The sequence below is a fragment of the Micromonospora sp. WMMB235 genome (assembly GCF_001855515.1).
GTDB lineage: Bacteria > Actinomycetota > Actinomycetes > Mycobacteriales > Micromonosporaceae > Micromonospora > Micromonospora aurantiaca.
In genome coordinates, this window is record NZ_MDRX01000001.1 from 3,457,870 (window position 1) to 3,515,540 (window position 57,671).

49 protein-coding genes, 1 tRNA gene and 1 pseudogene (2 of these 51 only partly in view) are annotated in these 57,671 nt (G+C 73.4%); 24 read left to right on the forward strand and 27 right to left on the reverse strand.

Translation table 11 applies throughout. The features are described from left to right. Positions 1 to 699, reverse strand: the 5' portion of a protein-coding gene (locus tag BFV98_RS14605; protein WP_071096702.1) for a hypothetical protein. 237 nt of this gene lie to the left of the window's left edge; only the first 699 of its 936 coding nucleotides appear in the window; its start codon is at positions 697 to 699; the stop codon falls past the left edge of the window. A gap of 99 nt (positions 700 to 798) precedes the next feature. On the opposite strand from BFV98_RS14605, the gene cofD reads away from it, so the two are divergent. Both cofD and BFV98_RS14615 read left to right on the forward strand, forming a co-directional pair. Next, positions 799 to 1,746, forward strand: coding sequence for a 2-phospho-L-lactate transferase (gene cofD, locus BFV98_RS14610; protein ID WP_071096704.1), 948 nt, complete (start codon positions 799 to 801; stop codon positions 1,744 to 1,746). After that, positions 1,743 to 2,828: a coenzyme F420-0:L-glutamate ligase gene (locus BFV98_RS14615; protein ID WP_013474080.1), complete on the forward strand. Its 1,086-nt coding sequence runs from the start codon at positions 1,743 to 1,745 to the stop codon at positions 2,826 to 2,828. The genes cofD and BFV98_RS14615 overlap by 4 nt, the downstream gene beginning before the upstream one ends. Before the next feature lie 15 nt (positions 2,829 to 2,843). On the opposite strand, the gene BFV98_RS14620 is transcribed toward BFV98_RS14615, so the two are convergent. Continuing rightward, on the reverse strand, positions 2,844 to 3,833 hold the full coding sequence (locus tag BFV98_RS14620) for a helix-turn-helix transcriptional regulator (RefSeq protein ID WP_013284153.1): 990 nt from the start codon (positions 3,831 to 3,833) through the stop codon (positions 2,844 to 2,846). Between the two features lie 245 nt (positions 3,834 to 4,078). Beyond that, entirely contained in the window at positions 4,079 to 5,122 is a 1,044-nt protein-coding gene (locus BFV98_RS14625) for a hypothetical protein (protein ID WP_071096706.1), read from the reverse strand. A 102-nt stretch (positions 5,123 to 5,224) separates the two neighbouring features. Here BFV98_RS14625 and BFV98_RS14630 point away from each other — a divergent pair, with 102 nt between their 5' ends. Continuing rightward, positions 5,225 to 5,731 (forward strand): NUDIX hydrolase, encoded by a 507-nt coding sequence (locus tag BFV98_RS14630; protein WP_255368346.1) that lies wholly within the window; start codon positions 5,225 to 5,227, stop codon positions 5,729 to 5,731. A gap of 44 nt (positions 5,732 to 5,775) precedes the next feature. On the opposite strand, the gene BFV98_RS14635 is transcribed toward BFV98_RS14630, so the two are convergent. Both BFV98_RS14635 and BFV98_RS14640 read right to left on the reverse strand, forming a co-directional pair. Beyond that, positions 5,776 to 6,867 (reverse strand): mannose-1-phosphate guanylyltransferase, encoded by a 1,092-nt coding sequence (locus BFV98_RS14635; RefSeq protein ID WP_013284150.1) that lies wholly within the window; start codon positions 6,865 to 6,867, stop codon positions 5,776 to 5,778. 64 nt (positions 6,868 to 6,931) lie between these two features. Then, positions 6,932 to 8,077, reverse strand: a complete 1,146-nt coding sequence (locus BFV98_RS14640; protein ID WP_013284149.1) for a glycosyltransferase family 1 protein — start codon at positions 8,075 to 8,077, stop codon at positions 6,932 to 6,934. A 150-nt stretch (positions 8,078 to 8,227) separates the two neighbouring features. On the opposite strand from BFV98_RS14640, the gene BFV98_RS14645 reads away from it, so the two are divergent. After that, positions 8,228 to 8,917: a TIGR03089 family protein gene (locus BFV98_RS14645; protein ID WP_071096710.1), complete on the forward strand. Its 690-nt coding sequence runs from the start codon at positions 8,228 to 8,230 to the stop codon at positions 8,915 to 8,917. A 124-nt stretch (positions 8,918 to 9,041) separates the two neighbouring features. On the opposite strand, the gene BFV98_RS14650 is transcribed toward BFV98_RS14645, so the two are convergent. Both BFV98_RS14650 and BFV98_RS14655 read right to left on the reverse strand, forming a co-directional pair. Beyond that, positions 9,042 to 11,033: an acetoacetate--CoA ligase gene (locus BFV98_RS14650; RefSeq protein WP_071096712.1), complete on the reverse strand. Its 1,992-nt coding sequence runs from the start codon at positions 11,031 to 11,033 to the stop codon at positions 9,042 to 9,044. Between the two features lie 321 nt (positions 11,034 to 11,354). Further along, entirely contained in the window at positions 11,355 to 11,870 is a 516-nt protein-coding gene (locus BFV98_RS14655; RefSeq protein WP_013284146.1) for an acyl-CoA thioesterase, read from the reverse strand. Positions 11,871 to 11,893: 23 nt separating this feature from the next. On the opposite strand from BFV98_RS14655, the gene BFV98_RS14660 reads away from it, so the two are divergent. Then, the gene (locus BFV98_RS14660; RefSeq protein WP_013284145.1) at positions 11,894 to 12,547 is read left to right on the forward strand and encodes a hypothetical protein; all 654 of its coding nucleotides are present in this window, start codon (positions 11,894 to 11,896) and stop codon (positions 12,545 to 12,547) included. Between the two features lie 52 nt (positions 12,548 to 12,599). Here the strand turns inward: BFV98_RS14660 and BFV98_RS14665 are convergent, their stop codons facing one another. Further along, positions 12,600 to 13,763, reverse strand: coding sequence for an acyl-CoA dehydrogenase family protein (locus tag BFV98_RS14665; protein WP_013284144.1), 1,164 nt, complete (start codon positions 13,761 to 13,763; stop codon positions 12,600 to 12,602). 247 nt (positions 13,764 to 14,010) lie between these two features. On the opposite strand from BFV98_RS14665, the gene BFV98_RS14670 reads away from it, so the two are divergent. Both BFV98_RS14670 and BFV98_RS14675 read left to right on the forward strand, forming a co-directional pair. Then, positions 14,011 to 15,438 carry a UDP-glucose/GDP-mannose dehydrogenase family protein gene (locus tag BFV98_RS14670; RefSeq protein ID WP_013284143.1) on the forward strand — a complete coding sequence of 476 codons (1,428 nt, stop codon included), beginning with the start codon at positions 14,011 to 14,013 and terminating at the stop codon, positions 15,436 to 15,438. Between the two features lie 161 nt (positions 15,439 to 15,599). Beyond that, the gene (locus BFV98_RS14675) at positions 15,600 to 20,513 is read left to right on the forward strand and encodes an SCO7613 C-terminal domain-containing membrane protein (RefSeq protein ID WP_071096714.1); all 4,914 of its coding nucleotides are present in this window, start codon (positions 15,600 to 15,602) and stop codon (positions 20,511 to 20,513) included. A 293-nt stretch (positions 20,514 to 20,806) separates the two neighbouring features. On the opposite strand, the gene purE is transcribed toward BFV98_RS14675, so the two are convergent. The 7 genes from purE to mca all read right to left on the reverse strand — a co-directional run bounded on the left by purE (position 20,807) and on the right by mca (position 29,573). Continuing rightward, the gene (purE, locus tag BFV98_RS14680) at positions 20,807 to 21,298 is read right to left on the reverse strand and encodes a 5-(carboxyamino)imidazole ribonucleotide mutase (RefSeq protein WP_013284141.1); all 492 of its coding nucleotides are present in this window, start codon (positions 21,296 to 21,298) and stop codon (positions 20,807 to 20,809) included. Beyond that, positions 21,298 to 22,455, reverse strand: a complete 1,158-nt coding sequence (locus BFV98_RS14685; protein ID WP_071096716.1) for a 5-(carboxyamino)imidazole ribonucleotide synthase — start codon at positions 22,453 to 22,455, stop codon at positions 21,298 to 21,300. Before BFV98_RS14685 ends, purE begins: the two co-directional genes overlap by 1 nt. A gap of 64 nt (positions 22,456 to 22,519) precedes the next feature. Then, positions 22,520 to 24,556 carry a thioredoxin domain-containing protein gene (locus BFV98_RS14690; protein ID WP_013284139.1) on the reverse strand — a complete coding sequence of 679 codons (2,037 nt, stop codon included), beginning with the start codon at positions 24,554 to 24,556 and terminating at the stop codon, positions 22,520 to 22,522. A gap of 85 nt (positions 24,557 to 24,641) precedes the next feature. Then, positions 24,642 to 25,535, reverse strand: a complete 894-nt coding sequence (locus BFV98_RS14695) for a hypothetical protein (RefSeq protein ID WP_013284138.1) — start codon at positions 25,533 to 25,535, stop codon at positions 24,642 to 24,644. 111 nt (positions 25,536 to 25,646) lie between these two features. Further along, positions 25,647 to 28,142: a bifunctional diguanylate cyclase/phosphodiesterase gene (locus BFV98_RS14700; RefSeq protein WP_176921772.1), complete on the reverse strand. Its 2,496-nt coding sequence runs from the start codon at positions 28,140 to 28,142 to the stop codon at positions 25,647 to 25,649. Positions 28,143 to 28,358: 216 nt separating this feature from the next. After that, positions 28,359 to 28,643, reverse strand: coding sequence for a hypothetical protein (locus BFV98_RS14705; RefSeq protein ID WP_013284136.1), 285 nt, complete (start codon positions 28,641 to 28,643; stop codon positions 28,359 to 28,361). A gap of 48 nt (positions 28,644 to 28,691) precedes the next feature. Continuing rightward, positions 28,692 to 29,573 carry a mycothiol conjugate amidase Mca gene (gene mca, locus BFV98_RS14710; RefSeq protein WP_013284135.1) on the reverse strand — a complete coding sequence of 294 codons (882 nt, stop codon included), beginning with the start codon at positions 29,571 to 29,573 and terminating at the stop codon, positions 28,692 to 28,694. A gap of 243 nt (positions 29,574 to 29,816) precedes the next feature. Between mca and BFV98_RS14715 the strand changes: the two genes are divergently transcribed. Both BFV98_RS14715 and greA read left to right on the forward strand, forming a co-directional pair. Then, a complete protein-coding gene (locus tag BFV98_RS14715) occupies positions 29,817 to 30,251 on the forward strand; it encodes a DUF4307 domain-containing protein (protein WP_013284134.1) in 435 nt (144 codons plus the stop codon). A gap of 145 nt (positions 30,252 to 30,396) precedes the next feature. Next, a complete protein-coding gene (greA, locus tag BFV98_RS14720; protein WP_013284133.1) occupies positions 30,397 to 30,897 on the forward strand; it encodes a transcription elongation factor GreA in 501 nt (166 codons plus the stop codon). A gap of 134 nt (positions 30,898 to 31,031) precedes the next feature. Here the strand turns inward: greA and ilvA are convergent, their stop codons facing one another. From ilvA to BFV98_RS14740, 4 genes are all read right to left on the reverse strand, one after another. Further along, complete coding sequence (gene ilvA / locus BFV98_RS14725) at positions 31,032 to 32,252, reverse strand: threonine ammonia-lyase (RefSeq protein ID WP_013284132.1); 1,221 nt, start codon at positions 32,250 to 32,252, stop codon at positions 31,032 to 31,034. Further along, the gene (locus tag BFV98_RS14730; protein ID WP_232236674.1) at positions 32,249 to 33,037 is read right to left on the reverse strand and encodes a DUF4328 domain-containing protein; all 789 of its coding nucleotides are present in this window, start codon (positions 33,035 to 33,037) and stop codon (positions 32,249 to 32,251) included. Before BFV98_RS14730 ends, ilvA begins: the two co-directional genes overlap by 4 nt. A 148-nt stretch (positions 33,038 to 33,185) precedes the next feature. Beyond that, complete coding sequence (locus BFV98_RS14735) at positions 33,186 to 34,598, reverse strand: amidase (RefSeq protein WP_030271225.1); 1,413 nt, start codon at positions 34,596 to 34,598, stop codon at positions 33,186 to 33,188. 16 nt (positions 34,599 to 34,614) lie between these two features. Beyond that, the gene (locus BFV98_RS14740) at positions 34,615 to 35,757 is read right to left on the reverse strand and encodes a cystathionine gamma-synthase (protein ID WP_071096720.1); all 1,143 of its coding nucleotides are present in this window, start codon (positions 35,755 to 35,757) and stop codon (positions 34,615 to 34,617) included. A 95-nt stretch (positions 35,758 to 35,852) separates the two neighbouring features. Here BFV98_RS14740 and BFV98_RS14745 point away from each other — a divergent pair, with 95 nt between their 5' ends. From BFV98_RS14745 to msrA, 4 genes are all read left to right on the forward strand, one after another. Continuing rightward, positions 35,853 to 36,179, forward strand: a complete 327-nt coding sequence (locus BFV98_RS14745; RefSeq protein ID WP_071096722.1) for a hypothetical protein — start codon at positions 35,853 to 35,855, stop codon at positions 36,177 to 36,179. 2 nt (positions 36,180 to 36,181) lie between these two features. Further along, positions 36,182 to 36,529: a nucleotidyl transferase AbiEii/AbiGii toxin family protein gene (locus tag BFV98_RS33075; RefSeq protein WP_176921699.1), complete on the forward strand. Its 348-nt coding sequence runs from the start codon at positions 36,182 to 36,184 to the stop codon at positions 36,527 to 36,529. A gap of 9 nt (positions 36,530 to 36,538) precedes the next feature. After that, on the forward strand, positions 36,539 to 36,952 hold the full coding sequence (locus BFV98_RS14750; RefSeq protein ID WP_013284128.1) for an HIT family protein: 414 nt from the start codon (positions 36,539 to 36,541) through the stop codon (positions 36,950 to 36,952). A 76-nt stretch (positions 36,953 to 37,028) separates the two neighbouring features. Further along, complete coding sequence (gene msrA, locus BFV98_RS14755; RefSeq protein WP_071096724.1) at positions 37,029 to 37,697, forward strand: peptide-methionine (S)-S-oxide reductase MsrA; 669 nt, start codon at positions 37,029 to 37,031, stop codon at positions 37,695 to 37,697. 14 nt (positions 37,698 to 37,711) lie between these two features. Here msrA and BFV98_RS14760 read toward each other — a convergent pair whose 3' ends face one another. After that, positions 37,712 to 38,218 carry a hypothetical protein gene (locus BFV98_RS14760; protein WP_071096726.1) on the reverse strand — a complete coding sequence of 169 codons (507 nt, stop codon included), beginning with the start codon at positions 38,216 to 38,218 and terminating at the stop codon, positions 37,712 to 37,714. Between the two features lie 84 nt (positions 38,219 to 38,302). Between BFV98_RS14760 and BFV98_RS31915 the strand changes: the two are divergent. The 6 genes and pseudogenes from BFV98_RS31915 to BFV98_RS14785 form a co-directional block, all read left to right on the forward strand. Beyond that, positions 38,303 to 38,380: pseudogene (locus BFV98_RS31915) on the forward strand (peptide-methionine (S)-S-oxide reductase); the annotation flags it as partial. 313 nt (positions 38,381 to 38,693) lie between these two features. Next, on the forward strand, positions 38,694 to 40,484 hold the full coding sequence (locus tag BFV98_RS14765) for an N-acetylglutaminylglutamine amidotransferase (RefSeq protein WP_071096728.1): 1,791 nt from the start codon (positions 38,694 to 38,696) through the stop codon (positions 40,482 to 40,484). A 2-nt stretch (positions 40,485 to 40,486) separates the two neighbouring features. Further along, on the forward strand, positions 40,487 to 42,325 hold the full coding sequence (ngg, locus tag BFV98_RS14770) for an N-acetylglutaminylglutamine synthetase (RefSeq protein ID WP_071096730.1): 1,839 nt from the start codon (positions 40,487 to 40,489) through the stop codon (positions 42,323 to 42,325). Further along, a complete protein-coding gene (locus BFV98_RS14775) occupies positions 42,322 to 43,506 on the forward strand; it encodes an osmoprotectant NAGGN system M42 family peptidase (protein WP_071096732.1) in 1,185 nt (394 codons plus the stop codon). Before ngg ends, BFV98_RS14775 begins: the two co-directional genes overlap by 4 nt. A gap of 304 nt (positions 43,507 to 43,810) precedes the next feature. Then, on the forward strand, positions 43,811 to 44,740 hold the full coding sequence (locus BFV98_RS14780; protein ID WP_071096734.1) for a ribonuclease Z: 930 nt from the start codon (positions 43,811 to 43,813) through the stop codon (positions 44,738 to 44,740). Further along, entirely contained in the window at positions 44,737 to 45,246 is a 510-nt protein-coding gene (locus BFV98_RS14785) for a GNAT family N-acetyltransferase (protein WP_030271234.1), read from the forward strand. Before BFV98_RS14780 ends, BFV98_RS14785 begins: the two co-directional genes overlap by 4 nt. A gap of 89 nt (positions 45,247 to 45,335) precedes the next feature. Here BFV98_RS14785 and BFV98_RS14790 read toward each other — a convergent pair whose 3' ends face one another. Next, complete coding sequence (locus BFV98_RS14790; protein ID WP_013284121.1) at positions 45,336 to 46,706, reverse strand: cystathionine beta-synthase; 1,371 nt, start codon at positions 46,704 to 46,706, stop codon at positions 45,336 to 45,338. 76 nt (positions 46,707 to 46,782) lie between these two features. Further along, complete coding sequence (locus BFV98_RS14795) at positions 46,783 to 47,139, reverse strand: YkvA family protein (RefSeq protein ID WP_013284120.1); 357 nt, start codon at positions 47,137 to 47,139, stop codon at positions 46,783 to 46,785. A gap of 141 nt (positions 47,140 to 47,280) precedes the next feature. Between BFV98_RS14795 and BFV98_RS14800 the strand changes: the two genes are divergently transcribed. The 4 genes from BFV98_RS14800 to BFV98_RS14815 all read left to right on the forward strand — a co-directional run bounded on the left by BFV98_RS14800 (position 47,281) and on the right by BFV98_RS14815 (position 52,142). Next, positions 47,281 to 48,327, forward strand: coding sequence for an SGNH/GDSL hydrolase family protein (locus BFV98_RS14800; RefSeq protein ID WP_071096736.1), 1,047 nt, complete (start codon positions 47,281 to 47,283; stop codon positions 48,325 to 48,327). A 156-nt stretch (positions 48,328 to 48,483) separates the two neighbouring features. After that, on the forward strand, positions 48,484 to 49,296 hold the full coding sequence (locus tag BFV98_RS14805) for an SGNH/GDSL hydrolase family protein (protein WP_013284118.1): 813 nt from the start codon (positions 48,484 to 48,486) through the stop codon (positions 49,294 to 49,296). Positions 49,297 to 49,354: 58 nt separating this feature from the next. Then, on the forward strand, positions 49,355 to 50,617 hold the full coding sequence (locus BFV98_RS14810) for an acetyl-CoA C-acetyltransferase (RefSeq protein ID WP_013284117.1): 1,263 nt from the start codon (positions 49,355 to 49,357) through the stop codon (positions 50,615 to 50,617). Between the two features lie 40 nt (positions 50,618 to 50,657). After that, complete coding sequence (locus BFV98_RS14815) at positions 50,658 to 52,142, forward strand: CYTH and CHAD domain-containing protein (protein ID WP_071096738.1); 1,485 nt, start codon at positions 50,658 to 50,660, stop codon at positions 52,140 to 52,142. 109 nt (positions 52,143 to 52,251) lie between these two features. Here BFV98_RS14815 and BFV98_RS14820 read toward each other — a convergent pair whose 3' ends face one another. The 4 genes from BFV98_RS14820 to BFV98_RS14835 form a co-directional block, all read right to left on the reverse strand. Beyond that, the gene (locus tag BFV98_RS14820; protein WP_071096740.1) at positions 52,252 to 52,572 is read right to left on the reverse strand and encodes a hypothetical protein; all 321 of its coding nucleotides are present in this window, start codon (positions 52,570 to 52,572) and stop codon (positions 52,252 to 52,254) included. A gap of 48 nt (positions 52,573 to 52,620) precedes the next feature. Further along, the gene (locus tag BFV98_RS14825; RefSeq protein WP_013284114.1) at positions 52,621 to 53,379 is read right to left on the reverse strand and encodes a Bax inhibitor-1/YccA family protein; all 759 of its coding nucleotides are present in this window, start codon (positions 53,377 to 53,379) and stop codon (positions 52,621 to 52,623) included. A 125-nt stretch (positions 53,380 to 53,504) separates the two neighbouring features. After that, positions 53,505 to 54,362: a Bax inhibitor-1/YccA family protein gene (locus tag BFV98_RS14830; protein ID WP_013284113.1), complete on the reverse strand. Its 858-nt coding sequence runs from the start codon at positions 54,360 to 54,362 to the stop codon at positions 53,505 to 53,507. A 110-nt stretch (positions 54,363 to 54,472) separates the two neighbouring features. After that, a tRNA-Leu gene (locus BFV98_RS14835) sits at positions 54,473 to 54,553 on the reverse strand. Positions 54,554 to 54,643: 90 nt separating this feature from the next. Here BFV98_RS14835 and BFV98_RS14840 point away from each other — a divergent pair. Next, positions 54,644 to 56,473, forward strand: coding sequence for a hypothetical protein (locus BFV98_RS14840; protein WP_071096745.1), 1,830 nt, complete (start codon positions 54,644 to 54,646; stop codon positions 56,471 to 56,473). Between the two features lie 78 nt (positions 56,474 to 56,551). Here BFV98_RS14840 and BFV98_RS14845 read toward each other — a convergent pair whose 3' ends face one another. Beyond that, positions 56,552 to 57,671, reverse strand: the 3' portion of a protein-coding gene (locus tag BFV98_RS14845) for an NAD(P)/FAD-dependent oxidoreductase (protein WP_013284111.1). The gene runs 212 nt beyond the window's last position; 1,120 of the gene's 1,332 nt are visible here — the last part of the coding sequence; its start codon lies beyond the right edge, outside the window; its stop codon occupies positions 56,552 to 56,554.

Here is a 57,671-nt window from a genome sequence, read left to right on the forward strand (position 1 = left end):
GTGCGGCGGGGCGGTGTTGAACGGCGGCGCCGACTGCGGCTGGCCGTACGGGCCGGGCTGCTGCGGCCAGCCGGGCGGGGGCGAGCCGGCCTGCGGGTAGCCCTGGCCGGGCTGCTGCGGGTAGCCGCCCGGACCGGGGTAGCCGCCGGGCTGACCCGGCTGCTGCGGCCAGCCGGGCTGGGCCTGGCCGTACACGCCCGGCTGCGGCTTGGGCTTCGGCACGTAGTAGAGCGTGCGCCAGATCTTGAACACCACGAACGCGGCGACCGCGAAGATCGCCAGCCACGCCGCACGGGTCAGCAGGCCGAGGAACGCGTCCAGCACCTCGCCGTCGGCGAGCCGGCCGACCAGCCAGATCAGGAACGTCAGCGCGCCGAACACGGCGGACACGGCGTACTCGACGAGCGCCACCTGCGTGATCAGCTTGGCCTTCGGCACGACCGGGAGGATCACTGTGGCGATCAGGACGGCGAGCACCGGCAGGACCGTCGACTCCAGGCCGATGAATGTGAAATACGTGCTCCCGGCCCGGCCGGTGGACGTGCTGTAGTCGTCGATCGGCAGCAGGCGCAGCAGGCCGACGAAGAGCAGCACGGCGTTGGCGCCGAGAAGGACGAGCGCGGCCAGTTCGCGCAACGGCTTGATCAACTGGCTGGCCTGCGCGGCGTCGCCGGACGCGGGCTCGGCGGGGCTGGTCACGGACTCCCCCAGGGGACGAAAGCGGACAGTTGCCGAAGTGAGCGTAGTCTCTCCGGCCACCGGACGATCGACGGCGGCGCGTGCGGAAGGATGGACGCCATGCGCATCGTGGTACTGACCGGCGGCATCGGGGGCGCCCGTTTCCTGCTCGGCGTGCGGGCGTACGCCCGGGAGGTGGGCGCCGAGGTGACCGCAGTGGTCAACGTCGGCGACGATCTGCTGCTGCACGGGCTGAAGGTCTGCCCCGACCTGGACAGCGTGCTCTACACGCTCGGTGGCGGCGCCGACCCGGAGCGGGGCTGGGGCCGGGCGGGCGAGACCTGGACGGTGAAGAACGAGCTGACCGCGTACGGCGCGGAGCCGAGCTGGTTCGGTCTGGGCGACAAGGACGTCGCCACCCACCTGGTGCGCACTCAGATGATCAACGCCGGCTATCCGCTGTCCCAGGTCACCGAGGCACTGGCGGCCCGCTGGCAGCCGGGCGTACGGCTGCTGCCCGCCACCGACGACCGCCTGGAGACCCATGCCGTCGTCACCGACGAGCAGGGCCGGCGGGCGATCCACTTCCAGGAGTGGTGGGTGCGGTATCGGGCCGGCGTACCCACCGACCGGTTCGTCTTCGTCGGCGCGGACGCGGCGAAGCCCGCGCCCGGCGTGGTCGAGGCGATCGCCGCCGCGGACGTGGTGCTGATCGCGCCGAGCAACCCGGTGGTGAGCATCGCCCCGGTGCTGGCGGTACCCGGGCTGCGCGACGCGGTTGCCGGCGGCCCGGCCCCGGTGATCGGGGTGTCGCCGATCATCGGCGGTGCGCCGGTACGCGGCATGGCCGACCGCTGCCTCGCCGTGCTCGGCGTGGAGTGCAGCGCGGCCGGCGTGGGCGGCCTCTACGGCGCCCGGCCGGCGGGCGGGCTGCTCGACGGCTGGCTGGTCGCGCCGGAGGACGAGGGCACTGTGGTGCCGGACGTGACCGTCCGCGCGGCGCCGCTGCGGATGACCGACGAGGCGGCGACCGCCGCGATGGTGCGCGCCGCGCTGGAGTTGATGTGAGGCTGGAGATCCTGCCGGTGCAGGGCATCGGTGACGTGACCGAGGGCGACGACCTGGCTGCGCTGATCACCGGCGCGGCGCCCTGGCTGCGCGACCACGACGTCCTGGTGGTCACCAGCAAGATCGTGTCGAAGGCGGAGGGCCGGCTGGTCGACGTGCCGGCCGACGGCCCGGAACGGCTCGCCGAGCGGGACCGCATCCTGGCCGGGGAGACCGCCCGGGTGGTGGCGACCCGGGGCGCGACCCGGATCGTGCAGACCCACCACGGGTTCGTGATGGCCTCCGCCGGCATCGACGCCTCGAACGTGGACAAGACCAGGCTGGTGCTGCTGCCCGTCGACCCGGACGCGTCCGCCCGGGCGCTGCGCGCCGCGTTGCGCGACCGGTACGGCCTCGACGTCGCAGTGATCGTCAGCGACACGATGGGACGCCCGTGGCGCAACGGGCTCACCGACGTGGCGCTCGGGGTGGCCGGCATGCCGGCGATCCGTGACCACCGGGGCGAGGTCGACCCGTACGGCAACGAGCTGTTCGTCACCCAGATGGCGGTGGTCGACGAACTCGCCGCCGCCGGTGAGCTGATCAAGGGCAAGTGCGACCAGGTGCCGGTCGCGGTGGTCCGGGGTTACCTCGCCGCGACCCGGGACGACGACGAGGGCGCCCGCACGCTCGTGCGCGACGCCTCGATGGACCTGTTCTCGCTCGGCACGGCCGAGGCGCGCGCCGCCGGTCTGCGGGCGGCGGCGACGCTCGCGGACCGGATCGGCCCCGAGCCCGCCGATCCGGCCGCGGTGCGGCGGGCGATCGACGCGGTGGCCGACGTGGTCGCGCCCGGCACCGTCTTCACCCACGTCACCGACGACGAGGTACGCGCCGGACTCGCCGCCACAGTGCCCGGCTGGCCCGCCTCGGCCACCGGCCTGCTGCTCGGCGCGGCGCCCGCTCCCGTCGACCCGGCGGACCTGGTCCGGGTCGGCGCGGACCTGCAACGCCTGCGCGCCGCGCTGGCCGCCGAGGGCGTCGACTCGACGTTGCTCCCGCCCCCGTCCGGCAGCACCGCGAGCGCCACGCTGGCGCTCTGACTCCGGCGGGCGTGCTCAGGCGTCGAGGACGGCCCGGCCCAGCGGTGTGAGCGTGTGCAGGACGGTGTTGCGGTCCCGCCGGCTGACCAGCAGTCCCGCGTTGCGCAGCACAGTGGTGTGCTGGCTGGCCGCGGCGGCGGAGATGCGCAGCCGGCGTGCCATCTCGCCGGTGGTGCAGCCCTCGTCGGCGGCCTGGAGCACCCGGGAGCGGGTACGGCCGAGCAGGGCGGCGAGCGCCTCGCCCTGCGGCGACGCGGCGGCGCCGGACGCGGGCGTCAGGCCGGCGAGCCGGTCGACCGGGTAGACCAGCACCGGGGGCAGCGTCGGGTCGACCAGCGCCACCGGGGTACGCGAGCAGAAGAACGACGGGACGAGCAGCAGCCCCCGGCCGTCCAGGTGCAGCTCCCGGGTGTCCGGGTAGTCGAGCACCTCCAGCACACCCGACACCCAGCGCATGTTCGGCCGCAGGCTGGCCAGCAGCCCTTCGGCGCCGCCGTCGAGCATGGCGCGCGCACGCCGGGCCCGGTCCGCCTCGACCGCCGCCTGCACGCGGGACCAGTAGGGCGTGACCGCCAGCGACTGGTACCGCGCCATGGCGTCGGTGAGGTGGTGCAGCGTATCCGGCTCGCCACGGGCGAGCGAGGTGGCCGACGACGGCAGCGTGGTCTCCCCGGCGAGCAGCGTCAGGTCGCGGCGCAGCATGTCCACAGAGGTGCCCCGGATCGCGTCCAGCCCGGCCTGGAAGCCCTCGCGGCTGGCGAACGGGGTGAGGAAGTCGGGGAAGTAGCCACGCGGCGGGTTGAGCGCGAGCAGCAGGCGGTACTGCTCGGCGTCGGTGTCGGTCCGCAGGCCGTGCGCCACTGTGCGCCGCCACGTGGTCATCATCGGATCCCGGCTGCGCCCCTGGAGCAGGTGCAGGCTGAGGACCAGCTCCCAGAGCGGGTCCGCGGCCGGGGCGACCCGGGTCCGCAGAACGTCCTCGCCCGAGAAAATGATCTTCAACATGGGTTGCTGCTCCCGTGCGGACGGCGGGGGTGCCCGCCACACCTCGCACTGTACCCGCCGGTACTAATCTCCATCTTTAAGCGTCAGGTGAAAAACCTCGACGCTGGGCGGGCCGGTTCGGCAAACTCTCTGTTGCCCGCCGACGCCGGGGCGCAATGTCGACCCGGACGCCGGCTGACGGGCGTGGCCGGGTGGCACCACGAGGGTCTGCGACATCAGTCGCAGGGGTGCCGCCCGGCCCTCGCTCATCCGATCCAGAGCGCCACCCGGTGGTCCTCGTCCGTGACGTAGTAGCAGCGTCCCGCCAGCTCGGCCAGCCCTTCCACGTGATGGAACGGCGCCAGCTCCGCCACCACCTCCCCGGCCACCAGGGCGCCCCCGCCCGCGTCGTGCCGGAACCGCACGTGCCGGGAGGTCACCTCACCGCCGTGCGGATGGTCGTCCAACAGCACCGAACCCTTGCCCAGCGCGTCGATCGACCCGGTCACCGCCGCGTAGCCGCCGTCGCCGGTCGGCGTGATCGCGCGGAAACCGGCGAGCGCCCCGGGCGGCGTCACACCGGTCAGCGCGTACGCCCCGAGCGCCCGCAGGTCACCCGGCCGCTCCGGGTCGTCGAACATCTCCGGTACGCCGGCCAGCTCGACGTAGACCGGCTCCCCCGCGGCGGTCACCGGGAAACGCAGCCCCAGCAGCGCCGTACCGGCCGGGGTGAACGCCGCCGCCTCGACGTTGACCGGCAGGTCGTCCGCGGCGAGCCGGGTCACCCAGCTCTTGGCCCGGGCGGTGCCCCGGGCCAGTGTCTCCACGATGAACCGCTCCCGGACCCGGTCACCGGGCGGCAGCAGCGTCAGCGGGGCGGCTGCGAGCGCGTCGTTCACCGCCCGGTGCAGCCGGAAGCGGTTGCGCACCACGTGCACCGGCAGCGGCCCGGCCACGGCCTCGTCCTCCCGGAACCGGGCCACGAACGCACGGCGGGGCCGCAGCGGGCCGCCCTTGGACCCGAAGTGCGAGCCGAAGACGTACACCCAGCCGTCGTGGTGGGCGAGCGCCTCGCCGTCCTCGGTGCGGCCGTTCTCGCGGCCGGCATCGGCAGGTACGTGGTGCGCCACCCAGTGGCCGTCGTCGCGTTCCAGCAGCAGCGCCAGGCACTGCTCGACCGGCCCCTCGTCCAGCACCGTCCAGAAGCCGCGGCGCGCGCCGTGCGCCCGCAGCAGCGCGGCCGACCGCACCGGCAGGAGGTCACTCGCCTCGTTGCCGGCCACCAGGAACTCGACGAGTCGCAGGGTCACCGCGCCAGGGTACGGAGGGCGCGCTCGTAGAGTGTCCGGGTGCCCGATCTCATCCCGTACACCGAGTTGCACGCCGACGCCGTCGCGACGCTGAGCCGCTGGATGGCGACCAGCCCCGCCGCCGACGCCGCCCGGGACCGCACCCTGGCGCTGCTGGCCGACGGGCCGGTGGCGATGAGCCGGACGCACCGGGCCGGGCACGTCACGGCGAGCGCGCTGGTGCTCGACCCGGACGGCCGGGTGCTGCTCTGCCTACACGGCAAGATCCGCAGGTGGATGCAGCTCGGCGGGCACTGCGAGCCCGGCGACCGGACGCTCGTGGCCGCCGCGCTGCGCGAGGCCACCGAGGAGTCCGGCATCACCGGCCTGACCGTCGAGCCGGAGCCGATCGACGTGGACATCCACCAGGTCGCCTGCCAGGGCGGGTCGTTCCACTACGACGTCCGGTACGCCGCCCTGGCCCCGGCGGGCGCGGTCGAGCGGGTCAGCGCGGAGTCCGAGGCGCTCGGCTGGTTCCCGCCGGACCGGCTGCCCGAGCCGCTCGCCCACGCCACGGCTCAGCTCGTGCCGCCGGCGCTCGCGGTGCTGGCCCGCCGCGCCGGCGGCTGAGCGGCTTTACCGCGCCGCCAGACGCGTCCCGGCGGCCCGGCGGATCAGACGAGGCCCTCCTCGCCGCGTTCCTTCAGCTCGTCCACGATCTTCTTCACGTCCTGCGCGCGGTCGCGCGGGCAGACCAGCAGCGCGTCCGGGGTGTCCACGACGATCAGGTCGTGCACCCCGACGGTGGCCACGAGCCGCCCGGAGTGCGGCACCACCACGGTGCCGGTGGTGTCGTGCAGCAGCACGCCCGGCTTCGCGTCACCGCCCAGCACCACGTTGCCGGCGCCGTCGGCGGGCAGCACCTCGCCGAGCGTGTGGAAGTCGCCCACGTCGTTCCAGCCGAAGTCGCCGGGCACCGTACCCACCCGGCCCGCCGTCGCCGCGCCCTCCATCACCGCGTAGTCGACGGAGATCCGGGGCAGCGTCGGCCAGATCCGGCCGAGCACGTCGTCCTGCTCCGGGGTGCCCCAGGCCGCCGCGATGGCGGTGATCCCGGCGTGCAGCTCCGGCTGCTGGCGAGCCAGCTCGGACAGGAAGACGTCCACCCGCCAGACGAACATGCTGGCGTTCCAGAGGTGCCGGCCGGAGCGGACGTACACCTCGGCCACCTCGGCGGCCGGCTTCTCCTTGAACTCGCGTACCGGGCGCAGCGGGCCGTCCCCCGCCGGCTCGCCGGTCTCCAGGTAGCCGTAGCCGGTCTCCGGGCGCGTCGGGGTGATGCCCACAGTCATCAGCAGCCCCTGCTCCGCGCCCCGGATCGCCTGCCGCACGACCTCGGCCAGCCGGGCCGGGTCGCCGATCAGGTGGTCGGCGGCGAACGAGCCCATCACCGCGTCCGGGGTCCGGGCGGCGATCACCGCGGCGGCCAGCGCGATCGCCGCGCAGGAGTCGCGCGGTGACGGCTCGACCAGGATGTTCTCCTCCGGCAGGCCAGCCAGTTGCCGAGCCACCGCCGCGGCGTGCGCGGCCCCGGTGACCACGAGCGTGCGCTCCGGAGTGGTCAACGGCGACAACCGGTCGACAGTGGCCTGCAACAGCGAGGCGGGGGTGCCGGTCAGCGGGTGGAGGAATTTGGGATGGCCGGCACGGGACAACGGCCACAACCTCGTGCCGCTGCCGCCCGCCGGGATGACGGCGTAGAACATCAGCACATCATGCCCGAAGCGGGCGAGCCGTCACGGTCGGTCGCCCGGGACCGGCAGCCGACGCTCAGGACCGGGCCCGTCGCCACGCCGCGATGTGGACCTCCGCGCTGGACTCCCAGGTGAACTCCTTGGCCCTGTCGAAACCGGCCTTGGCCAGCGACAGCCGCCGCTGCTCGTCGTCCAGCAGGGCACCGAGGTCGGTGGCGATCTGGTCCGGGTCCTCGCTGGTGTAGGCCACCGCGTCGCCGCCCACCTCGGGCAGGGACAGGCGCGGCGTGGTGAGCACCGGGGCGGCGCACGCCATCGCCTCCAGGATCGGCAGGCCGAAGCCCTCGCCGTACGAGGGGTACGCCGCCACCAGCGCACCGCCGAGGAAGCCGGGCAGGTCGGCGTAGCGCAGGTAACCCGGGCGCAGCAGCCGCAGGTGCGACGGGACCTCGGCCACCGCGCGGTCGATGTCGTCGTCGTGGCCCTGGCCGCCGGCCACCACCAGCGCGGGCGGGTTCGGCCGGTCGGCCACCGCCCGGGCCCAGCCGCGGATCAGGTTGGGTACGTTCTTGCGCGGCTCCTTGGCCCCGAGGAACGCGATGTAGCTGCTGTCGCCGAGCCCCAGGCGGGCCCGGACGCGTGCCTTCTCCTCGTCACCCGGCGCGTGGAACGCGTCCTGGTCGACACCGTGGTAGGCGACGTCGATCCGGGTCGGGTCGGCGTCCAGCAGCCGGATCAGCTCGTCGCGGGTGGCCTTGCTCGGCACGATCACCCGGTTCGCCCGGCGCAGCGAGGTCTTGATCGCGCTGCGGAAGAACGTCCGGCGCGACTTGTCGTAGTGCTCCGGCTCGGTGAAGAACGTCGCGTCGTGCACGGTGACAGTCACCGGGCAGCCGGCCCGCAGCGGGCAGGTGTAGAACGGCGAGTGCAGCACCTCGGCGCCGACCTGCTGGGCCAGCAGCGGCAGGCCGGTCTGCTCCCAGGCCAGCCGGGCCGGCCGGTGCGCCACCGCCGCCGGGGCGGGGATCACCTCCGCGCCGGGCAGCATCCGGGTGTAGCGCTCCAGGTCGGTGCGGAGGCTGACCACGGCCAGGTCGACGCCGGTGCCGCAGACCCGGCCCAGCGCGCCGAGCAGTCCGTCGACGTATCTACCGACGCCGCCACGGTCGGCGGGGACACTCGTGGCGTCGATGAGAACGCGGGGCGGGCGACCGGCGGTCACGGGGCGACTCCTCAGGTGGCGCAGTTGTGGGGAATAACACTCTCGGCAAGCCTACGCCGGGCCGGGCGCGAGGCGCTGACCGCGACCCGACGGTACGCCGACTTGTCGCTGTCATCGAGTACGCACGCGGGGCGCGTATCGTTCGCGCCGATGGCCGACAACATTGCCCGGGTGTTCGCCGACGCGATCGCGACCGACCCCACCCGACCGCTGCTGACCTGGTACGACGACGCCACCGGCGAACGCACCGAACTCTCCGGGGCGACGCTCGCGAACTGGGTGGCGAAGACCGCGAACCTGCTCACCGACGAGGTCGGCGCCGCGCCCGGCGACGCGGCCGGGGTGCTGCTGCCGCCGCACTGGCAGACCGCCGCGGTGCTGCTCGGCTGCTGGTCGGCGAAGCTCACAGTGACCGGCACGCCGGGCCCGGTGGAGGCACTGTTCGTGGCCGTCGGCCGGGTGGACGAGGTGGCCGGGTGGCCGGCCGGCGAGCGGTACGCGCTGGCGCTCGACCCGTTCGCGCTGCCGATGCGGCAGGTGCCGGCCGGCTGCACCGACTTCGTCTCCGCGGTACGCGGACACGGCGACCACTTCACGCCGTACCCGGCCGGCGGCGAGGTGGACGCGGCGCTGCTGGCCCGCGCACAGGCTCGCGCCACCGAGCTGGGCCTGACTCAGGGCGATCGTCTCCTGGTCGACGTGACCACCCACCCCGACCCGGTCGACTGGCTGCTCACGCCGCTGACCGCAGGCGCCAGCGTGGTCGCGTGCGCCCACCCCGACCCGGCCCGCCTGCCTTCCCGCGCCGAAACCGAGAAGACCACCCACACCCTGGCCTGACCTCCGTCCCTTCCCCTCCCCGTTGATCTTGCAGTTTCGGCCCTCGGGACGGGTGATTCGCCCCCTTCGCCGGGGCGGAAAGTGCAAGATCAACGGGCGGGGCGGCGGGGCGGAGAGTGCGAGATCAGCGAGGGGGGACGGGGCTGTCGGCGGTGGCCCGGCGCTGGGCCAGGGCGGCGAACGCCGTCAGGGACTCGGGGTTGGCCAAGGCGCCCTTGGCCGCCGCGCTGTCGACCGGGGTGCCCGTCAGGATCTTCTTGACCGGCACCTCCAGCTTCTTCGCGCTCAGCGTGCGGGGCACGGCCCGGACCTGGTGGATCTCGTCCGGCACGTGCCGCGGCGACAGCGCGGTACGCAGCTCCCGGCAGATCTTGCGCCGCATCTCGTCGTCGAGTTCCAGGCCCTCGGCGAGCACCACGAACAGCAGCAGCTCGCCCGCGCCGCCCTCGTCGTCCTCCAGGTGCACGACGACCGAGTCGACCACCTCGTCCAGCCCCTCGACCACCGAGTAGAACTCGGCGGTGCCGAGGCGTACGCCGCCCCGGTTGAGCGTGGCGTCGGACCGGCCGGTGATCACGCACCCGCCGCGCTCGTTCACGGTGATCCAGTCGCCGTGCCGCCACACCCCGGGATAGACCTCGAAGTACGCCTCCCGGTAGCGGGCGCCGTCCGGGTCGTTCCAGAACCCGACCGGCATGCTCGGCATCGGCTCGGTGATCACCAGCTCGCCGAGCTGCCCGATCACAGCGCTGCCGTCGGCGGAGCGGGCCTCCACCTTCGCGCCGAGCGCCCGGCAGGCGATCTCCCCGGCGTACACCGGCAGCAGCGGCACGCCGCCGACGAACCCGGTGCACACGTCCGTGCCGCCGGACAGCGACTGGAGCTGGAGGCGGTCGCTCACGTTCTCGTACACCCAGGTGAAGCCCTCGGCCGGCAGCGGCGCGCCGGTCGAGCCGAGGCCGCGCACCGCGGACATGTCGGCGACCTCGCGCGGCACCAACCCGGCCTTGCGGCAGGCCAGCAGGAACGGCGCGGACGTGCCGAAGTACGTGGTGCCGGTGTCGGCGGCCAGCCGCCACAGCGCGCCCAGGTCGGGGTGGCCCGGGTTGCCGTCGAACAGCACGATCGCCGCGCCCACCGCCGGGCCGGAGACCAGGAAGTTCCACATCATCCAGCCGGTCGTGGTGAACCACAGGAACCGGTCGGACGGGCCCAGGTCGTGGTGCAGCGCCAGCATCTTGAGGTGTTCGAGCAGGATGCCGCCGTGGCCGTGCACGATCGGCTTGGGCAGGCCGGTGGTGCCAGAGGAGTACAGCACGTAGAGCGGGTGGTCGAAGGCGACAGGGGTGAACGTCAACGGCTCGTCCGTCGCCGCCGCCAGCTCCGCCCAGGGCAGCGCGCCGTCGGGGGCCGGGCCGTCCGGATCGAGGTACGCGATGGCGACCGTGTGCCGCAGCGACGGCAGCGCGGCCCGGATCGCGGCCACCTCGGCGCGCCTGTCGACCGGCTTGTCGCCGTACCGGTAGCCGTCCACGGCGACCAGCACGGTGGGCTCGATCTGCTGCCAGCGGTCGGTGACGCTGCGGGTGCCGAACTCGGGCGCGCAGGAGGAGAAGATCGCGCCCAGGCTGGCGGTGGCGAGCAGCAGGACGTACGTCTCCGGGATGTTCGGCGCGTACGCGGCCACCCGGTCGCCCGGACCGACACCGAGGCGGCGCAGCCCGGCGGCCACCCGGCGGACCCGCTCGCGCAGCTCGGCCGCGGTGAGCGTCTCCGGCGCGCGGGTCTGACCGTGCGCGATAACCGCCGGGTCGTCGTCGCCCAGCCCCGGCATGCGCAGCACGTTCTCGGCGTAGTTGAGCGTCGCGCCGGGGAACCAGCGGGTGCCCGGCATGGCCCGGCCGGTGAGGGTGGCGGTCGGCGGGGTGTGCGCGACCACGTCGAAGTAGTCCCAGATCGAGCGCCAGAACGCCTCAAGGTCGGTCACCGACCACTGCCACAGCGCGTCGTAGTCGGCGAACTCCAGCCCGCGGTGCTCGGCCAGCCAGCGCAGGTAGTCACCGATCCGGGACCGCTCCCGCACGTCCGCCGGCGGCGTCCACAGCACGTCAGCCACTGTTCCACCCTCCCCTGGGCCCGCCACGACGGTGTGCCGGGGCCGTGGCGCCATCTTGCCCTACCTCGTGCCGCCATTGTCCGCGCCGGGTACGCCGTACGGGGCGTGCCCCGCCCACACCCCGAACCCCCACCCCATGTGGCCCGCGTGTAAGGAAGGGCCCCCTATTAACGCCTCGTGCAGAGGAAGGGCCCCTTGTTAACACCTCGCCCTCCGCGGGTGTCCGCCGCCGGTGGAGGCGGCGCGGGTAGGCCCGGGGGGGGTGTTAACAGGGGTCCCCTCCTCTACCGCAGGCGTTAACAAGGGGCCCTTCCTTACACCTCAGCCGGCGCGGTGGGCCTGGATCGCGCGGCGCCGGGCGAGCCGGTGCGCGCGCCGGATCTCGGCCTCCCGGAAGCGGCGCTCGTCCTCCGGCGTCTCGGGCAGCACCGGGCGGACCGGCCGGGGCGTGCCACCCACGTCGACGCCCACGAACACCAGGTACGCGGTGGCGACCCGGACCGGTTCCTCCTCGGCCGAGTCCCAGCGTTCGGCGACCACCTTCACCCCGACCTCCATCGAGGTCTGTCCGGTCCAGTTGATCTGCGCGTGCGCGTGCACGAGATCGCCCACCCGGACCGGCTCGGAGAAGACGATCTCGTCGATGGACGCAGTCACCGCGGTGCCGCCGCTGTGCCGCGCCGCCGCCGCGCCGGCGACGTCGTCCACGAATTTCATCAGTACCCCACCGTGCACGGTCCCGTACAGATTGACATCGACCGCGGTCATGATGCGACTGAGCGTGACGCGGGAGTACGACGTGGGCTTACCCGGCGGGACCGCGGGATGATCTGTCATGCCGAAAACGGTACGGTGCGCGGATGCGACATCTCTGGAGCTTCCTCGCCGGGTTGGCGGTGGCGCCCGTCACCTGGGTGCTCGTCACGCTCGGTCAGGACGGATCTGAGCGGACCGTCGACCGCTGGGTGGAGATCGGGACGTACAGCACGCCGAACCTGATCGAGCCGGCCGTCTATCTGGGCGTCGCCGGCATCCTGCTCGGCTTGCTCGGCACGTTGCGCTTCTCGCCGTTCGGCCCGCTGGTGGCCGGCCTGCTGCTCGCGGTCCCGTACCTCGGGCTGTTCGTCGCGCCGTTCAGCGTGCGGGACCGGGTGCCGGACGACCTGAAGCTGCTCGGTGACCCGCTGCCGCTGCGCGACCCGCTGGACAACGGCACGCTGTTCCTCATCGGCCTGCTGCTGCTGATGGCCGTGTTCAGCACGAGCCGCTGGCGGCGTCCCGTCACATCCGCGACGGCCGAGGCGGAGCTGACCCCGGCCGTCACACCGGTCGAGCACAAGCCGGCGCTCACCGACTGGCCCCCGGCGCCGGCGAAGGACCCCGACACGCCGCCGCTCACGCTCGCGTACCCCGAGTCCCCCACCGAACCCCTGCCCCGCCGCACCGGCGGCGAGTCGCCGTGGTCCGCGCCCCCGCGCGGCGCCGGCCGGCCGGAGGGCACCGAGAGCCGTTGAACGAGCGCGGGCGGGCCGGTACGTACCGGCCCGCCCGCCCGAACGCCTGCGGTCAGCCCTTGAGCAGCTGGCGCGCCATCACGATGCGCTGCACCTGGTTGGTGCCCTCGTAGATCTGGGTGATCTTGGCGTCCCGCATCATCCGCTCGACCGGGTAGTCGCGGGTGTAGCCGTAGCCGCCGAGCAGCTGGACCGCGTCGGTGGTGATCTCCATGGCGGCGTCGGACGCGAAGCACTTCGCGGCCGCACCGAAGTAGGTCAGGTCCGCGTCGCCGCGCTCGGACCTGCCGGCGGCGGCGTACGTGAGCTGCCGCGCCGCCTCCAGCTTCATGCCCATGTCGGCGAGCATGAACTGGATGCCCTGGAAGTCGGCGACCGGCTTGCCGAACTGCTTGCGCTCCTGGACGTAGCCCTTGGCGTAGTCCAGCGCGCCCTGAGCGATACCGACGGCCTGGGCGGCGATGGTGACCCGGGTGTGGTCCAGCGTCTTCATCGCGGTGGCGAAGCCGGTGCCCTCGGCGCCGATCATGCGGTCGGCCGGGATCCGGACGTTGTCGAAGTAGACCTCACGGGTGGGCGAGCCCTTGATACCGAGCTTCTTCTCCGGGGCGCCGAAGCTGACGCCCGGGTCGGACTTCTCCACCACGAACGCGGAGATGCCCTTCGAGCGCGCTGTGGGATCGGTCACGGCGAACACGGTGTAGTACTCGGAAACGCCAGCGTTGGTGATCCACCGCTTCACGCCGTTGAGCACCCAGTGGTCTCCGTCACGTACCGCCTTGGTGGTCATCGCGGCGGCGTCGCTGCCCGCCTCCGGCTCGGAGAGGCAGTAGGAGAACATGCCCTCCCCGGCCGCGACCGGGGTGAGGTACTTGCGCTTGAGCTCCTCGGAGCCGGCCAGCAGCAGCGGCATGGTGCCCAGCTTGTTCACCGCCGGGATCAGCGAGGACGACGCGCAGGCCCGGGCCACCTCCTCGATCACGATGGCCGTGGCCAGCGCATCCGCACCGGCGCCGCCGTACTCGACCGGGATGTGCGGGGCGTGGAAGTCGGCCGCCCGCAGGGCCTCGTAGGACGCCTTGGGGAACTCACCTGTCTCATCCGCCTCGGCGGCGTGCGGAGCCACCTTGGCCGCACAGACCTCACGGACCGCCTCCCGGATCGCCTCGTGTTCCTCCGGCAACCGGTAGACGTCGAACGACTGCTCTGCGGCCATGTCGGCCCTCCCCTTTCACCGCTATCATGCGCAGTCTGTGCCGCCCGGGGGCCGACGACTGCCGCAAACTGAAGAATAGCCACCGGCCCCGGCCGAACCTTACCGGCGGGTAGGCTCGCGCCCGAGCCTCGCCCGCCCAACCCCATTACCCTCACAGCAGACATCCAGTTCCCTCGGTGCCCGGCCTCGGCGCCCCAGCAGAATGCGACGCGTGGAAGCGCCGCCAGTGCGAGCGGAGAAGACAGGCGTGACGATTCCGTACCCGAACACCCAGCCGATGCCCGCCATCGCCGCGGTGACCCCGCCGTCCGGCGCCGCCCGCCCGCGGGTGACCTTCCTCGGCACCGGCTACCTCGGTGCGACCTACGCCATCTGCTACGCGGAGCTGGGCTACGAGGTGCTCGGCTTCGACGTCGACGCGGACAAGATCGCCAAGCTGAACGCGGGCGAGGTGCCGATCCACGAGCCCGGCCTCGACGAGCTGCTGCGGCGCAACCTGGCCGCCGGCCGGCTGCGGTTCAGCACCGACATCCAGGAGACCGCCGACTTCGGCGACGTCCACTTCATCTGCGTCGGCACCCCGCAGCGGGCCGACGGCATGGGCGCCGACCTGTCGTACGTCGAGGCGTCCGTGACCAGCCTCGCCCAGCACCTGACCCGCAAGGCGCTGATCGTCGGCAAGTCCACCGTGCCGGTGGGCACCGCCGAGTGGGTGGAGCAGCTCGTCGGCAAGCACACCCCGGCCGACCTCGGCGTCGAGGTGGCGTGGAGCCCCGAGTTCCTCCAGGAGGGCTTCGCCGTCGACGACGTGCTGCGTCCGAACCGGATCGTGGTCGGCGTCAAGAGCGAGTGGGCCAACGGCATGCTCTTCGCCGCCCACAAAGGCGTCTTCGACCTCGCCGCCACCGAGGACCGCGAGGTGCCGCTGGTGGTCACCGACTTCGCCACCGCCGAGCTGGTCAAGGTCGCCGCGAACGCGTTCCTCGCCACCAAGATCTCCTTCATCAACGCGATGGCCGAGGTCTGCGAGGCGGCCGGCGGCGACGTCACCCAGCTCGCCCGCTCGATCGGCTACGACCCGCGCATCGGCAACCGCTTCCTCCAGGCCGGGCTCGGCTTCGGCGGCGCCTGCCTGCCCAAGGACATCCGCGCCTTCCAGGCCCGCGCGCAGGAGCTGGGCGCCGGTGAGGCGCTGCGCTTCCTGCACGAGGTGGACCTGATCAACCAGCGCCGCCGCAGCCGCGTGGTGCAGCTCGCCGCCGAACTGCTCGGCCGCCGCTCCGGGCCGGCCGGCCCGGACCTGTCCGGCACGCGGGTCGCGGTGCTCGGCGCCACGTTCAAACCCAACACCGACGACGTACGCGACGCGCCGGCGCTCGCGGTCGCCTCGCTGCTCGGCAAAGCCGGCGCCGACGTGCACGTGTTCGACCCGCAGGGGGTCGAGAACGCGCGCCGGGCGGTGCCCGAGCTGACGTACGAGGAGACGATGAACGACGCCGTCCGCGGCGCCGACCTGGTCTGCGTGCTCACCGAGTGGGCCGAGTTCCGCAACGCCGACCCGGTGGCCCTGGGCGAGCTGGCGAACGGCCGCAAGGTGGTCGACGGGCGCAACTGCCTCGACTCCACACTGTGGACGCAGGCCGGCTGGGAGTACCGCGGCATGGGTCGCCCCTGATCCGCTGAGCGCGCGGACCGGCCGCCGGGGAACGTCTCCCGGCGGCCGGTCCGTTTTTGTTGTCCCGAACGCGGCGGCAACTGTCGAAATCCCGGCCCACTCAAGGCATGCTGCCTCTGGGAGGTCCACAGTGCGGGGGCACGGGCGGACGGGAGACTGTCGTGGAGAGCTTCAGGTGCGCCTCGTGCGGGCAGGACATCAAGCCCGCCGTCGTCTGCCCGCACTGCGGCGCGCACCAGCCGCAGTGGGCCGAGCACCTGGCCGACATCGAGCGCTCGATCGCCGAGATGAAGGCCCGCGACGCCGAGATCGCCCGGGAGCAGCGGCAGATCGCCGCGAAGATGCAGGCCGCCCTCTTCCAGCGGGACATCCTGGCGCACGCCGGTGAGGAACGGATCCGGCAGGCCACCCGGCCGCGCCGGGTGCTGCGCCGCCGGCCCGGCCGCCGCCCGCCCACCGCCGCCACCGGCGCGCCGCCCCGGGTGCCCCGTCAGGGCACGCCGCCGCCCGGCCCGCCGGAGGACCTGCCCCCGTCGCCGCCGCGCGGCCGCCCCCGCTGGCTCGACGCGGACGACCCGGAGCACCCGCCCGAGGCGTCCTCGCGCGAGGTGCAGAACATCCCGCTCGGGCTGGGCGCGCTCCTGCTCGGCGTCGCTGCGGTGGTCTTCGCCGCGGTCGCCACCAGCTCGATGGACGCGCTGGCCCGCCTCGGCGTGCTGCTGGTGGCGACGGCGCTGATGCTGCTCGCCCCGCCGGTGCTGGCCCGGCGCGGGCTCACCTCCACCGCCGAGACCATCGCCGCGGTCGGGTTGCTGCTGGTGCCGCTGGCCGGGTACGCGCTCTGGGCCGTGGGCCGGATCGGCGGCGGCTCGTCGGGTGCCGCGTTCGCCGGGACGATCTTCCTGGTCACCACGCTCGTCGCCCTCGGGTACGCGTACGGGACGGGTCTGCGCGCGCCACGCTTCGCCACAGTGCTGGCCGCCCAGCCGGTGCTGCCGCTGCTGGCGTACGAGCGGATCACCGGGCCGGTCGGCTGGGCGCTGGTGCTGACCATGGTGGCAGTGCTCGACCTGGCGCTCGCGCGCTCGGCGGTGGTACGCGAGCGGCCCGTCCGGCGGGACCTGCCCGTCACCGAGCCGGCACCTCCCGTCCCGCCCCGGCAGCGCGCCGACGACGACCGGCCCGAGTCGGCGCCGGAGGAGTCCGCCGAGGTGCTGGGCGGTGAGACACCACCGGGTCCGGCCGCCACCGCCACCGCCCGGCCGGTGCCCTGGCTGCCCGAGCTGACCTGGCTGCTGCACGGCGTGGCGGTCGCTGTCGCGCTGGCGTACGCGGTGACCGGACTGCTGCGCGCCACCACGGTGCCGCCGGCCGCCGCCGCGGGCACGGTGCTGCTGCTCGCCGCCCTGGTCGCGCTGGCCGGGACGCTCGTGCTGCGCCGGCCGCCGCTGCCGGACGTGGGCGCCGGCATCCTCACGCTGGCGGTCATCGGCGCTCTCGGCCGGGTCGCCTCGGTGGCTCTGCCCGGCCGGTCCCTGCTGCTCATCTCCGCCGTCATCGCGCTGACCGGGCTCGCCGTCCGGGCCGTACCGGAGACGGCCCGGCGTGGCCCGCAGATCGCCTCCGCGGTGGCGCTCACGGTCAGCGGCCTGGTGGTCGCCGGTGGCGCGCTGCGCGCCGGGCTGGCCCCGGTCCGGGCCGCCTTGCCGGCGTGGTCGGCGGATCTGACCGGATGGCACGCCGAGCTGGCCCGGGCGGTCGGCCCGACCGGCTGGCAGCTCGCGGCCAGCGCGTCGTTGCTCACGATCGCCGCCGTGATCGCGCTGCCGGCCGAGATCCGGCGCGAGTTCGCGGTGGTCGGCGCGGCGCTCACCGCGCTCGCCGTACCCGCGTCGCTCGGTCTGGGCTGGGCGGCGGCCTGCTGGCCGATGCTGCTCACAGCGGTAGCGGTCGGCGTGCTCGGGCTGACCGCGCGTACCGAACGGTCCGCTGTGGCGCACGCGGTGACAGCGGCCGGGCTGGGCCTGGTCGGCGCGGGTGCTTCGCTCGCCCGCCCGGCGCTCACCGCCGCCGCGCTGACTGTTCTGTTCCTGGCCGGGGCGCTGGTGTCCCTCGCCCCGCGGGTCCGGCTCGCCGCCGCCGCGACGGAGACGGTCTGCTCCTGGGCCGCGGGCGGTGCGGCGTTCGCCCTGCCCGGTGCCGTCGCCGCGTTCGTGGCGGCCACGGTGCCGACGCCGCCGGTCGCCACACCGGCGAACCTGCGCGAGATCACCGTGCCGATCCTCGCGGCGAGCTTCCTCGCCGTCTGTGTCACGCTCGGCTACGCCGCCCTGGTGCAGGTGGCGCAGCGGCACCTGAGCATGCCGCACGCGCTCGGTACGGTGCTCGGCGCGGTGGCGGTCGCCGCCGCCGCGTTCGGCGCGCCGGGCGCGACCTCGGCCGACGCGTGGGTGGGGAGTCTGCTCCTGGTCGCCGCCGCGCTGCTGGCGCTCGCCCCACGCATCGACGCCGGCCGCCGCGCGGACATGTCCCTCGACGGGTCCGACCTGGCGCTCGCCGCCACCACAGTGGCGCTCGTCGCCACGCTGGCCCGGATCGCCGCGGTGCTCGCCCCCGGCGGTCAGCTCGTGGTGGCCTCCGCGCTGGTGCTGCTGGTGGCGGTGGCCGCCCGCGCGCTGCCCGAGGAGTGGCGGCGCGGCCCGATTCTCGGCATCGCCGCCGGTGGCACGCTGATCGGCCTGATCGCCGCCTGGAGCGCGTTGCGCGGCGGACTCGGCGTGCTGGCCACCCCCGGCCCGATCTGGGCCGGTGACCTGTCCGGCTGGCCGGCCGCGCCGACCGGCGGGTCGACCTGGCAGGCCCCGGTCGCGCTGGCGCTGCTGGGGGTGACCGCGGCGATCCTGCTGCCGCCGCCGTGGAAGTACGACGTCTCCGGCCTGGCCGCCGTGCTCGCCACGGTGGGCGCACCGGCCGCGTTCGACCTGCCCTGGTGGTCCCCGGTGCTGGTCGGCTGCATGGTGGCCACCGTCTACGGCATGGCGGCCGCGGCCGCTGTCGATCCCCGGGCCGCGCTGTCCCGGGCCACAGTGGCCGGGGTGGTGGCGCTGCACGCGGCCGGGGCCGGGCTGGTACGGCCGTGGACGACAGCGCTGGCGCTGGGCAGCATCGCGTTGATCGGCGCGACGGTGGCCGCAGTGGCCCGCACGCTCGCGCCTTCCCTCGTCGACGACATCCGCAGCGAGGGCATGCCGCCGCACCTGGTGCAGGTGGGCGGCGCGGGCGCCGGAGCCGCACTGCTCGCGCTGCCCGGCGCGGTGGCCGCGCTGGCAGTCGAGTACGGCCGCCCACCGCAGGTGGTGCTCACCGCCGCGCTCGCCGCCGCCAGCATCGGGCTGGCCGCGATCGCGGCGGTACGCCGGCAGGTGCCGCAATACCTTCCGTACGCCAGCGTCGCGGTGGTCGGCGCGGCCACAGTGACCGCCGCCGCGGCGCTCGCTGTCGGCCTGCCGGCGGGGGTGTTCGCCGCCGCCGCCGCGCTGCTCGGTGTGCTCGCCGAACTGGTACGGGCCGCCACCGTCCCGCCCGCCGGTTCGGGCCGGCCGGTACGCCGCTGGACCGTGCTGCTCAACGGGGCGCTACGACGTGCCCCGGACGATCCCGAGCTGCGCTGGCGGGTCAGCCCGGCGGCCGGCGCGCTCGCCGCCGCGGCGCTGCCCACCGCACTGGCGCTGGCCACTCTGGCGCCCTCACTCGTGGTGGCGCTGTTCTCGCCGTTCGCGGTGCTGAGCCGGGTGTGGCAGGGGCCACCACCGGAGTTGCTGACCCCGCCGCCGGAGGCGGTCAACCCCACGCACGTGCTCACCGCGCTGCTGCTGACGGTGACCGCGGCGCTGGCCGCCACCGGGTTCAGCGGCGGCCGGCGGTCCCGGGCGGTGCCGGTGATCCTGCCCGGCGCGGCGATCACCCTGCTGATCACGCCGGTGGCGCTGGGGCGGGGCTGGCCGGTGACCGCGCTGGCCGCGCTCGCGGTGTTCACCATCTCGATGCTCGGGCTGGCGCTGACCCCGCCACCGGCGATCGCCGAGCCGGGCCGGTCGATCCGGGTGGCCCGGGTGCTGGTCTTCGCGCTGGGGCTGGCCGCCGGTGGCGCCGGGCTGGCCGGCAGCCTCGCCACGAGCGACCTGACCGTGTTCACGCTCGGCGGGGCGGTCGGCGTGGGTGCTGTCGCCGCGCTGTTCGGCACCACCCAGCGGGCGCGCATCCTGGGCTGGTTGTTCGGCTCGGTGATGGCTCAGCTGTTCGTGCTCACCATCGGCCTGAAGTCCGGGCTGGCGGCCGTCTGGTCCGCGTTCGGGGTGCTCGCCGTCGGCGCGGCGTTGCAGGTGTTCGCCGCCACGCTGCCCCGGCTGCGCCGTCCCGAGGCGTACCGGGAGGCGGCCACAGTCGAGTGGAGCGGCTACGGGGCGGCGCTCATCGCGCTGGCGCTGGCGTACGACTCGCCCCGGCACATCGCCGCGCTGCTGGCCGCCTGGGGCGCGGTCCTCGGGGTGGCGGCCAGCCGTCCGGGACGCCGTCCGATGGAACGCAACCTGCTGTTCTGGGCGGTGGTGGCCTGCGAGATCAGCGCCTGGTGGATCCTGATGCGGGTGGCCGACGTGGCGCTGCCGGAGGCGTACACGCTGCCGTTCGCCGCGCTGGCCCTGCTGGTCGGCGTCCTGCAACTGCGGCACCGGCCCGACCTGTCGAGCTGGGTGGCGTACGGGCCGGCGCTGGTCACCGCGTTCCTGCCCACGCTGGCGATCGTGATCGCGACCGAATCCAGCATGCTGCGTCAGGTGCTGCTGCTGCTCGGCGCCGTCGCGGTGCTGATCTTCGGCTCGACCAGCCGGCAGCAGGCCCCGGTGATCGTCGGCGCGACGGTGACCGCTATCGCGGCCGTGCACGCGTTGTTCAGCCTCGGCCCGTGGCTGGTCCTGATCCCGGTCGGCATCGTGCTGCTGGTGCTCGGTGCGAGCAATGAACGCCGCCGCCGTGCCCAGGAGCGCCTCCAGACCGCCCTGCGCGGCATGCGGTGAGCCGGTCCCGGTCGGGGCCGGGACGCGACTGAGCAGGTCACGCTCCGTGTCGAAGGGTCGCGGCGGGGATGATGCCCCTCTGCCGCCTTTGCTCTGCACCCACTGACGCAACAGTCACCAATTGTGACGACGGCCGCCGCCGAGCCGTTTGGGGGCGCGAGGCCGGGTTGCAGGTCAGAGCCATGCTGCGCCGATGGCTGCAGAGCAAAGTCGGCGGAGGGCACAGACACGCGTCGGCCCGGCCGGTCACGCTGAGCGACCAGGCACCTGGGAAACAGAGAGTGATGAGACGGTCAGATCAGGGAGGCGCGCAGCGCGGCATCCTTCTCCGCGACCAGGTCCTCCAGGCTCGCCTGGTAGGCGGCCATCCTGTCGCGCAGCACCGGGTCCGAAGCGCCCAGGATGCGTACCGCGAGCAGGCCGGCGTTGCGGGCGTTGCCGATCGACACGGTGGCGACCGGCACCCCGGCCGGCATCTGCACGATGGACAGCAGCGAATCCATGCCGTCCAGGTACTTCAGCGGCACCGGGACACCGATCACCGGCAGCGGGGTGACCGAGGCGACCATGCCGGGCAGGTGAGCCGCTCCGCCCGCGCCCGCGATGATCACCTGGACACCACGTCCGGCGGCGGCCCGGCCGTACTCGATCATCTTGACCGGGGTGCGGTGCGCCGAGACCACACCAACCTCGTACGGCACGCCGAACTCGTCGAGCGCCTCGGCGGCGGCCTTCATGACCGGCCAGTCCGAGTCGCTGCCCATGATCAGCCCGACGGTGCTCATCAGTGCCCCTCCTGGAGCCAGCGGGCGGCACGCGCGGCCCGGGCCCGTACGTCGTCCAGGTCGTTGCCGAGCACGGTGACGTGCCCGATCTTGCGGCCCGGACGGACCTGCTTGCCGTACAGGTGGACCTTGGCCCCGGGCTCGGCGGCGAACAGGTGGTGCAGCCGCTCGTCGATGGACCTGCCGCCCGGCGAGCCACCCAGCACGTTCGCCATCACCACGACCGGCGCGGTCAGCGAGGTGTCCCCCATCGGGTAGTCGAGCACCGCCCGCAGGTGCTGCTCGAACTGGGAGGTCCGGGCCCCTTCGATGGTCCAGTGCCCGGAGTTGTGCGGCCGCATCGCCAGCTCGTTGACGACCAGCCCGGACGGCGTGTCGAACAGCTCCACCGCGAGCAGGCCGACCACGCCGAGCGCGGTGGCCAGGTCGATGGCGAGCTGCTGCGCGGCCACGGCCTGCTCCTCGGGCAGGTCGGGCGCGGGCGCCAGCACCTCGACGCAGATGCCGTCGCGCTGCACCGTCTCCACCACCGGGTACGCGGCGACCTGCCCGAACGGCGAGCGCGCCACCTGCACGGCCAGTTCCCGGCGCAGCGCCACCCGCTCCTCGACCAGCAGCGGCGTGCCACCGGCGAGCAGCGTGGCGGCCAGCTCACCGGCCTGACCGGCGTCGTCGACCATCCAGACGCCGCGCCCGTCGTAGCCGCCCCGGGCGGCCTTGAGCACCACCGGCCAGCCGGTCTCCTCGCCGAAGGCGATCAGGTCGGCCGGGGACTCCACCGGACGCCAGGCCGGGTTCGGCGCGCCCAGCTCGCCGAGCCGTTCCCGCATCACCCGCTTGTCCTGCGCGTGCACCAGCGCCTCGGCCGGCGGGAACAGCTTCACGCCCTCGTCGGTCAGGGTGCGGATGTGCTCGTTGGGGACGTGCTCGTGGTCGAACGTGACCACGTCGCAGCCCTTGGCGAACGTCCGCAGCGCGGCCAGGTCGGTGTGGTCGCCGTACTGGACGTCGGCGGCGACCAGCGCGGCACCGTCGTCCGGGGCGAGCGCCAGCACGCGCAGCGACTGGCCGAGAGCGATGGCGGCCTGGTGGGTCATCCGGGCGAGCTGGCCGCCACCCACCATGCCCACGACGGGGAGACCGGTACGGGAGTCCATAGCGCCGCCAGCCTATAAGGGCCGGTGCCGGGCCGGACCGTGAGGGCGGCCCGGCCCACTCCGCTCAGCCGAGCTGCGCGATCAGCTCCTCGACGCCGGTCACCGGGCGCTGGCAGACGAAGCCCCGGCAGACGTACGCGGCGGGCTTCCCGTCGACGAACGGCCGCCCGGCCAGCAGCGGCACGCCGGGCTGGTCCGGGGCGCCGGCCACCACCACCGCGCCGGGCGGGGCGTGGCGCCGGGCCGCGGCCACCAGCGGGTCGCCCTCCGGGTCACCGGTCGCCACAGCGATCTCGTACGGCCCGGACAGCAGCGCCTCGCCGACGGTGGCCGCGTACCCGGTGAACCGGGCGTGCCTGTCGACGATCGGCGCGACCGTCGTCAGCGTCTTCTCGGCCGCCTCCCGGTAGCGGGTCTCGCCGGTCAGCGCCGCGTACGCCACGAGCGCCGCGACGATCGCCGACCGGCCCGACGGGGTGGCGTTGTCGGTCGGGTCGGCGGGCCGGGTGACCAGGCGCTCGGCGTCGTCGGCGGTGTCGTAGAAGGCGCCGTCCGGGCCGGCGAAGCGGGCCAGCGCCACGTCGAGCAGCTCACCGGCCAGCGTCAGCCACCGCCCCTCGCCGGTGAGCTGGTGCATCGCGCAGAACGCCTCGGCGACGCAGCCGTAGTCCTCCAGCACCCCGGCCGGCTGACCCACGACCTTGTCCCGGGAGACGCGGCGCAGCCGGCCGTCCACGAGATGCACGGTGGCCAGGTGCTCGGCGGCGTCCCGCATCGCACCGTCGGAGACGATGAGCACGCCGTCCATCAGGTTCGCGTCCTCGTCGTCGGGCGACACGAGCAGCGAGGCAACCTGCTGGAACTCCGCGATGGCGGTGATCGCGAGCCCGTTCCAGGCGGCCACCACCTTGTCGTCGCGGGCGGGCTGGGGCCGGGTGTCGCGGGCGGCCAGCAGCCGGCCCACCACGTCCTGCCAGCGGGCCCGCACCTCCGGGTCGGCGTCGTCGACGTCCCGGGCCAGCCGCAGCACGCTGGTGCCGTGCTCGAACGTGCCGTCGGCGGTGACCTCGAAGAGGTCCGCGGCGAAGCGGCCGTCGTCCTCCCCCAGCACCTCGACGAGCTGGTCGGGCGTCCAGACGTAGGTGAGCCCCTCGACGCCCTCGGTGTCCGCGTCGAGCGCGGAGGCGAAGCCCTCACCGGCGCGGTGCAGCTCGTCGGCGAGGAAGCGGGCGGTGTCGCGGGCCACCCGGCGGGCCAGCCGGTCGCCGGTGAGCCGCCAGAGCTGGGTGTAGACCCGCAGCAGCAGCGCGTTGTCGTAGAGCATCTTCTCGAAGTGCGGCACGGTCCAGTGGCCGTCCACCGAGTAGCGGGCGAAGCCACCGGCGAGCTGGTCGTTGAGGCCGCCGCGGGCCATCGCCTCGCAGGTGTGCCGGACGATCTCCAGGCTGCGCGCCGAGCCGGTGCGCTGGTGGTGCCGGAGCAGGAAGAGCAGGTTCATGTGCGGCGGGAACTTCGGTGCGCCGCCGAAACCGCCGTTCGTCTCGTCGTACTCCCCGGCGAGCCGGCTCGCGGCGGCGTCGAGCAGTTCGGCGGTGAGCGGGGCGGTGACGCCGCCGACGGCCTGCGCGCCGCCGATCGCCTCGACCACTGCGGTGCCCTGCCGCAGCACCGCCTCGCGCTGGTCGCGCCAGGCGGTGGCGACCGAGCCGAGCAGCCGGATGAAGTTGGCGCGGGGGAAGTACGTGCCGCAGAAGAACGGGGTGCCGTCCGGCGTGGCGAAGACGGTCATCGGCCAGCCGCCCTGCCCGGTCATCGCCTGGGTGGCGGTCATGTAGACCGCGTCGACGTCGGGGCGCTCCTCGCGGTCGACCTTGACGCAGACGAAGTCGTCGTTCATCAGCCGGGCAACTGCCTCGTTCTCGAACGACTCGTGGGCCATGACGTGGCACCAGTGGCAGGCCGCGTAGCCGACCGAGATCAGCACCGGCACGTCCCGCCGTTTCGCCTCGGCGAACGCCTCGTCGCACCAGGGCCACCAGTCGACCGGGTTGTCGGCGTGCTGGAGCAGGTAGGGCGACGTGGCCTCGGCGAGTCGGTTCACCACCCGACCTTAGCGAGCGCGCGGAGCCGGTGCGGCGCGAGTGCGGCGGCCGGGCCGGGGTCGTGGTCCCGGCCCGGCCGCCGTCTCACCGGGTCAGGGTGAGCGTCGAGGTGTCCCGCACGGTGAACTCGTTCCAGTACTCGAAGTCGCGGACCAGGATCTCGCTGACCGCCTGGGCGGTGCCGCGCTGGAACTTGACGTCGGCCGGGTAGGTGGTGGCCGACCACGGCACCACCTGGCCCGGAACGCACGGGATGTGGGGTGAGAAGTAGCCACGCACCATGCCCGCCTTCTTCTGTTCCTGGACGAGTTCGCCCGCGATGGAGAAGGAGTCCGCCCGGGTGCAGGTGATCGAGCCGCGGACGGTGGCGATGCCCTTGTTGTCCACCGTCGCGACCGGATCGACGGTCAGTGTGACGTCGAGCGCCGGCAGCGGCGGCGGGTTGCCGATGTGGACCTGGCCGCGCAGACCGCCGGTCGCGCCCTCGCACCGGATCTCGAAGGTGGCGTCGAAGCGCTCGACGTAGTCGAAGGGCCCCCACGCGGCGTCGATGACCGTGAACGAACCGGTGCTCTGCGCGCAGGAGCGCCCCCAACCGCCGTTGTAGAGGCGGATGCCGGCCGTGCCGCTCCCGTCCGGCTGGCCGACGTTCTGGTAGGTGTCACCCGCCTTCAGCGGCTGGCCGGCCGGGGCGCTGATCTCCAGACGCCAGGTGTTGTCGGCGTCGCTCCAGAACTCCATCCCGAAGTGCTGCTGGTCGTGGCCCCACGCGTTCATCTCGTCGCCCGGCGTCGGTGCGGCGGAGCTGTAGGAGTAGGAGTTGCCGGCGGTGATCGGATCACCCGGCTCGCCGGTGACGGCGAACGACCAGGACTCCGCCGGCCGGGCCTGCGCCGGCGCGGGCATGACCAGGCCGGCGGCGCCGGTGGTCAGCGCCATGGTCGAAGCGAGCAGGATCCGTCGCCAGGAACGTCTCATCGTCGTCCTCCCCGTGTGGACGTCAGCGGGGACGCCTGTCGTGCCCGCCGTGCCAGCAGCGTAGGACCGGCCGGGCGTCCTCCGCTGCCCCGTCCACGGCGGACGGACCGGTCAGGAGGCGCCGTCGGCGCGCAGCGGGAAGACGTTGCCCCGGGCGGCGTCGCGCAGCGACGCGAGTACTGCGGCGATCTTGTCAGCCGGCATCGGCTTGAAGAAGTGGTAGCCCTGGGCGGCAGTGCAGCCCAGCTCAGCCAGCGCGGTGCGCTGCTCGGCGGTCTCGACACCCTCGGCCACCACCCGCAGGCCCAGTTCGTGGGCCAACCCGACGGTGGTCCGGACGATCGCCGCCGCCTCCGGCGAGTCGGCCATCCGGAGCACGAATGAGCGGTCCACCTTCAACTCGTCGACGGCGATGCGGGTGAGGAACGTCAGCGACGAGAAGCCGGTGCCGAAGTCGTCCACGGCGAGCTGCACGCCCATGCCACGCAGCGTGGCCAGCACCTCGTCGATGACCTCCAGCTCGCTCATCACCACCGTCTCGGTGATCTCCAGGACCAGCCGGTGCGGCGGCACCTGGTGGCGGCGCAGCGCCTCCTCGATCTCGGCGGGCAGCCGCGGGTCGAGCAGGCTGCGCGCGGACAGGTTCACCGAGATCGGGACGTCCAGCCCGTCCCGCGCCCATCCGGAGGCGACCTCCAGCGCCTTGTCCAGCACGTACCGGGTGAAGCTGCCGAGCTGCTCGCTGTTCTCCACCGGGCGGATGAAGTCGGCCGGACCGAGCCAGCCCCGGCGCGGATGCCGCCACCGGATCAGCGCCTCCACCCCGGTCGGCGCGCCGGTCGCCAGGTCCACCGCCGGCTGCAACGCCAGCACCAGCTGGTCGTCGGCGGCGAGAGCCTCCCGCATCTCCGCGAGCAGCGCCAGGTGGTCGGTGCTCGCCGCGTCGCGGGAGCTGTCGTACGCGGCGACGCTGCCGCCGCCCTCCTTCGCCTGGTACATGGCGATGTCGGCGCGCCGCAGCAGCTCCGTCAGGTCGGCCGCGCCCGCGTCGGCGACCACGACGCCCACCGCGACCTCCACGGACATCCGCACCCCGGCCACCTCGGTCGGTGCGGCGAGGCGCTCGGCGACCTCCCGGGCCTGGCGCAGCGCGTACGCCAGCGGGGCCGTCCGGTCCTCGACCAGCGGCACCGAGGTCAGCAGCAGCGCGAACTCGTCGCCGCCGAGGCGCCCGAGCAGGTCACCCGGCCGGGTCAGCGCGGCGAGCCGGTTGGAGGTGAGCCGCAGCAACTGGTCGCCCGCCGAGTGCCCGAGCGTGTCGTTGACCTCCTTGAACTGGTTCACGTCGAGCAGCAGCAGGGCCACCGGGTGGTCGTGCGCGCGCTGCCGCAGCGCCTGGTCCCCCTTGGCCAGCAGCGCCGCCCGGTTGAGCAGTCCGGTGAGCTGGTCGTGCACCGCGTCGTACGACGAGCGGGCGGTGACCAGCCGCAGCTCCCGGTGCGTGGCGGCGTCGTGCAGGGCGGCGGCCAGCGCGTCGCCGAAGGCCGCCACGCCGTCGCGTTCCCGGGCGCTCGGCGGGGCGGACCGGGCGAACCGCACCCGCAGGCGGCCGACGTCGGCGGATCCCACGGCGAGGCGGCGCACCAGTTCGTGCTCCCCCGCGTCGGCGCCGGCGGACGGCTCCACCTCCCGGTCGTGTACCTGCCCGCCACGGTCGGCCCGGTAGCGGCGCCAGCGTCCCTCACCCCGGGCCACGTCGACCTCGACCAGTTCCGCGCCGAACAGGGTGAGCGCGCCGGTCACCGCGGCGGTCGCCACGCCGCGCTCGTCGAGCTGGTTGAGCGCGGCGGTGGCCTCGGCGAACGCCCGCCAGGTACGCCGCTCCTGGTCGGCCCGGAGCCGGTGGCGGTAGGTCTGCTGGAGCAACCAGAGCGGCGGCGGCAGGAGCAGCAGCCAGCGCGCGTCGAGTTCGAGCAGCGCGACGACCACCAGGCCGACCGCCACGTTGCCGACGAACATGAGCAGCTTGCCGCGCAGCGCGGCGAGCAGCGGCGGACCGATCGCGATGCCGTGCCGCAGGGCGAGCGTGACGGCGCCCAGGAAGGCGGTGGTGAGCAGGTACGTGACCGCGGCGGCGGTGAGCGTGAGCGCCAGCTCCGGGGTGGGCGCGGCGAGCAGCGGCGGGCCGAGCGCGGTGGCCACCGCGGCGGCGAGCGCGGTGGCGGCGGTGAGCGAACCGGCGATCGCCACCAGTTCCAGCGCCGGACGGCGGTCGGAGACCATCGACATCACGGTCCAGGCGGCGCCCACGCCCAGCAGTGCGGCGGCCGGGAGCCAGCACGCCGGCACCAGCCAGAGGCAGACCACGAGCGCGGCCTCGCCCCAGGTGATGCTCACCATGCCCGAGGCGGTACGGAAGCGCAGCCGGGCAAGCTGGGCCACCGCGAACGCGACGATGGCGATGCCGAAGCGTGCCGGACCGGGCAGTGGGTGGTCGGCCGGCAGGTGGGACGGGACGGTGAGGCCGAGCGCGGCGGCGAGCAGACCGGTCAGCGCGACCGCGACGGTGAGCAGGACGACGCCCACCGGTGTCCCGCGCAGGCCGATCCGGTCGGGGGAACGGTCGGCCGGCTCGGTGGTCACGGGGCCGCCCCGTCGACGGGTCGGGCCGGGGCATGGTCGGGGGCCGGTGCTGTCTTCGACATCGGCGTCCCCCTTCCGCGCAGGGTCCGGGGCCTGACGGTCCCCCCGGCGGAAGGCTAAGCCAAAGCCGGTGGTCGCAACAGGGGGCGACAACCGGCTTCGACGTGATTCACGCGGTGTTCAGCTGTTCCGGTGCTGCTGGGAGCCGTTGGGCGCATTCGTCGGTGAATCCTGCTCGACGAGCCCGTCTGTCGGATCGGCGACTGCGGAATCGGCCCGGCCGGGGGTGCCCTGCTGCGGGAAGCGGTCGGGCAGCCGGCGCAGCCGGGCGTTCATGTTGCGGATCAGCAGGACGGTGACGGTGGCCAGCGCGACGATGAGGAAGAGGCCCATCGGACCGGCCAGACCACCCGTACGGGTGTCACCGAAGTTGTTCTGCGCGAGCACCTCGACGGTGGTCAGCATGGTGTTCCTCCGATGTGCGACTGAGCACCAGGGTAGACCCCGGCCGGGTCAGTGGGCACGGCACGCCTCTCGTACGCCGGCGAACAGGTCGGACTCCGGCAGCGGGCTGTCGACCAGCGAGCGGGCGAGCTGGAAGTCCTCCGTCGGCCAGGCGCGCTTCTGCAACTCCATCGGCACCTGGAACCAGAAGCCGTCCGGGTCGATCTGGGTGGCGTGCGCGCGCAGCGCGTCGTCGCGGACCGGGAAGTAGTCGGCGCACTCGACCCGGGTGGTGATCCGGGCGCCCTTGTCGGGGCGCTCGTCCCAGCGCTTCATCCACTCGCCGTACGGCGACTCGAGCCCGGCGGCGAGCACCGCCTCGTGCAGGCTCATGATCTTGGCGCGGGAGAAACCCACGTCGTAGTACAGCTTCAGCGGCTGCCACGGCTCGCCCAGCTCGGGGTGGCGGTCCGGGTCACCGGCCGCGTCGAACGCCGCCACGGTGATCTTGTGGGTCATGATGTGGTCGGGGTGCGGGTAGCCGCCCTCCTCGTCGTACGTGGTGACGACGTGCGGGCGGAACTGCCGCATCAGGCGCACCAGCGGCGCGGCTGCGACGTCCACGTCCTGGAGGGCGAAGCAGCCCTCCGGCAGCGGCGGCAGCGGGTCGCCCTCGGGCAGCCCGGAGTCGACGAAACCGAGCCACGCCTGCTCGACGCCGAGGATGGCCCGGGCGGCGTCCATCTCGGCCCGCCGGATGTCACCGATGTTCGCCCAGACGTCGGGGCGGTCCATCTTGGGGTTGAGCACACTGCCCCGCTCGCCACCGGTGGCGGTGACGACCAGGACGTCCACCCCCTCGGCGACGTATTTCGCCATGGTGGCGGCGCCCTTGCTCGACTCGTCGTCGGGATGGGCGTGCACCGCCATGAGACGCAGCTGTTCTGCCACCTTCGGCGCTCCTCGTCTGTGCCCGCCGACCGACCCCCGGGCCGGCCGGCTGACCTGCCGGAATCTCCCCCCGCGCCCGCGAAAGCCCCCGTGACGGCCGGTCGAGGGCCGCCACCGGAGTGGCCAGGGCCACGCCCGCCGGTCCAGGCCGACCTGCCATCCTTGACTCAGCGCCGGGCTGGGAAGATGGACCTAGCCATTCTTGCCGATGCCGCCGACAACAACGCCAGGAGATACCCGCCGGTGAGCGAGACGCACGCCACAGTCGCCGCGAAGGCACCGGTCTTCCCGCCGGGCCGCTACGGCCGCCGCCGGGAGCCGGGGCGCCGCCGGCCGGTCCTGCTCGCCCTGACGGTGACGGTCATGCTCGCCGTCCTCGGCCTGGGCGCGGCGAAGCTCTACTACCAGTACGGCGACCCGGAGTACCAGGGCGAGATGATCAGCTACACCGACATCACCGACTCCCGGGTGATCGTCGATTTCCGGGTCACCGTGCCGCCGGGCGGCTCCGCCACCTGTCTGCTGCGGGCCCGCTCCCACGACGGGGCCCAGGTGGGCAGCGCCGAGGCCACCGTGACCGCGGAGCCCGGCCAGCGCCACATCCGGACCCGGCAGGAGGTCCCCACGAGCGCCCGGCCGTTCATCGGCGAGGTCCTGCGCTGCCGGCCCGCCGGCTGAGCCGGACCGCCGGCGAGTCGCCGGCCACCGCACCCCGGTCCCGCCGCCGGCACCCGGGGTGATTGATCACACCTCGACGCGACCCGCACTGGTAGCCTTGCAAGTTCACCTGTCAGCCAGTCCGCACCAATCGAGGAGACCGCCTGTGTCCACAAATGGAAACGAGGCGCCCGCCACCTGGCTGTCCCAGGACGCCTACGACCGTCTGCAGGCCGAGCTCGACGAGCTGATCGCCAACCGACCGGTCATCGCCGCCGAGATCAACGCCCGGCGCGAGGAGGGCGACCTGCGGGAGAACGGCGGCTACCACGCCGCCCGCGAGGAGCAGGGCAAGGCCGAGGGCCGCATTCTCTACCTCAAGGAGCTGCTGCGCACCGCCAAGGTCGGCGAGGCGCCGGACACCGACGCGGTGTCGCCGGGCATGGTCGTGAAGATCTACTTCGACGACGACGCCGACGACAGCGAGACCTTCCTGCTCGGCTCCCGGGAGATCGCCTCCACCACCGACCTCACGGTCTACAGCCCCGAGTCCGCGCTCGGCAAGGCCATCCTCGGCGGCAAGGCAGGGCAGACCTGCACCTACACGGCGCCCAGCGGCGCCGATATCAAGGTGACCATCGTCTCCTTCGAGCCGTACAGCGGCTGACCCCTCCGGACCCGCGCCGGACGGCTCGGGTCCCGAACCCGACCGAGGCTGACAGGCCCTCCTCGGACCCGAGCCGCACACCCGAACGCCCCGACCGGATCATCCGGCCGGGGCGTTCGCGTTCCCCCGAGCGCTCAGCCCTCGCCGGTGAAGACCACCTGGTAGCCGCTGGCCCGCAGCGCGCTGATCAGCGTGTCCGAGTGCTCCACCCCGCGGGTCTCCACGGACAGGGCCACCTCCACCTCGCCGAGGCGCAGGTGCGGGTTGGCGCGCTGGTGCACCACGTCCACCACGTTGGCCCGGTGCTCGGCGATCTCGCTCAGCAGGGAGGCGAGCTGGCCGGGCCGGTCCGTGCAGCGCACGGTGATCCGCAGGAACCGGCCCGCCGCCGCCAGGCCGTGCTCGATCACCCGGAGCATGAGCAGCGGATCGATGTTGCCGCCGGAGAGCACCGCGACGACCGGCGCGGTCACCTCCACCGCGCCGGCCAGCAGCGCCGCCACGCCGACCGCGCCGGCCGGCTCGACCACCTGCTTGCCGCGTTCCAGCAGCATCAGCAGCGCCCGGGAGATGTCCTCCTCGGAGACCGTGACGACGTCGTCGACGAGCTTGCGGACATGGGTGAAGGTCAGCTCGCCCGGACGGCCGACCGCGATCCCGTCGGCGATCGTCGCGAACGAGGGCAGCCGCAGCGGCTCGCCGGCCCGCAGCGAGGGCGGGAAGGCTGCGGCGCTCGCCGCCTGGACCCCGATCACGCGTACGTCGGGACGCAGCGCCTTGGCCGCCACCGCCATGCCCGAGACCAGGCCGCCGCCGCCCACCCCGGTCACGATGGTGCGCACGTCCGGGCACTGTTCGAGGATCTCCAGCGCGACGGTGCCCTGCCCGGCGATCACGTCCGGGTGGTCGAACGGGTGGATGAACACCGCTCCGGTCCGCTCGGCGAAGGTCTGCGCCGCGACGAGCGACTCGTCCACCGTGTTTCCGACCAGCTCGATCTGCGCGCCGTACCCCTTCGTGGCGGCGACCTTCGGCAGCGGCGCGTTCACCGGCATGAAGACGGTGGCGTGTGCGCCGACCAGCCCGGCGGCGAGCGCCACCCCCTGGGCGTGGTTGCCGGCGCTCGCCGCGACCACGCCGCGGGCCCGCTCCTCGGCCGAGAGCCGGGAGATCCGCACGTACGCACCGCGCACCTTGTACGACCCGGCGCGCTGGAGGTTCTCGCACTTGAGCCAGACCGGCCCGCCGAGCGCGGCGCTGAGCGGCCGCGACGGCTCCAGCGGGGTGGTACGGGTGACACCGGCGAGCAGTTCCCGCGCGGCCTGTACGTCGGCGAGACCGACCAGTTCCGTCATGCCCCGATCGTGCCACCCGGGGTGGGCGGAACCTGCGGCGACGTCGGCGCAACCGGCATCGGCGCGGCGGGCGCGGGCCAGCCCGGTCGGCCGGGCCAGACCGGCTGCCCGGGCCACACGGGCACGGCCCGGGAGAGCCGGTCCTGCTGGGCGGCGGAGATCCGGCGGACCAGCACGACGAACGCGATCCCGGCGACCAGGCAGGCCACCGCCGGCACCAGCCGCGGCGCGAGCGCGTCCTCGTAGAAGCGCACGTACGTGGCGAACTCCGCGTCGTTGCGGGGCAGCTCGGTCAGCCGGTCGTAGCGCTGCTGCTCGGCCCGCGCGACGAACCGGTCGCCGATCAGGAACACCAGCCAGCTCGCCCACCACACCCCGACCAGCCACGACTGGCGGCGCTGCCACACGCTGTTGCGGAGCAGGTCGGCGAGCACCCGGGCCGGTACGACGAGGTTGGCCAGCGGCACCAGCCACCCCGCGATCGCCCACGCCGGGCTCAGGTTCGGCACCGCGCCCGGGAACGCGTCCAGGTTCTTGCGGGCCCGCCAGGTCCAGATCACCACGAGCGTCCCGGCGGTCAGGAGCGCGAGCAGGTAGGGCACCGAGAACAGCACCTCGGCCAGCACCGCGCCGAGCAGCACGTCCCGGTCGAGCTGCTCGGCGGCCGAGCGGGCCATCCGCACACCCACGAGCGGGAACAGGGCGGTGAGCAGGTAGCACAGGGTGGCGGCACCGACCGCGGACGCGCCGGCCACGGCCAGGCCGCGCACGCCGTACGTGGGCACGCCGGGGCTCACCGCGGGCTGACCGACTCGGGTGCCGCAGCGCCGGCACTCCTCATAGGCCGGGGACGTGGCGTCGCCGCAGGTCTGGCAGTGCATCGGGGACCGTCCGAGGTGGTGAGCGCGACAGGGGTGCGCACACGCTAGACGATCACCCGGCGGCCGGCGACCCCGTTCCGACGCGGGGATAGCCGGGGGCGTGCCGGGCCCACGGCGCCTGCAACTCGAACTGGCCGGCCACTCCGAGCAGCAGCAGTTCGGAGCCGGGCGGGCCGACGAACTGCACACCGACCGGCAGGCCGTCCGGGCGGCGGCCGACCGGCACCACGATCGACGGCAGCCCGGCGATGTTCCACGGCGCCGCGTACGGGGCGTACCTGATGTTGGTCGACATGTTCGCCAGCCAGGAGCGGCCGGACCACCCGGCGGCCTCCGGCGGCGGCCCGGCCAGCGCCGGGGTGAGCAGCAGGTCGATCGAGTTGTCCGCGAAGAAGTGCACGGACCGTTCGCGCCAGGCGGCCCGGTCGGCCTCCCGCACGTACCCCCGGCGCTGCGCCCACTCGCCGAGCCTGACGTGCCGGCGGCTGCGTCGCTGGAGTTGACGCGGCGCCACCCCGGCGGCGCGCACGTCGGCGGCGGCCGCCGCGAACCAGGTGGCGATGCCCTGGAGGCCGAGCCGGGTCGGGTAGACCGGGTCGGCGGGCACGGTGTCGTGACCGGCAGCGGCCAGCAGCCGGCCGGCGGCGGCGACCGCGTCCCGGTTCGGCGCGTCCGGCGAGACGCCGCGTACCGGCGAGCGCAGCGAGACGCCCACCCGCAGCCGCTCCGGCGGGACCAGCTTGTCCGGCCGGCGGCCGGCCAGCACCGAGAAACCGACCACCGCGTCGGCGACGGTGCTGGTCAGCATGCCGTGCTCGGTGAGGCCGAACCAGTCGTCCGCGCCGAGCTGGCAGGGCACCACGCCCCTGCCGGGCTTGAGCCCGACCAGGCCGCAGCAGGCCGCCGGGATGCGGATCGACCCGAGACCGTCGTTGCCGTGGGCCATCGGCACCAGCCCGGCGGCCACCGCGGCGGCCGCGCCGCCCGACGAGCCGCCGGGGGTACGCGCCGGATCCCACGGGTTGCGGGTCACAGCGGTGTCGTCGTCGGTGAGGGCCCACAGGCCCAGCTCCGGCATCCGGGTGACGCCGAGGATGACAGCGCCCGCGCCGCGCAGCCGCCGGACCACCTCGTGGTCGGCCTCCGCCACCTCGGTACGCATCGCGGCCGACCCGTTCCAGGTGGGCAGGCCGGCCACCGGCGTGTTCTCCTTGACCGCCACCGGCACCCCGGCGAGCGGCAGGTTCGCCAGTTCCTCCTGCTCGTCGACCTTCTCCGCCTCGGTGATCGCCTCGCCGCCGCGTACCGTGCGGAACGCGCCCAGCTCGGCGTCGACCCGGGCGACGTGGTCCAGGTGGTCGGCGACGACCTGGGTGGCGGAGACGTCGCCACGGCGTACCGCCCGGGCGATCTGTTTCGCGGTCGTCCCGACCCAGGTCGTCGGCAAGATGTCCGGCACTGCCACCCTCCCCAACCAGCGGTCAGCCCAGGGCCTGCTCCAGATCGGCGAGCAGGTCGTCGACCGTCTCGATGCCGACAGACAGTCGCACGAGATCGCCGGGAACTTCAAGCGGCGAGCCCGCAGCGCTTGCGTGTGTCATCCGGCCCGGGTGCTCGATCAGGGACTCGACGCCGCCGAGCGACTCGGCGAGCACGAACAACCGGGCCCGGTTGCAGATCTGGACGGCGTGCTCCTCGCCGCCCGCCGCGCGGAACGAGATCATGCCGCCGAACCGGCGCATCTGCTTGGCGGCCACCTCGTGGCCGGGGTGCGAGGGCAGGCCCGGGTAGACGACCTGGGCGACCTTGGCGTGTCCGTCCAGGTAGGCCGCGATCCGCTCGGCGTTGTCGCAGTGCCGGTCCATCCGTACCCCGAGGGTCTTGATGCCGCGCAGCGTGAGCCAGGCGTCGAACGGCCCGTTGACCGCGCCCATCGCGTTCTGGTGGTAGCGCAGCTCCTCGCCGAGCGTGCGGTCCGCCGCGACGAGCGCGCCGCCGACCACGTCGGAGTGCCCGCCGACGTACTTGGTGGTGGAGTGCACCACCACGTCCGCGCCGAACGCGATCGGCTGCTGGAGGTACGGCGAGGCGAACGTGTTGTCGACCACCAGCAACGCGCCGGCGTCGTGCGCCACCGCGGCGAGCGCGGCGATGTCGGCGATGCCGAGCAGCGGGTTGGTCGGCGTCTCCACCCAGACGATCCTGGTGGTGCCCGGGCGGATCGCGGCACGAACGGCGTCCGGGTCGGAGACCTTCGCCGGGGTGTACGACAGGCCCCAGCGCTCGGCCACCTTGGCGAACAGCCGGTACGTGCCGCCGTACGCGTCGTCCGGGATCACCACGTGGTCGCCCGGCTTGCAGACGGTCCGCAGCAGCGTGTCCTCGGCGGCCAGGCCGCTGGCGAAGGCGAGCGCCACCGGGCCGCCCTCCAGCGCGGCGAGGCACTCCTGGAGCGCGTCGCGGGTGGGGTTGCCGGAGCGGCTGTACTCGTAGCCCTCGCGGGGCGCGCCGACGGCGTCCTGGGCGTACGTGCTGGTCTGGTAGATCGGCGGGATCACCGCACCGGTGCGGGCCTCCGGGTCCTGACCGGCGTGGATGGCGAGTGTCTCGAAGCCGTAGCTCATGCCGCAGACGTTAGCCCCCCGCCCGCTCCCGCTCTCGTCAACCCGGCGCGAGTCACAACCGCGAAGGTGTCGGGGTGGTGGGCCATACTGGTCCGGTGAGTACGACCGAGGCGCTCCCCTCCCGCCTGCACGGCGTCGCCGACCGGATCCCCACGTGCCTGGACGACCTCAAGGGGCCCGAGCACGGCCGGGTCACGCTGCCGATCCGCCTCGCGTGGTCCGGTCTCACCGAGTTCGACGTCGACGACAGCGGGCAGCGGCTCACGCTCTACCGCACGCTGATGGACTGCGGGCAGCGCGAGGACATCGTCCGGTACGTGAATCCGGCGCTTCTCCGGCAGGACTGGTCCCGCATCCGCAAGCTGACCGCACACCGGGTGATCCGCCTCTGGGAGAGCAGGATCCCGGGCCTGGCGGCCTAGCCGTGGACGAGTTGCACACGCGCTTGCTGCGCGTCGGATTCCGCGCCGGCGACGACCTCGGTCTGGTGCTCGCGGGTGGGTACGCACTCGCCGCGCACGATCTCGTGAGCCGGCCGTCCCGCGACATCGACTTCGCCGTCTGTGGGAGGCGGACATCCGGGCGCGCCTCGCCAACGGCGAGACCGGCACGACTGGCATCCCCGAAGACGACTGGGACGCCTACCTCGACCGCCTCTGACCGCGCCCGGTTTCTCGTCGATCATGAGGTTGACGGCGGTCACGGTCCGATTTGTCGCCGCCAACCTCATGATCACACTCGCCCGGAGGTGGGTCGACCGGGTGGGGCCTAGGGTGAGCTCGTGAGCGGGTGTGTGTTCTGCGGGATCGTGGCGGGCGCGGTACCGGCGTTCCGGGTGACCGACGAGCCGGACGGGGTCGCGTTCCTCGACACCCGGCCGGTGTTCAAGGGCCACGTGCTCGTGGTGCCCCGCACCCACCTGGTCACCCTGTCCGACCTGCCGGCCGACGCGCTGCCCGGCTACTTCCGGCTGGTGCAGCGGATCGCCGTGGCGGTGGAGACCGGTCTGGGCTCCGGTGGGACGTTCGTGGCGATGAACAACCGGGTGTCCCAGTCCGTACCGCACCTGCACACCCACGTGGTGCCCCGGACCAAGGGCGACGGGCTGCGCGGCTTCTTCTGGCCGCGCACCCGGTACGCCGACGACGCCGAGGCGACGGAGTTCGCCGGGCGGATCTCGGCGGCGCTGGCCTGACGCCGACGTGGGCGGGTAAGGAACCCGGGGCCGACGATGTTGCACACGCTGGGAAAGCCAAGAGAGGAGTCCCACCGTGTTCCTCCGCCGCATGAAGGCCGAAATGATCTCTCCTGACCAGGCCCTGCCGGGCCGCCCGATCGCGATGCCGATCGCCGACCGGCACGAGGTGCTGCCGTCCTCGCTGAAGGGCCCGTTCCCCGAGGGCGCGCAGGTCGCCGTCTTCGGCATGGGCTGCTTCTGGGGCGCCGAGCGGCTGTTCTGGACCCTCCCCGGCGTGATCACCACGTCGGCCGGTTACGCGGGCGGGTACACCACCAACCCGACGTACGAGGAGGTCTGCTCGGGCATGACCGGGCACGCCGAGGTGGTCCAGGTGGTCTACGACCCGTCGAAGATCGCCTACGAGGACCTGCTCAAGGTCTTCTGGGAGAACCACGACCCGACCCAGGGCATGCGCCAGGGCAACGACGTGGGCACCCAGTACCGCTCGGCCGTCTACACCACCACCGACGAGCAGCTGGCCGCGGCCAAGGCGTCGCGGGACGCGTTCGCGCCGATCGTGGCCCGGGCCGGCAAGGGTGAGGTCACCACCGAGATCGCCCCGCTCGGCGACTACTACTTCGCCGAGGACTACCACCAGCAGTACCTGGCGCCGACGAAGAACCCGAACGGCTACTGCAACCACGGTCCGAACGGGCTGAGCTGCCCGGTCGGCGTTGCGCGGGTCACCGAAGCGCACTGAGCGCGTCTCGCGACCTACGGGAGGGGGACCTCGACGTCCGGTTCCCCTCCCGTCACCACGAACGGTGCGTACCCACGGTCGATCGTGTCGACGACCAGGTCCGAGAAGACCAGCGAGATGTTGTGGCCGTTCGCCTCGATGAGGGCCTCGTGAAACGGAAGATCGAGGAGCTGCGACCACCGCTTCGCGTCAGGCGAATCCTGCAGAAGCTTCATTCCCGGGTACAGCTCCTGCCACTTGACACCCCACACGTAGCCGTCGAGGTCGACGCCCTGCTCATTGTCGACGAGCCGGTCGTCCAGTGATCGCGTCCAGACCTCAGGCGGCACGGCGGACGTGGCCACGGCTCGGACGCAGTGCTTGAACCGGTACCTCAGGTGCTTCGGGGTGATTCCGGTGCGGGGATCGGCGGTCGCGTAGACGAAGACGTCGTAGTCGCGCATGTGGTCGGCGAAGCCGTGGAACACGAGGGCTTGATCGAATACGTCGTCGAACGCGGCCCGGATCTCGTCGATGTCCACGCCCGCATCATCGCAGCGGCCCTGCACGAGCCGTAGGGAGCCCTCGCTGCGGGCCTCGAAGCACCTCACCACCCGCCAGAGGGCAAGAATACGAACGGCTACTGCAACCACGGACCGAACGGGCTGAGCTGCCCGGTCGGAGTGGCCCGCACCTCGGGCTAGCCCCACCGCGCGCCGGCGGCACCCACGCTCGCGCGATCCTGCAGTTCGGTGCCCCTCGAGGCTCGCAAAAGAGGCAACCCAGGCGCCCGAACTGCAAGATCGGCGACGAACCGTGGGCCAGCCGCCGGCACCCGTCTCTGCGGCGTTCCTCACAGCCTCGCCGGAGCCGATTTCCGACATCGGGGGGAGCGAGGCAGGAACCGAAGGCGTGACAGGCAACCACCCTGCGTGACGGCGCATCGTAGCAAGCTGTCACACGTTCGTCATCGTCTCAACAGGCGAACTGCAACAAGCTCTGGCAGCATTGGCTCGTATGTGCGGACTTGCGGGAGAGTTCCGCCGTGACGGTTCACGCGCCGACGTCTCGGCCGTGGAGCGGATGGCGGCCACGATGAGTGACCGAGGGCCCGACGACAGCGGCGTCTGGTCGCAGGGCCCGACCGCGCTGGGACACCGGCGCCTGAAGATCATCGACCTGTCCGCGGCGAGCGGCCAACCCATCGTGGACGCCGCCGCCGGGCTCACCGGTGTCTTCAACGGCTGCATCTACAACTATCGAGAGCTGCGCGCCGAGCTGCAGGCCAAGGGCCACCGGTTCTTCTCGTCCGGCGACAGCGAGGTCGTGGTCAAGGCGTACGCCGAGTGGGGTCTCGACTTCGTCGACCACCTGATCGGCATGTTCGCGGTGGCGATCAGCGAGCGCGACACCGGCCGCCTGGTGCTGGCCCGGGACCGCCTCGGCATCAAGCCGCTCTACCTGGCCGAGAGCCCCGGCGTGGTGCGGTTCGCCTCGACCCTGCCGGCGCTGCTCGCCGGTGGCGGCATCGACACCACCATCGACCGGGTGGCGCTCGCCCACTACCTGAGCTTCCACAGCATCGTGCCGCCGCCGCGCACGATCCTGGCCGGTGTCACCAAGCTGCCGCCGGCCACGGTCCGGGTGTACGAGGCGGACGGCTCCACCCACGAGCGGGTGTACTGGGATCCGGCGTTCAGCCGCGCCGCCGATCGGGCCGGCTGGTCCGAGCGGGACTGGCAGGACGCGCTGCTCGACTCGCTGACCACAGCCGTACGCCGCCGCATGGTGGCCGACGTGCCGGTGGGCGTGCTGCTCTCCGGCGGCCTCGACTCCAGCCTGGTCGTCGCGCTGCTCGCCGGCGAGGGGCAGGCCCGGTCCGGACTGGCCACGTTCTCCATCGGCTTCGACGCGGTCGGCGGCCGGGAGGGCGACGAGTTCGTCTACTCCGACCTGGTCGCGAAGACGTTCGGCACCGACCACCACCAGATCCGGGTGCCCACCGGTGACCTGCTGCCGCCGCTGGAATCCGCCGTCGCGGCCATGAGCGAACCCATGGTCAGCCACGACTGCGTGGCGTTCTGGCTGCTCAGCCAGGAGGTCGCGCGGCACGTCAAGGTGGTGCAGTCGGGCCAGGGCGCGGACGAGATCCTCGGTGGCTACCACTGGTACCCGCCGCTCGCCGGGGTGGACCGGGAGCAGGCGCTCGAGACGTACGCGAAGGCGTTCTTCGACCGCGACGCGGCCGGACTGGCCCGGGTGCTCAACCCGGCGTGGCTGGCCGACGGCGACCCGGCGCGGGAGTTCGTGGCCGCGCACCTGGGCCGCGCGGGGGCGCAGACCGCCGTCGACGCGGGCCTGCGGATCGACACCCAGGTCATGCTGACCGACGACCCGGTGAAGCGGGTCGACAACATGACCATGGCGCACGGGCTGGAGGCCCGGGTGCCGTTCCTCGACCACGAGTTCGTCGAGCTGGCCGCGAGCTGCCCGCCGGAGCTGAAGCTGGCCCAGGGCGGCAAGGGCGTACTCAAGGAGATCGGGCGCCGCGTCCTGCCGCACGAGGTCATCGACCGGCCCAAGGGCTACTTCCCGGTGCCCGGACTCACCCACCTGGAGGGCAAGCTCCTCGACCGGGTACGCGACGCGCTGACCGCGCCCGAGGCGCGCCGTCGCGACCTGTTCCGCGCCGACTACGTCGACGCGCTGCTCGCCGACCCGAACGCCGAACTGACCCCGTTGAACGGAAACAAGCTGTGGCAACTGGGACTCCTGGAAATGTGGCTCCAGAGCCACGGAATCGACTGACCGTGACGGACACCCTCGCCACCGGAACGGCGCGTACCGACCGGGAACGGGTGCTGGGCCGGCGCCGGGAACTCACCGGCCCCGGCGGTGACCCGGTCGCACCGGGTACGCCGGAGCCGCGGCAGCCGGAGACCGCGTCCGCCGACGCCTCGGGCGTGGTGCTGGACTGCGGCTGGGGCCGGCTGGTGTTCGGGCAGACGTTCGACGACCAGGTGCACGTGGCCGACGTGCTGCGCTCCGAGGCGGTCGGCGCCCGGGACATCTGCATCTACCTGCGCGACCCGCACGTGCTGGTGTCCCGGCTGCCGGACGAGCTGTTCATCGACCCGTCGCTGACGTACCGGCTGCCGCTGGGCGAGAAGCGGCCCGCCGCCACCGAGGGTGGCGAGGTCCCCGGGCTGACCGTCCGGCCGCTGCGCGACGCCGCCGACGCCGAGGCGGTGAACCGGATCTACGCGCGCAACGGCATGGTCACCGCACCGGTCGAGGTGCTGGTGGACAACGCCGGCACGGACCGGTTCCTGCACCTGGTGGCCGAGGACACCACGGGTGAGGTGGTCGGCACCATCACCGGCGTGGACCACGTCGCGGTCTTCGGCGACCCGGAGAAGGGCGCCAGCCTGTGGTGCCTCACAGTCGACTTCAACACCGCCCCGCCCGGCACCGGGCAGGCGCTGCTCACCGCGCTCGCCGACCGGCTCGACGAGCGCGGCCGGGCGTTCGTGGACCTGTCCGTGCTGGCCGAGAACTCGGGCGCGATCCGGCTGTACGAGCGCCTCGGCTTCCACCGCACCGGCACGCTCTGCGTGAAGCGGAAGAACCCGATCAACGAGCGCCTGTTCCTGCCCGCCATGCCCGAGGGGTACGACGAGCTGAACCCGTACGCGAAGATCGTCGCGGACGAGGCGATGCGCCGCGGCATCCGGGTCGAGGTGACCGACCCGCACTGGGGTGAGCTGAAGCTGACCACCGGCGGCCGGACCATCCACACCCGCGAGTCGCTGTCGGAGCTGACCTCGGCGGTGGCGATGAGCCGCTGCGACGACAAGCGGGTGACCCGGCGCATCCTCACCGAGGCGGGGCTGTCGGTGCCGCGCGGGCGCACCGCCACGGGCGAGCCCGACGACGTGGCGTTCCTCGACGACGTGGGTCCGGTGGTGGTCAAGCCGGCGCGCGGCGAGCAGGGCAACGGCATCACCGTCGGCGTGCGTACGCCGGAGGCCCTCACCGCGGCCGTCGAGCTGGCCCGCCGGTTCTGCCCGGACGTGCTGATCGAGGAGCTGCGCGCGGGCGAGGACCTGCGGGTCGTGGTGATCGACCACGAGGTGGTCGCCGCCGCGGTGCGTCGGCCCGCGCAGATCACGGGCGACGGCGTGCACGACATCACCGAGCTGATCGAGCGGCAGAGCCGGCGCCGGGCGGCGGCCACCGGCGGTGAGTCCCGCATCCCGGTCGACGACATGACCCGCGAGGTGGTGGCCGAGGCCGGGTACCGGATGCACGACGTGCTCCCGGAGGGCGAGGTGCTGGCGGTCCGGCGGACGGCCAACCTGCACACCGGCGGCACGATCCACGACGTGACAGCCGAGCTGCACCCGGCGATCGCCGAGGCGTGCGTCACTGCCAGCCGGGCGCTGGACATCCCGGTCACCGGGCTGGACCTGCTGGTCCCCGCCCCCGACCGGCCGGAACACGTGTTCATCGAGGCGAACGAGCGGCCCGGACTGGCCAACCACGAGCCGCAGCCGACCGCCGAGCGCTTCGTCGACCTGCTCTTCCCGGGTACCCGGGCACCGCAGCGACTCTGGTCGCCGGCCGGTGCGGCAGGCTCTGGGGCATGACCGCACGCAAACCCCAACCGCTCAAGCTCGACCTCGACTACCTCCGCCAGGTGCTGGTGGAGCTGCTGGAGATCCCCAGCCCGTCGGGGCGCACCGACCACATCCAGCAGTACGTGGGCGAGCGGCTCTCCGCGATCGGGATCAGCTCCACGCTGACCCGTCGCGGGGCGCTGAGCGCCTGTCTGCCCGGCCCCCGGTCGACCGGCGCCGACCGGGCCGTGGTGGTGCACACCGACACCATCGGCGGCATGGTGAAGCGGCTCAAGGAGAACGGCCGGCTGGAGGTCAACCCGATCGGTACGCACAGCGCCCGCTTCGCCGAGGGCGCCCACGTGCGGATCTTCACCGACGACCTGGACCGGGTGGTCACCGGCCAGGTGCTGCCCCTGAAGGCGAGCGGCCACCGCTACAACGAGGCGGTCGACCTCCAGGGCGTCGGCTGGGAACTGGTCGAGGTGCGGGTGGACGAGCCCGTACACGACGAGGCCGGGCTGCGGGCGCTGGGCATCGACGCCGGGGACTTCGTCGCGTTCCTGCCCAACCCGACCATCACTTCGAACGGGTACGTCAAGTCGCGGCACCTGGACGACAAGGCGGGCGTGGCGGCGGTGCTGACCGCGTTCAAGGCGATGGTCGACGCCGGTGTCACCCCGGCGGTCACCGCGCACCTGCTGGTCACCGTCACCGAGGAGATCGGTCATGGCGCCAGCCACGGGCTGGACCCGGACGTCGCGGAGATCGTCTCGGTGGACGCGGCTGTAGTCGCGCCGGGCCAGCAGTCCCGGGAGACCGCCGCGACGCTGGCGATGGGCGACGGGGTCGGCCCGTTCGACTACCACCTGACCCGCAACCTCGCCTCGATCGCCAAGGAGCACGGCGTCGACCTGGTCCGCGACGTGTTCGACTACTACCGCTCGGACGTGGCCGCCGCGGTCGAGGCCGGGGCGCACGCCCGGGTGGCGCTGCTCGGGTTCGGCGTGGACGCCACCCACGGCCACGAGCGCACCCACCTCGACGGTCTGCACCAGCTCACCCAGCTGCTCTGCCTCTACCTCCAGAGCCCGCTGGTCTTCCCCGAGTGGGACGCCGAGCCGGAGGGCGACCTGGCCGACTTCCCGTCGCTCGCCGTGCAGCCGGCGAATGAAGAGGGCCCGCGCGAGGGCCCGATCGGCCTGGACTGACGCCTGTGATCGAAATCCGTTGCCGCGGCCGCCGGGAAGTGGATAGCGTGGCGGTACACGGGAAAGGAGGTGGTCCAGACTTGTATAGCAATCGGACTCGTGAGGTGGCTGTCCGCTAGCCGCTGTCCTCGACAGTGAAAACTCGTCCGCCGCGAGGCGGGCATGCACGATCGTCGAGACCGTGTGGCAGCGGTGCGGCGAAACCACGACAGCCACCCGACCCCCGGGGTGCCGGCCCAGTCCAGCCGGCCCGCGCGTGAGCGCGGAAGCCCCGGGGGTCGCTTTTTGCCTTCCGGAGGATGCCGTGTCCATGCGTGAGCTGGTGGTGCTCGGTACGGCCAGCCAGGCCCCGACCCGGCAACGCAACCACAACGGCTACCTGCTGCGCTGGGACGACGAGGTGATCCTCTTCGACCCGGGCGAGGGCAGCCAGCGGCAGATGCTGCACACCGAGGTCACCGCCACCGACCTGACCCGGATCTGCGTCACCCACTTCCACGGCGACCACTGCCTCGGCCTGCCCGGCATGATCCAGCGGCTCTCGCTCGACCGCGTACCGCGCCCGGTGGCTGTGCACTTCCCGGCCGGCGGCGCCGAGTACTTCGCCCGGCTGCGGCACGCCTCCAGCTTCTACGAGACCGCCGAACTCGCCGTCGAGCCGATCGACGACGACGGGCAGCGGATCACGCTGGGCGTCGGCACGCTGGAGGCCCGCCGGCTGCGGCACCCGATCGAGACGTACGGGTACCGCCTGGTCGAGCCGGACGGCTGCCGGATGCTTCCGGAGCGGCTGGCCGCGTACGGCATCGCCGGTCCGGACGTGGGGCGGCTGCTGCGCGACGGGCACCTGGACCGCGACGGACGCCGCGTCACCCGGGACGAGGTGAGCGTGAGCCGGCCGGGGCAGCGGTTCGCGTTCGTGATGGACACCGGGCTCTGCGACGGCGTGTACGCGCTGGCCGAGCACGCCGACCTGCTGGTGATCGAGTCGACGTTCCTGGAGTCCGAGGCGGCGCTCGCCGCCGAGGTCGGGCACCTCACCGCCGGTCAGGCCGCGCGGGTGGCGGCCGAGTCGGGGGTACGCACGCTCGTGCTCACCCACTTCTCCCAGCGGTACGCCGACCCGCGCCGGTTCCACGACGAGGCCCGGGAGCACTTCTCCGGTGATCTGGTGATCGCCGAGGATCTCCAGACGGTGCAGGTGCCGCCCCGGCGGGTACCGTCGCCCGGGTGACGATCTCCCTACGTTCCGCGACCGAGGCCGACCTGATGGCGGTCGGCGCCCTGCACCAGCGCTCCCGGACGGCGGCGTACTCGTCGTTCCTGCCGCCCGAGGCGCTCGCCGACCCGACGCCCGAGGCGATGGGCCGTTACTGGGTGGAGCGGCTGACCTGGGAGGGCGCCGACCACCGGATGACGGTGGCCGAGCGGGACGGGCGGCTGGTGGGCTTCAGCTACCTCGGGCCGGACGACGAGGGCGACCCGGCGACCGGGCTGCTCAACGCGATCCACCTGGAGCCGTCCGAGCGCGGCCGGGGCACAGGCCGGGCGCTGATGGTGGACGCGCTCGACGCGATGCGGGCCCGGGGATGGACGCGCGCGGTGCTGTGGGTGCTGCGGGACAACGCCGTCGCGCGGGGGTTCTACGAGCGCGGCGGCTGGACCGCCACCGGTGAGCAGCGGGACGAGCACATCGGCCGCGCGCTCGTCCCCCAGCTCCGCTACGCCCGCCGCTTGTAAGGAAGGGCCCCTTCTTAACGCCTCCGGTAGAGGAAGGGCCCCCTTTTAACACCGAGTGTTAAAAGGGGGCCCTTCCTTACACCGCAGGGTCAGCGGGCGCCGAGGTGGGCCAGCAGGTCCTGGCGGGTCAGCACGCCCTTGGGCTTGCCGTCTACCAGCACCAGCGCCGCGTCCGCCTTCTCCAGCAATCCGACCGCTTCGCTCACCGGCTGGCCGCCGCCGATCATCGGCAGCGGCTCGCCCATGTGCCGCTCGATCGTGTCGTGCAGGTGGGCCTGGCCGGTGAACAGCGCGTCGAGCAGGTCCTTCTCGGCGATCGAGCCGGCCACCTCACCGGTCACCACCGGCGGCTCGGCCTTGAGCACCGGGAGCTGGGAGACCCCGTACTCGCGCATGTAGTCGATCGCGTCGCGGACCGTCTCGGTCGGGTGCACGTGCACCAGCTCGGGCAGGCCACCGGGCTTGCCGGTGAGCGCGTCGGCGACGGTCGGCTCGGTGCCCGAGTCATCAAGGAAGCCGTACCGGGCCATCCACTTGTCGTTGAAGATCTTCGACAGGTAGCCCCGGCCGCCGTCCGGCAGCAGCACCACGATCACGTCGTCCGGGCCGGCCTTGCGGGCCACCTTTAGCGCGCCCACCACTGCCATGCCGCAGGAGCCGCCCACCAGCAGACCCTCCTCGCGGGCCAGTCGGCGGGTCATCTCGAAGGACTCCTTGTCCGACACCTCGACGATCTCGTCGGCGATCCCCCGGTCGTACGTCTCCGGCCAGAAGTCCTCACCGACACCCTCGACCAGGTACGGCCGGCCGGTGCCGCCCGAGTAGACCGAGCCCTCCGGGTCCGCGCCGATCACCTTGACCCGGCCCTCGGACGCCTCCTTGAGGTAGCGGCCGATGCCGGAGATGGTGCCGCCGGTGCCGACGCCCGCGACGAAGTGGGTGATCTTCCCCTCGGTCTGCCGCCACAGCTCCGGACCGGTGGTCTCGTAGTGCGAGCGCGGGTTGGCCGGGTTGCTGTACTGGTTGGGCTTCCACGCGCCGGGGATCTCCCGGGCCAGCCGGTCGGAGACGTTGTAGTAGGAGCGCGGGTCCTCCGGCGCGACGGCGGTCGGGCAGACCACCACCTCGGCGCCGTACGCGCGCAGCACGTCCTGCTTGTCCTGGCTGACCTTGTCCGGGCAGACGAAGACGCAGCGGTAGCCCTTGAGCTGGGCCACCAGGGCCAGCCCGACGCCCGTGTTGCCGCTGGTCGGCTCCACGATCGTGCCGCCCGGCCGCAGGATGCCCGCCTTCTCGGCGTCCTCCACCATGCGCATCGCGATCCGGTCCTTGACCGAGCCGCCCGGGTTCACGTATTCCACCTTCGCCAGCACGGTGGCCTGGATGCCCTCGGTGACGTTGCGCAGGCGTACCAGCGGGGTGTTGCCGATCAGCTCGACGACGTTGTCGTAGTACTGCACCTCGTTGTGCCCTTCGTCGCGCCGCCGTCGTGGGGCGGTCGGTCAGCCGTCAGTTCGCCGACCAGCGTACGTGCCGTCAGGGCACCACATGCCCGGGGATGACGGAGCTGCGACGTGCCTCCCACTCCAGGAACCGCTCGGTCTCGGCGAGCACGCTGCCGGCCAGCCAGGTGACCATGACCGCGTCGTCGGCCAGCCCGAAGATCGCCAGCGGGATCTCCGGGAGCAGGTCGATCGGGGAGACGATATACGCCGTCGCCCCGGCCATCAGCGCCAGGCGCAGGCCACCGTCGTACTCGCCCCTGGTGGTCGCGCGGATCATCCGCGGCAGCGCCGCCAGCCGTGCCCCGAGCGACGGCCCGCCCCGCGTGCCCGCCGCCAGCGCCCGGGCCAGCGCCGCGAACGCGGCACTGCGCTTCAACATCTTCCCCATGATTTCGCCCCTCTCCGCCCGACCATGGTGCGGCCCGGTGGCAAGCCCGCGTCCGCTGCACCCATCGGTACCCGATCCGGGCACCGCCCAGCCATCCGATCAAGGACAGCAGTGGTCGTACCGGCGCGATACTGTCGGTTCATGGGGGACGCTGGTTCCGTCGCGCCGGTCCGCCGGCAGCGCGCCCGGCAGATCGCCCGCCTCGCGGCGATCGGCACGGGCGCCACGGTGGCGGCCACCGCCGCCACCGGCGGGGTGCTGCTCGGCCAGGCCCGTCAGGCCCGCCGCACCATCCCGATGGCGCAGGCCCCGCCGCCGCGCTGCGACGGTGTGTACGGCGCGAGACTGCCCGGCCCGCCGATCACCATGGTCATCCTGGGCGACTCCTCAGCGGCCGGGTACGGCGTGCACAGGCGCCGGGAGACACCGGGCTCGCTGCTGGCCACCGGGCTGTCCCGCCGCCTGCACCGGCCGGTCCGGCTGCACCGGTTCGCCGTGGTCGGTGCGCTGTCCTCAGGGCTGAAGCCGCAGGTCGAATCCGCCCTGGAGGTCGAGCCGGACGTGGCCGTGATCCTGGTCGGCGGCAACGACGTCACCAACCGCTCACCGTTCTCGGTAGCGGTGCGCTACCTGGTCGACGCGGTCCGTACGCTCCGGGCGGCCGGCTGCGAGGTGGTCGTCGGCACCTGCCCCGACCTGGGCACCATCCGGCCGATCCAGCCGCCGCTGCGCTGGCTGGCCCGGCGCTGGAGCCGCCAGCTCGCCGCCGCGCAGACGGTGGGCGTGGTCGAGGCCGGCGGCCGTGCCGTCTCGCTCGGCGACATGCTCGGGCCGCGGTTCGCCGCCGAGCCCGGGCGGATGTTCGCCTGGGACCGGTTCCACCCCTCCGCCGAGGGGTACGCGATAGCCGCGGCGGCGTTGCTGCCCACCGTGCTGTCCGCGTTGGGCGCGGTCCCGGAACGCAGGCCTGTCCTGCCCGGCGTGGAAGGCGTACGGTCGCTCCCGGAGGCCGCCCACCAGGCGGCCCGGCACGCCGGCACGGAGGTCAGCGGCGCCCAGCTCCGGGGTCGCGACCGCGGACCGGGCGGGCGGTGGGCGCAGCTTCGCCGGCGGGCCTTCTTCGGCGTCGGCGCGGTGCCACCGATCGGCAGCGCCGCCGACTCGGCAACGCTGGAGGGAACGTCATGAGCGAGCGCAGCGAGCGAATCAGCCGGCTCAGCGCGAAGGTGCCTCATGGCGGCACGGAGCGAAGCGGAGTGACGTCATGAGCGAGCGCAGCGAGCGAATCGGCCGGCTCAGCGCGAAGGTGCCTCATGGCGGCACGGAGCGAAGCGGAGTGACGTCATGAGCGAGCGGAACGAGGTGGCCCGGTGGGGCCGGGCGGCGGCCCTGTCGCTGCTGGCCGGGACGGTGGGCGGCGCGGCGGTCCTCGCCGGCCAGGCCATCGCCGCCCGCACCCGCGAGTACGCCCAGCCCGAGCTGGGTCTGGTGCTGCGCGCGACGGTCGGTCGCGCCGACGCGCCGCCGCTGCGGCTGGTGCTGCTGGGCGACTCGTCGGCGCTCGGCGTGGGCGTCGACCGGTTCGAGGACACCATCGGCGGTCAGCTCGCCAACCTGCTCGCCGAGGGGCCGACCGGCCGCCGGGTGCAGCTGTCCAGCGTGGGGGTCTCCGGCTCGCGCGCCACCGACCTGGCCACCCAGGTGGCCCGGGCGCTGCTCGGTGAGCGGCCGGACGTGGCTGTGGTGCTGATCGGGGCGAACGACGCCACCGCGATGTCCCGGCCCGGCGACGCGGCGGCCTATCTCGGCTCGGCGGTACGCCGTCTGCGGGAGGCGCACGTCGAGGTGGTGGTGGGCACGTGCCCCGATCTCGGCGCGGTACGCGCGGTCGCCGCACCGTTGCGTCAGGTGCTCGGCTGGTCCGGGCGGCGGATGGCGCGGGCCCAGACCGCGGCCGTGCTGAACGCCGGCGGAACCGTCGTCGACCTGGGCACCGAGACCGGTCCGGTGTTCCGCGCGGACGCGGGCACGCTCTGCCACGACGGCTTCCACCCGTCGGCCGACGGGTACCGGGTCTGGGCGCACGCCCTGCTCCCGGCGGTCGAGGCCGCGGCGGCCGTCGCGTTCCGGCACCACCGGCGACCGCCCACGGGGTGACATTTCCCGCCCGCCTCGCGGCTTCCCGGGCATGTTACTCGCGCGTTAACGTTGGTTCATGCCGATTGAGTCGCCCCGCGACGCCGTCATCGTCGCCACCGCCCGGTCCCCCATCGGCCGCGCGTTCAAGGGTTCCCTCCGCGAGGTCCGCCCGGACGACCTCGCCGCCACCATCGTCCAGGCCGCCCTCGACAAGGTCCCGGCGCTCGATCCCACCACCATCGACGACCTCTACCTCGGGTGCGGTCTGCCCGGCGGCGAGCAGGGCTTCAACATGGCCCGGGTGGTCGCCACCCTGATGGGCCTGGACGGCCTGCCCGGCGCCACGCTGACCCGCTACTGCGCGTCCTCGCTCCAGACCACCCGGATGGCGATGCACGCGATCCGGGCCGGTGAGGGTGACGTGTTCATCTCCGCCGGTGTGGAGATGGTCTCCCGGTACGCGCGGGGCAACTCGGACACGCTGCCGCCGGAGGCGCAGGCCCTCGTCGGCGGCGGCTGGGAGAACCCGCGCTTCGCCGAGGCCCGGGAGCGTTCCGCGGCCCGCGCCCAGGGCGGCTCCGAGGTGTGGACCGACCCGCGCGAGGCCGGGCAGCTCCCCGACATCTACCTCGCCATGGGGCAGACCGCGGAGAACCTGGCCCAGGCGTACGACGTGACCCGCGAGGACATGGACGCGTTCGGCGTCCGCAGCCAGAACCTCGCCGAGAAGGCGATCGCTGACGGCTTCTGGGCCCGTGAGATCACCCCGGTCACAACGCCGGACGGCACGGTGGTCAGCACCGACGACGGCCCGCGTGCCGGTGTGACACTGGAGGCGGTGGCCGGTCTGAAGCCGGTGTTCCGCCCGGACGGCCGGATCACCGCTGGCAACTGCTGCCCGCTCAACGACGGCGCCGCCGCCGTGGTGATCATGAGCGCGCAGCGCGCGTCCGAGCTGGGGCTCACCCCGCTGGCCCGGATCGTCTCCACCGGTGTCACCGCGCTCTCCCCCGAAATCATGGGTCTGGGCCCGGTCGAGGCGTCGAAGCAGGCGCTCAAGCGGGCCGGCATGACCATCGACGACGTCGACCTGGTCGAGATCAACGAGGCGTTCGCCGCCCAGGTGATCCCCTCGTACCGGCAGCTCGGCATCCCGGAGGAGAAGCTGAACGTCGCCGGTGGCGCGATCGCCGTCGGTCACCCGTTCGGCATGACCGGTGCCCGGATCACCGGCACGCTGCTCAACGCGCTGGAGTGGCACGACAAGACCATCGGTCTGGAGACCATGTGCGTCGGCGGTGGCCAGGGCATGGCGATGGTGCTCGAACGACTGAGCTGAGACCGGTTCGCCGGTGCGCGGGCCGGGTACGGGAGGCCGCATGGCGACCGTCGTGGAACGTGAGCGCAAGTACTCCGGCGACGAGGGTTTCCGGCTGCCCGACCTGACCGGGTGCGGTGGCGTCGTGACCATGTCCGACGCCACCGTCTCGGATCTGGACGCCGTCTACTGGGACACCGACGACCTGCTCCTGCTGCGCAGCGGGCACGCGCTGCGCCGGCGTACCGGTGGGCACGACGCGGGCTGGCACCTCAAGGTGGGCGCGGTCGGTGGCGCCCGGGTCGAGCACCAGTTCCCGGCCGGGGCGTCCGACGACGGCCCGCCGCCCGAGCTGGTCGCGCTGATCCGGGGCGCGTCGCGCGGCCAGCCTGTGGCACCGGCGGCCCGGGTCGTCAACCGCCGCCGGGAACACCGGCTGCTGGGCGCGGACGGCCGGGTGCTTGCCGAGGTGGCCGAGGACGACGTCCGATCCGAGGACCTGGTGGACGGCGCCGCGCGGACCTGGCACGAGATCGAGATCGAGCTGGTCGAGGGCGACGAGGCGCTGCTCGACGCACTCGGCGAGCAGCTTCGCGCGGCAGGCGCCCGCGAGGTAACGGTCAGCAAGTCGCACCGGGCCGTCGCCGGCCGGACCGAGGGCTTCGACGACCCGGAACCGGACGGACCGGCGGCGCCGGTCCTCGCGTACGTCCGGGTGCAGCGGGACGCGATCGTCGGCAACCACGCGGCCGCGTACCAGGGGAACGAGGACGCGGTCCACGACATGCGCGTCGCGACCCGCCGGTTGCGGGCGACCCTGCGCACCTTCCGGGGGTTGTGGGACCGCCGGGAGAGCGAGGCGGTCCGGGCCGAGCTGCGCCGGCTCGGCGGCGAGCTGGGCCGGGTCCGCGACACCCAGGTGATGGCCGCCCGGCTCACCGAGGCGGTGCACGAGCTGCCGGACGAGCTGGTGCTCGGCCCGGTCGCGGCGCGGATCGGCGAACGGTTCGCCGCCGACCTGGCCGAGGCGACCACCGCGCTGCGGTCCGCGCTGGACTCCGACCGCTACCCCGCCCTGCTGACCCGCCTCGACCGGCTGGCCGACGCCCCGCCCGCCGACGTCGGCCGGCGCTGGACGGACCGCCGGATCCGCAAGGCGGTGCGCCGCGCCGACACCCGGCTGGACCGGGCGCTCGCCACCACCGGGCCGGACGGGGACGCCGCGCTGCACGAGGCACGCAAGAAGCTCAAGGCCGCCCGCTACGCGGTCGAGGTGCGCGAGCCGGCCGCCGGCAAGCGTGCCGCCCGCCTGGTGAAGCGGTTCAAGGCGCTCCAGGATCTGCTCGGCACCCACCAGGACTCGGTGGTCACGCGGGAGGTGCTGCGGCGGCAGGCGCTCCAGGCGTACGCCGACGGCGAGAACACGTTCACCTACGGCCTGCTGCACGCGAGGCAGGCCGAGACCGCCGGCCACGACCGCCCCGCGGTCCTGCGGGCCCGCGACCGGTCACGACACCGCAAGGTACGCCGCTGGCTGAAGCCCTGACCGTCCTCCCCTTCTCCCCGTCCCCCACTCCGTCGATCATGAAGTTGACGGGGATCCGCGTCCGTTTTGTCGCCGCCAACTTCATGATCAACCCGGCTAAGGGCGGGGGTCAGAGGGCGGTGCGGGTTCGGGTTACCTGGGCGGTGGCCTCGGTGAGCACCGGCTCGGGCGGGTCGGCGAGCGTCAGGTCGGTGGTGACCACGCGGAGCTGGTCGGGCAGCGCCAGGTCGCTGGGGAGGCGGGGCACCTCGCGGCGCGGCTCACCGGCCGCGTCGGCGGCCAGGTTGGCGATCTCCTGGACCAGCTTGTGCACCAGGTCGGCGCGGGACACGTTGCCGCCGTCCGCCTTGGCCGACCAGCGCGGCTGCTGCCAGTGCCCGACCTGTCGGACCAGCAGGGTCACCGCCCGGTCCAGTTCCGCTGCGCTCATCGCCGCCGAGTCTACGGCGACACCAGGCCGGAGCGTGCTCAGCCGACGTCAGCGGCGTACGTAGCTGAGCAGGCGGAGGATCTGCCAGTACAGGAAGATCAGCCCGACCAGCAGACCGAAGGCGCAGTACCAGGCGTAGCGGCGGGGCAGCCGGTTCGCGGCCGACCGCTCGACCAGGTCGAAGTCGAGGATGAAACTGAGCGCGCCCGCGATGATCGCCACCACCGAGAACAGGTACGGCAGCCAGCCCACCCTGTCGCTGAGGCTGTAGACGACCACCCCCTGCCGCCCGGTGAACAGGTACGCGACCAGGTTGACCAGGCCGATCGCCACGATCCCGACGAGCGTGCCGATGACCAGCCGGGCCAGGCGCGGGGTGGCGCGTACCAGCCGGGCCCGGTAGAGCACGGCCATGCCGAGGAAGACGCCGAACGTGCCGATCACCGCCTGCGCCACGATGCCCGGGTAGACCATCTCGAAGGCGCGGCTGGCCACCCCGAGCAGCAGGCCCTGGAGCACCGCGTACCCGACGATGATCGGCGGGCTGGTGATCTGCTTCAGCGAGATGACGAGCACCAGGGCGAGGCTGGCCAGCGCGCTCCCGGCGAGCGCGGCGGAGATCCACGCGGCCTGCGGCACCACCACCCAGGACACCGCCGCCGTGACGCCGGTGATCAGCAGCAGTCCCACGGTCCGGCTGATCACGTCGGCCACCGTCATCGTGTCGGCGGTCCCGACGCCGAGCACCTGCCGCTCGGCGCGGCCGACGTCGTCCAGCCGGTCCAGCACCGGGTTGGCACTGCGCACCGTGACCACCTCCCGCCCACGTACCCGGATCCCACTCTGCCCCGGGCGGTCCGGCGGGGACGGGGAAACGGCGACGCCCGCCGCCGCGGATGCGGCAGGCGGGCGTCGTCGGGGAGGGCGTGATGTCAGTCGTCGCCCTGGAAGTAGCTGAGCAGCCGCAGGATCTCGATGTAGAGCCAGACCAGGCCGACCACGATGCCGAAGGCGGCGGTCCAGGAGTAGCGCTGCGGGAGGCCCATCCGGACCCCCTCCTCGATGTCGGCGAAGTTGAGCACGAAGCTCAGCGACGCCACCACGATGCAGACCAGGCTGAAGCCGATCGCGAGCGGGCTGCCGTCACGCAGGTGCGTGTTCACGCCGAACAGCGCCAGCACCAGGTTGACCAGCATCACGCCGAACAGGCCGGCCATGATCGCCACCATGATCCGGGCGAACTTCGGCGTGGCCCGGATGATCCGCGCCTTGTAGATCATCGCCATCAGGAAGAACACGCCGAACGTGGCCACGACCGCCTGGAGCACGATGCCGTCGTAGAGCGACTCGAACGCCTTGCTGACCATGCCGACGAAGACGCCCTCGATGACCGAGTACGCCACGACGAGCGCCGGGTTGGCCATCCGCGAGAACGAGATGATCAGGCCGAGCACCAGGCCGACGACCGCGGCGCCGATCCACGCGACGCCGACGAGCGAGTCCGGCACGAGCACCCAGGCCGCCGCGGCCGAGGCGCCGAGGATGGCGAGCATGAGGACCGTCTTGACGACCACGTCGTCGAGGGTCATCGGGGTCACGGTGGGCGGGGCCACCGGCTGGCCGTAGCCGCCCGGGTAGGGCTGGGCGTAGGGCTGCTGGGGGTACTGCTGCTGCGGGTACTGCTGGGGGTATCCGGGCTGACCGTACGGCCCGGGCTGGGCGTACCCGGCCGCCCGCTCACGCTCTGCCGCCTGGCCGAGCCGGGCGAGCACCGGGTTCGAGGTCTTCACTTCTCAGGCCTCCCTCAGGGGGTCGATCGCACGTAGACGTGCTACTCCAGGGTAGACGTGGCCGCAATCGCGCGTGCTACGGCTAGCTGTGGGAAAGCTGAGAGTTCACGTGCCCGGGGCGGGGGTCGAACCCGCACGCCTTGCGGCAGCCGCTTTTAAGGCGGCCGTGTCTGCCGTTCCACCACCCGGGCGGGTGACACCGGCGCGTCGACACGCGGCGGTGCAGATCTCACCGTAGCGGCTCGGCCGCGACGCGGCGTACCCCGACGGGTGCGGCCGTTATGGTCGAGGCCGTGACCAGCGCCGCCCGCACGGCACCCGGGCCCGATCACGCCCGGGCGGCCCGCCCGGCGGCGGTCACGCGGCGGGTGACGGCCGCCGTCCGGCGGCACCGCGCGGACCTGCTCGCCGGGTTGGCGTTCGTCGCGCTCGCCGGATGGCTCACCCACGGTCTCTGGCCGGCGCCGGGCACTCGCGCACTCGCCCTCAACCCGGCCGACCAGACGCTGTACGAGTGGTTCCTGGCGCTGGACGCGCGTGCCCTGCGGGGCGAGCTGAGCCTGGTCACCGGCCGGCTGAACGCGCCGGACGGGGTCAACCTGATGGCCAACACGTCGATCGTGGCGCTCGGTGTGCTGCTCGCCCCGGTCACGCTGGCGTTCGGGGCGCCCGTGACGTTCGCCCTGCTCGTCGCCGCGAACATGGCCGGTACGGCGCTCGCCTGGTACCTGCTGTTCACCCGCGTCCTGCGGGCCCGCGGGCTCGCTGCCGTACTCGGCGCGGCGCTCTGCGGCTTCGGGCCGGGCATGGTCTCGCAGAGCAACGGCCACCTGCACATGACCGCGCAGTGGCTGGTCCCGGTGCTGGTCTGGCTCGTGGTCCGGCTGCTGCGCGCCGCCGACCCGGCGGGTCGGCCGGACGGCCCGGACCGCCGCCGGACGGCCTCCTCCGCGGCCGGGCTCGCCGCGGTCGTCACCGTGCAGGTATTCGTCGGCGAGGAGGTGCTGTTCCTCGCCGCGCTCACCCTGGCGGTGACCGCCGTCGCGTACGGGCTGGCCGACCGGGGCCTGCTGCGCCGGGCCGGTTCCGGGTTCGCCGGTGGTCTGCTCGCCGCCGCGGGACTGGCGCTGCCGGTGCTGGCGTACCCGCTGTGGGTGCAGTTCGCCGGCCCGCAGGGCGTCGCGGACGGCATCTTCCCACCCGCCTACTTCTCCGCCGACCTGATCGCCTGGACCCGCCTGTCCGCGCTGACGGTGTTCGGCAGCCCGGAGGCGGTACGGCTCACCACCGGTCCGTCCGAGTTCACCACGTTCCTGGGCTGGCCGCTGCTGCTGGTAGCCGCCGCCTGCGCGGTCCGGCTGGGCCGGCGCGCCCCGGTGGTGGCGGTCGTGGCCGCCGCGCTGACGATGGCCGCACTCGCGCTCGGCCCGGAGGTGGTGGCCGGCGGTGAGCGGACCGGGATCCCCGGTCCGTACGCGCTGCTGGCCGGGCTTCCAGTGGTGGACGGCGCGCTGCCGACGCGTTTCGCGCTGGCGGTGCTGCCGCTCGTCGGCACAGTGCTCACGCTCGCCGTGCACCGGGCGCTCGCCGAACCCGGCCGGGCCCGCCGGGTCGTCCCGTTCGCGGTCGGCGCGGCGCTGCTCAGCGTCTTCCCCACACCGCTGCCCACGATGGACCGGCCGCCGCTGCCCGAGTTCGTCACCGGCGGCCACTGGCAGCGGTGCGTACGCCCCGGCGGGGTGCTGGTACCGGTGCCCACCGCCACGCCGCAGGATCCCTGGCCGATGCGCTGGGCCACCGCCACCGGCGTCGCGTTCGCCATGCCGGAGGGCTTCTTCATCGGCCCGTACGGCCCGCATGGCTCGGCCACCATGGGCACCTGGCAGCGTCCCACCTCGGCGCTGCTCGCCGACGTGGCCCGCCGCGGCGTGGCACCCGCGATCGGTGACCGGCAACGCCGCCAGGCCGCCCGGGACGTCGAGTTCTGGCACGCCTCGTGCATGGCGGTGACCGACGACACGCCGCACGCGGAGATGCTGCGGCGCACCCTGGAGCAGCTCTACGGACGGCCGGGTACGCGGCTCGCCGACGCCTGGACCTGGCGCTTCTGAGGCGCCGGACACCGGTTCCGCCGCCGGACACGGCGTAAGGGCCCTTCCCGTACGGGAAGGGCCCTTTCGCGGAACGCGTCAGACGCGCGCGGCAACCGGCGGGGCCGACGCCTCGGCGAACTCCTCGCGCGGGTCGTGCAGCTGGCCCAGCGCGACCACCTCACGCTTGAGGAAGAACGCCAGCGTCCAGTCGACCACCACGCGCACCTTGCGGTTGAACGAGGGGATCCGCGACATGTGGTACGTGCGGTGCATGAACCACGCCGGCCAGCCGGTCATCTTGATGCCGTAGACCTGCGCCACGCCCTTGTGCAGGCCGAGGCTCGCCACGCTGCCGGCGTGCTTGTGCTTGTAGTCGACCGGCTCGCGCCCGCGGATCACGTTCGCGATGTTGTCGGCCATCCGCGCCGCCTGCCGCACCGCGTGCTGGGCGCTCGGGGAGCAGAAGTTACCCGGCTCCTTGGTCAGGTCCGGTACGGCGGCGCAGTCACCGGCGCTCCACGCACCCTCGACCACCCGGTCGCCGTCCACGATCTGCAGCGTCGGCCGGCAGGTGACCCGGCGGCGCTCGTCACGCGGGAAGTCCGTCGCGTCCAGCATCGGCGACGGCTTCACGCCGGCGGTCCAGACGATGGTGTCGGACGGGAAGCTGTCGCCGTCGGAGAGCTTCACCACACCGTCGACGCAGGACTCCAGCCGGGTGTCCAGGCGGATGTCCATGTCCCGCTTCATCAGCTGCTGCACCGTGTAGGCGCCCATGTCCCGGTCGACCTCGGGCAGCACCCGCTGGGTCGCCTCGACGAGCACCCAGCGCATGTCCTCCGGCTTCAGCTCCGGGTAGTAGCGCAGCGCGTCCCGGGCCATGTCCTCCATCTCGGCGAGCGCCTCGATACCGGCGTAGCCGCCGCCCACGAAGACGAACGTCAGCGCGCGGCTGCGGACCGCCGGGTCGGTGGTGGAGGCCGCCACGTCGAGCCGGTCCAGCACGTGGTTGCGCAGGAAGATGGCCTCGCCGATGGTCTTGAACCCGATGCCGTTCTCGTGCAGGCCGGGGATCGGCAGGGTGCGGGAGACCGAGCCGGGGGCGACGACCACGTGGTCGTACTGGATCTCCCGGGCCGGGCCGCTGATCGGCTGCACCACGGCGGTCATGCGGTCGTGGTCGATCCGGGTGACGGTGCCCGCCACCACGGTGCAC

Excerpts from the sequence above, each read along its gene's own strand:
- BFV98_RS14765 (WP_071096728.1), top strand. The coding sequence starts at position 38,694 with ATGTGCGGACTTGCGGGAGAGTTCCGCCGTGACGGTTCACGCGCCGAC.
- BFV98_RS14775 (WP_071096732.1), top strand. The coding sequence starts at position 42,322 with ATGACCGCACGCAAACCCCAACCGCTCAAGCTCGACCTCGACTACCTC.
- BFV98_RS14665 (WP_013284144.1), bottom strand. The coding sequence starts at position 13,763 with ATGGCCGCAGAGCAGTCGTTCGACGTCTACCGGTTGCCGGAGGAACAC.
- BFV98_RS14705 (WP_013284136.1), bottom strand. The coding sequence starts at position 28,643 with ATGCTGACCACCGTCGAGGTGCTCGCGCAGAACAACTTCGGTGACACC.
- BFV98_RS14645 (WP_071096710.1), top strand. The coding sequence starts at position 8,228 with ATGGCCGACAACATTGCCCGGGTGTTCGCCGACGCGATCGCGACCGAC.
- BFV98_RS14815 (WP_071096738.1), top strand. The coding sequence starts at position 50,658 with ATGGCGACCGTCGTGGAACGTGAGCGCAAGTACTCCGGCGACGAGGGT.
- ilvA (WP_013284132.1), bottom strand. The coding sequence starts at position 32,252 with ATGACGGAACTGGTCGGTCTCGCCGACGTACAGGCCGCGCGGGAACTG.
- BFV98_RS14795 (WP_013284120.1), bottom strand. The coding sequence starts at position 47,139 with ATGGGGAAGATGTTGAAGCGCAGTGCCGCGTTCGCGGCGCTGGCCCGG.
- BFV98_RS14620 (WP_013284153.1), bottom strand. The coding sequence starts at position 3,833 with ATGTTGAAGATCATTTTCTCGGGCGAGGACGTTCTGCGGACCCGGGTC.
- BFV98_RS14840 (WP_071096745.1), top strand. The coding sequence starts at position 54,644 with ATGGTCGAGGCCGTGACCAGCGCCGCCCGCACGGCACCCGGGCCCGAT.
- BFV98_RS14660 (WP_013284145.1), top strand. The coding sequence starts at position 11,894 with ATGCGACATCTCTGGAGCTTCCTCGCCGGGTTGGCGGTGGCGCCCGTC.
- BFV98_RS14800 (WP_071096736.1), top strand. The coding sequence starts at position 47,281 with ATGGGGGACGCTGGTTCCGTCGCGCCGGTCCGCCGGCAGCGCGCCCGG.
- BFV98_RS14685 (WP_071096716.1), bottom strand. The coding sequence starts at position 22,455 with ATGGACTCCCGTACCGGTCTCCCCGTCGTGGGCATGGTGGGTGGCGGC.
- BFV98_RS14630 (WP_255368346.1), top strand. The coding sequence starts at position 5,225 with ATGGCGACCAGCCCCGCCGCCGACGCCGCCCGGGACCGCACCCTGGCG.
- BFV98_RS14810 (WP_013284117.1), top strand. The coding sequence starts at position 49,355 with ATGCCGATTGAGTCGCCCCGCGACGCCGTCATCGTCGCCACCGCCCGG.
- BFV98_RS14740 (WP_071096720.1), bottom strand. The coding sequence starts at position 35,757 with ATGAGCTACGGCTTCGAGACACTCGCCATCCACGCCGGTCAGGACCCG.
- BFV98_RS14695 (WP_013284138.1), bottom strand. The coding sequence starts at position 25,535 with ATGAGACGTTCCTGGCGACGGATCCTGCTCGCTTCGACCATGGCGCTG.
- BFV98_RS14805 (WP_013284118.1), top strand. The coding sequence starts at position 48,484 with ATGAGCGAGCGGAACGAGGTGGCCCGGTGGGGCCGGGCGGCGGCCCTG.
- BFV98_RS14820 (WP_071096740.1), bottom strand. The coding sequence starts at position 52,572 with ATGAGCGCAGCGGAACTGGACCGGGCGGTGACCCTGCTGGTCCGACAG.
- cofD (WP_071096704.1), top strand. The coding sequence starts at position 799 with ATGCGCATCGTGGTACTGACCGGCGGCATCGGGGGCGCCCGTTTCCTG.
- BFV98_RS14635 (WP_013284150.1), bottom strand. The coding sequence starts at position 6,867 with ATGTTCTACGCCGTCATCCCGGCGGGCGGCAGCGGCACGAGGTTGTGG.
- purE (WP_013284141.1), bottom strand. The coding sequence starts at position 21,298 with ATGAGCACCGTCGGGCTGATCATGGGCAGCGACTCGGACTGGCCGGTC.
- BFV98_RS14655 (WP_013284146.1), bottom strand. The coding sequence starts at position 11,870 with ATGACAGATCATCCCGCGGTCCCGCCGGGTAAGCCCACGTCGTACTCC.